The 56421-nt window shown below is 54.8% G+C and carries 58 protein-coding genes and 1 tRNA gene (2 of these 59 running past the window's edge); 28 read left to right on the top strand and 31 right to left on the bottom strand.

From position 1 onward, the window contains the following. Positions 1-488 carry the 5' end (the start) of a cache domain-containing protein gene (locus tag TW80_RS05650; RefSeq protein ID WP_045997040.1) on the bottom strand. It extends 940 nt beyond the left edge of the window, so only the first 488 of its 1428 coding nucleotides appear in the window; the start codon lies at positions 486-488; its stop codon lies off the left edge, out of view. Positions 489-729: 241 nt separating this feature from the next. Between TW80_RS05650 and TW80_RS05645 the strand changes: the two genes are divergently transcribed. From TW80_RS05645 to TW80_RS05635, 3 genes are all read left to right on the top strand, one after another. Next, positions 730-1812, top strand: coding sequence for a TRAP transporter substrate-binding protein (locus tag TW80_RS05645; RefSeq protein ID WP_045996312.1), 1083 nt, complete (start codon positions 730-732; stop codon positions 1810-1812). Between the two features lie 116 nt (positions 1813-1928). Further along, complete coding sequence (locus tag TW80_RS05640; RefSeq protein WP_045996311.1) at positions 1929-2876, top strand: TRAP transporter small permease subunit; 948 nt, start codon at positions 1929-1931, stop codon at positions 2874-2876. Between the two features lie 15 nt (positions 2877-2891). Continuing rightward, on the top strand, positions 2892-5246 hold the full coding sequence (locus TW80_RS05635) for a TRAP transporter large permease (RefSeq protein WP_045996310.1): 2355 nt from the start codon (positions 2892-2894) through the stop codon (positions 5244-5246). Between the two features lie 66 nt (positions 5247-5312). On the opposite strand, the gene TW80_RS05630 is transcribed toward TW80_RS05635, so the two are convergent. Beyond that, entirely contained in the window at positions 5313-6119 is an 807-nt protein-coding gene (locus TW80_RS05630; protein WP_045996309.1) for an arginyltransferase, read from the bottom strand. Positions 6120-6285: 166 nt separating this feature from the next. Then, a complete protein-coding gene (locus tag TW80_RS05625; protein WP_045996308.1) occupies positions 6286-6705 on the bottom strand; it encodes a DUF2852 domain-containing protein in 420 nt (139 codons plus the stop codon). Positions 6706-7003: 298 nt separating this feature from the next. Between TW80_RS05625 and TW80_RS05620 the strand changes: the two genes are divergently transcribed. Beyond that, positions 7004-9772, top strand: coding sequence for a [protein-PII] uridylyltransferase family protein (locus tag TW80_RS05620; RefSeq protein WP_045996307.1), 2769 nt, complete (start codon positions 7004-7006; stop codon positions 9770-9772). Then, complete coding sequence (locus tag TW80_RS05615; RefSeq protein WP_045996306.1) at positions 9762-10034, top strand: hypothetical protein; 273 nt, start codon at positions 9762-9764, stop codon at positions 10032-10034. The genes TW80_RS05620 and TW80_RS05615 overlap by 11 nt, the downstream gene beginning before the upstream one ends. Here the strand turns inward: TW80_RS05615 and eda are convergent. Beyond that, positions 10031-10675, bottom strand: coding sequence for a bifunctional 4-hydroxy-2-oxoglutarate aldolase/2-dehydro-3-deoxy-phosphogluconate aldolase (eda, locus tag TW80_RS05610; protein ID WP_045996305.1), 645 nt, complete (start codon positions 10673-10675; stop codon positions 10031-10033). The genes TW80_RS05615 and eda overlap by 4 nt on opposite strands. Before the next feature lie 82 nt (positions 10676-10757). After that, positions 10758-12563: a phosphogluconate dehydratase gene (gene edd, locus TW80_RS05605; protein WP_045996304.1), complete on the bottom strand. Its 1806-nt coding sequence runs from the start codon at positions 12561-12563 to the stop codon at positions 10758-10760. Between the two features lie 153 nt (positions 12564-12716). Between edd and TW80_RS05600 the strand changes: the two genes are divergently transcribed. Genes TW80_RS05600 through TW80_RS05590 form a run of 3 tightly spaced genes read left to right on the top strand, consistent with a single transcriptional unit; the run spans position 12717 to position 15093 of the window. Further along, on the top strand, positions 12717-13292 hold the full coding sequence (locus TW80_RS05600) for a DUF6778 family protein (RefSeq protein WP_239450493.1): 576 nt from the start codon (positions 12717-12719) through the stop codon (positions 13290-13292). Between the two features lie 53 nt (positions 13293-13345). Then, positions 13346-14554, top strand: a complete 1209-nt coding sequence (locus TW80_RS05595; protein WP_045996303.1) for an RSP_2647 family RNA methyltransferase — start codon at positions 13346-13348, stop codon at positions 14552-14554. Continuing rightward, entirely contained in the window at positions 14551-15093 is a 543-nt protein-coding gene (locus tag TW80_RS05590; protein ID WP_045996302.1) for an RSP_2648 family PIN domain-containing protein, read from the top strand. Before TW80_RS05595 ends, TW80_RS05590 begins: the two co-directional genes overlap by 4 nt. On the opposite strand, the gene TW80_RS05585 is transcribed toward TW80_RS05590, so the two are convergent. The 6 genes from TW80_RS05585 to TW80_RS05565 form a co-directional block, all read right to left on the bottom strand. Further along, complete coding sequence (locus TW80_RS05585; protein ID WP_045997038.1) at positions 15090-15770, bottom strand: M48 family metallopeptidase; 681 nt, start codon at positions 15768-15770, stop codon at positions 15090-15092. The genes TW80_RS05590 and TW80_RS05585 overlap by 4 nt on opposite strands. A 39-nt stretch (positions 15771-15809) precedes the next feature. Beyond that, on the bottom strand, positions 15810-16997 hold the full coding sequence (locus tag TW80_RS05580; RefSeq protein WP_045996301.1) for a vWA domain-containing protein: 1188 nt from the start codon (positions 16995-16997) through the stop codon (positions 15810-15812). A gap of 3 nt (positions 16998-17000) precedes the next feature. Further along, the gene (locus tag TW80_RS18270; RefSeq protein ID WP_204218471.1) at positions 17001-17171 is read right to left on the bottom strand and encodes a hypothetical protein; all 171 of its coding nucleotides are present in this window, start codon (positions 17169-17171) and stop codon (positions 17001-17003) included. A gap of 11 nt (positions 17172-17182) precedes the next feature. Beyond that, positions 17183-18529, bottom strand: a complete 1347-nt coding sequence (locus tag TW80_RS05575; RefSeq protein ID WP_045996300.1) for a DUF2927 domain-containing protein — start codon at positions 18527-18529, stop codon at positions 17183-17185. Beyond that, on the bottom strand, positions 18526-18975 hold the full coding sequence (locus TW80_RS05570; RefSeq protein ID WP_045996299.1) for a GNAT family N-acetyltransferase: 450 nt from the start codon (positions 18973-18975) through the stop codon (positions 18526-18528). The genes TW80_RS05575 and TW80_RS05570 overlap by 4 nt, the downstream gene beginning before the upstream one ends. A 72-nt stretch (positions 18976-19047) precedes the next feature. Further along, positions 19048-19887, bottom strand: coding sequence for an AAA family ATPase (locus TW80_RS05565; protein WP_045996298.1), 840 nt, complete (start codon positions 19885-19887; stop codon positions 19048-19050). Positions 19888-20075: 188 nt separating this feature from the next. Between TW80_RS05565 and dksA the strand changes: the two genes are divergently transcribed. Together dksA and TW80_RS05555 are read left to right on the top strand one after the other, a co-directional pair. Further along, the gene (dksA, locus tag TW80_RS05560) at positions 20076-20498 is read left to right on the top strand and encodes an RNA polymerase-binding protein DksA (protein WP_045997037.1); all 423 of its coding nucleotides are present in this window, start codon (positions 20076-20078) and stop codon (positions 20496-20498) included. Next, complete coding sequence (locus tag TW80_RS05555) at positions 20464-21657, top strand: FAD-dependent monooxygenase (RefSeq protein WP_239450492.1); 1194 nt, start codon at positions 20464-20466, stop codon at positions 21655-21657. The genes dksA and TW80_RS05555 overlap by 35 nt, the downstream gene beginning before the upstream one ends. 3 nt (positions 21658-21660) lie before the next feature. Here the strand turns inward: TW80_RS05555 and TW80_RS05550 are convergent, their stop codons facing one another. From TW80_RS05550 to TW80_RS05540, 3 genes are all read right to left on the bottom strand, one after another. Continuing rightward, on the bottom strand, positions 21661-21990 hold the full coding sequence (locus tag TW80_RS05550; protein WP_045996296.1) for a hypothetical protein: 330 nt from the start codon (positions 21988-21990) through the stop codon (positions 21661-21663). Positions 21991-22032: 42 nt separating this feature from the next. Beyond that, positions 22033-22833: an exodeoxyribonuclease III gene (gene xth / locus TW80_RS05545; RefSeq protein ID WP_045996295.1), complete on the bottom strand. Its 801-nt coding sequence runs from the start codon at positions 22831-22833 to the stop codon at positions 22033-22035. 89 nt (positions 22834-22922) lie between these two features. Then, positions 22923-23249: a HesB/IscA family protein gene (locus TW80_RS05540; RefSeq protein ID WP_204218470.1), complete on the bottom strand. Its 327-nt coding sequence runs from the start codon at positions 23247-23249 to the stop codon at positions 22923-22925. A 73-nt stretch (positions 23250-23322) separates the two neighbouring features. Here TW80_RS05540 and TW80_RS05535 point away from each other — a divergent pair, with 73 nt between their 5' ends. The 9 genes from TW80_RS05535 (at position 23323) to TW80_RS05495 (ending at position 32375) form a co-directional block, all read left to right on the top strand. Further along, positions 23323-24495 (top strand): deoxyguanosinetriphosphate triphosphohydrolase, encoded by a 1173-nt coding sequence (locus TW80_RS05535; RefSeq protein WP_045996294.1) that lies wholly within the window; start codon positions 23323-23325, stop codon positions 24493-24495. Further along, on the top strand, positions 24485-26326 hold the full coding sequence (locus tag TW80_RS05530) for a cation:proton antiporter (protein WP_045996293.1): 1842 nt from the start codon (positions 24485-24487) through the stop codon (positions 26324-26326). Before TW80_RS05535 ends, TW80_RS05530 begins: the two co-directional genes overlap by 11 nt. Further along, positions 26323-26871, top strand: coding sequence for an MOSC domain-containing protein (locus TW80_RS05525; protein WP_045996292.1), 549 nt, complete (start codon positions 26323-26325; stop codon positions 26869-26871). The genes TW80_RS05530 and TW80_RS05525 overlap by 4 nt, the downstream gene beginning before the upstream one ends. 104 nt (positions 26872-26975) lie before the next feature. Continuing rightward, positions 26976-28715: an arginine--tRNA ligase gene (gene argS, locus TW80_RS05520; protein ID WP_045996291.1), complete on the top strand. Its 1740-nt coding sequence runs from the start codon at positions 26976-26978 to the stop codon at positions 28713-28715. A gap of 70 nt (positions 28716-28785) precedes the next feature. Continuing rightward, positions 28786-29700: an SPOR domain-containing protein gene (locus TW80_RS05515; protein ID WP_045996290.1), complete on the top strand. Its 915-nt coding sequence runs from the start codon at positions 28786-28788 to the stop codon at positions 29698-29700. Beyond that, positions 29701-30690 carry a glycoside hydrolase family 3 N-terminal domain-containing protein gene (locus TW80_RS05510; RefSeq protein WP_045996289.1) on the top strand — a complete coding sequence of 330 codons (990 nt, stop codon included), beginning with the start codon at positions 29701-29703 and terminating at the stop codon, positions 30688-30690. 6 nt (positions 30691-30696) lie between these two features. Beyond that, on the top strand, positions 30697-31494 hold the full coding sequence (locus TW80_RS05505; protein WP_045996288.1) for a segregation and condensation protein A: 798 nt from the start codon (positions 30697-30699) through the stop codon (positions 31492-31494). Next, entirely contained in the window at positions 31487-32128 is a 642-nt protein-coding gene (gene scpB, locus TW80_RS05500; RefSeq protein WP_045996287.1) for an SMC-Scp complex subunit ScpB, read from the top strand. Before TW80_RS05505 ends, scpB begins: the two co-directional genes overlap by 8 nt. A 46-nt stretch (positions 32129-32174) precedes the next feature. Beyond that, on the top strand, positions 32175-32375 hold the full coding sequence (locus TW80_RS05495) for a hypothetical protein (protein ID WP_045996286.1): 201 nt from the start codon (positions 32175-32177) through the stop codon (positions 32373-32375). Here TW80_RS05495 and TW80_RS05490 read toward each other — a convergent pair. From TW80_RS05490 to TW80_RS05455, 8 genes are all read right to left on the bottom strand, one after another. Then, on the bottom strand, positions 32365-33450 hold the full coding sequence (locus TW80_RS05490; RefSeq protein WP_045996285.1) for a 2'-deoxycytidine 5'-triphosphate deaminase: 1086 nt from the start codon (positions 33448-33450) through the stop codon (positions 32365-32367). The genes TW80_RS05495 and TW80_RS05490 overlap by 11 nt on opposite strands. 65 nt (positions 33451-33515) lie before the next feature. Further along, a tRNA-Pro gene (locus TW80_RS05485) sits at positions 33516-33592 on the bottom strand. A gap of 53 nt (positions 33593-33645) precedes the next feature. Further along, a complete protein-coding gene (locus tag TW80_RS05480) occupies positions 33646-34215 on the bottom strand; it encodes a MerR family transcriptional regulator (protein ID WP_045996284.1) in 570 nt (189 codons plus the stop codon). Between the two features lie 4 nt (positions 34216-34219). Then, positions 34220-34522, bottom strand: a complete 303-nt coding sequence (gene ihfA, locus TW80_RS05475) for an integration host factor subunit alpha (protein ID WP_045996283.1) — start codon at positions 34520-34522, stop codon at positions 34220-34222. Between the two features lie 99 nt (positions 34523-34621). Next, positions 34622-35593, bottom strand: coding sequence for a beta-ketoacyl-ACP synthase III (locus tag TW80_RS05470; RefSeq protein WP_045996282.1), 972 nt, complete (start codon positions 35591-35593; stop codon positions 34622-34624). Positions 35594-35599: 6 nt separating this feature from the next. Then, the gene (gene plsX, locus TW80_RS05465) at positions 35600-36721 is read right to left on the bottom strand and encodes a phosphate acyltransferase PlsX (protein ID WP_045996281.1); all 1122 of its coding nucleotides are present in this window, start codon (positions 36719-36721) and stop codon (positions 35600-35602) included. A gap of 22 nt (positions 36722-36743) precedes the next feature. Further along, positions 36744-36950: a 50S ribosomal protein L32 gene (rpmF, locus tag TW80_RS05460; RefSeq protein ID WP_045996280.1), complete on the bottom strand. Its 207-nt coding sequence runs from the start codon at positions 36948-36950 to the stop codon at positions 36744-36746. A gap of 162 nt (positions 36951-37112) precedes the next feature. Then, positions 37113-37658, bottom strand: coding sequence for a YceD family protein (locus TW80_RS05455; protein ID WP_239450491.1), 546 nt, complete (start codon positions 37656-37658; stop codon positions 37113-37115). Between the two features lie 82 nt (positions 37659-37740). On the opposite strand from TW80_RS05455, the gene TW80_RS05450 reads away from it, so the two are divergent. Continuing rightward, a complete protein-coding gene (locus tag TW80_RS05450; protein ID WP_052700893.1) occupies positions 37741-38217 on the top strand; it encodes an outer membrane protein assembly factor BamE in 477 nt (158 codons plus the stop codon). A gap of 53 nt (positions 38218-38270) precedes the next feature. Here the strand turns inward: TW80_RS05450 and msrB are convergent, their stop codons facing one another. Next, positions 38271-38663, bottom strand: coding sequence for a peptide-methionine (R)-S-oxide reductase MsrB (gene msrB / locus TW80_RS05445; RefSeq protein WP_084625747.1), 393 nt, complete (start codon positions 38661-38663; stop codon positions 38271-38273). Positions 38664-38736: 73 nt separating this feature from the next. On the opposite strand from msrB, the gene TW80_RS05440 reads away from it, so the two are divergent. After that, positions 38737-39450, top strand: a complete 714-nt coding sequence (locus tag TW80_RS05440; protein ID WP_045996277.1) for a GNAT family N-acetyltransferase — start codon at positions 38737-38739, stop codon at positions 39448-39450. Positions 39451-39480: 30 nt separating this feature from the next. Next, on the top strand, positions 39481-41289 hold the full coding sequence (locus TW80_RS05435) for an ABC-F family ATP-binding cassette domain-containing protein (RefSeq protein ID WP_045996276.1): 1809 nt from the start codon (positions 39481-39483) through the stop codon (positions 41287-41289). 162 nt (positions 41290-41451) lie between these two features. Here the strand turns inward: TW80_RS05435 and TW80_RS05430 are convergent, their stop codons facing one another. Continuing rightward, positions 41452-42456 (bottom strand): extracellular solute-binding protein, encoded by a 1005-nt coding sequence (locus tag TW80_RS05430; protein ID WP_045997034.1) that lies wholly within the window; start codon positions 42454-42456, stop codon positions 41452-41454. 68 nt (positions 42457-42524) lie between these two features. Next, a complete protein-coding gene (gene mazG, locus TW80_RS05425; RefSeq protein WP_045996275.1) occupies positions 42525-43346 on the bottom strand; it encodes a nucleoside triphosphate pyrophosphohydrolase in 822 nt (273 codons plus the stop codon). A 198-nt stretch (positions 43347-43544) separates the two neighbouring features. Between mazG and TW80_RS05420 the strand changes: the two genes are divergently transcribed. From TW80_RS05420 to TW80_RS05400, 5 genes are all read left to right on the top strand, one after another. After that, positions 43545-44702 carry a M20 aminoacylase family protein gene (locus tag TW80_RS05420; RefSeq protein ID WP_045996274.1) on the top strand — a complete coding sequence of 386 codons (1158 nt, stop codon included), beginning with the start codon at positions 43545-43547 and terminating at the stop codon, positions 44700-44702. Positions 44703-44747: 45 nt separating this feature from the next. Then, the gene (locus tag TW80_RS05415) at positions 44748-45179 is read left to right on the top strand and encodes a DUF1499 domain-containing protein (RefSeq protein WP_045996273.1); all 432 of its coding nucleotides are present in this window, start codon (positions 44748-44750) and stop codon (positions 45177-45179) included. Between the two features lie 18 nt (positions 45180-45197). After that, positions 45198-46253, top strand: coding sequence for a peptide chain release factor 1 (gene prfA, locus TW80_RS05410; RefSeq protein ID WP_045996272.1), 1056 nt, complete (start codon positions 45198-45200; stop codon positions 46251-46253). Beyond that, the gene (gene prmC, locus TW80_RS05405; protein ID WP_162197154.1) at positions 46250-47071 is read left to right on the top strand and encodes a peptide chain release factor N(5)-glutamine methyltransferase; all 822 of its coding nucleotides are present in this window, start codon (positions 46250-46252) and stop codon (positions 47069-47071) included. Before prfA ends, prmC begins: the two co-directional genes overlap by 4 nt. A 225-nt stretch (positions 47072-47296) precedes the next feature. After that, a complete protein-coding gene (locus TW80_RS05400) occupies positions 47297-47845 on the top strand; it encodes a DUF4167 domain-containing protein (protein WP_045996271.1) in 549 nt (182 codons plus the stop codon). A 32-nt stretch (positions 47846-47877) separates the two neighbouring features. Here the strand turns inward: TW80_RS05400 and rsmA are convergent, their stop codons facing one another. Genes rsmA through lptF form a run of 6 tightly spaced genes read right to left on the bottom strand, consistent with a single transcriptional unit; the run spans position 47878 to position 55300 of the window. Then, on the bottom strand, positions 47878-48726 hold the full coding sequence (gene rsmA, locus TW80_RS05395) for a 16S rRNA (adenine(1518)-N(6)/adenine(1519)-N(6))-dimethyltransferase RsmA (RefSeq protein ID WP_045996270.1): 849 nt from the start codon (positions 48724-48726) through the stop codon (positions 47878-47880). A 47-nt stretch (positions 48727-48773) separates the two neighbouring features. After that, positions 48774-49745 carry a 4-hydroxythreonine-4-phosphate dehydrogenase PdxA gene (pdxA, locus tag TW80_RS05390; RefSeq protein WP_045996269.1) on the bottom strand — a complete coding sequence of 324 codons (972 nt, stop codon included), beginning with the start codon at positions 49743-49745 and terminating at the stop codon, positions 48774-48776. Beyond that, positions 49742-50959: a peptidylprolyl isomerase gene (locus TW80_RS05385; RefSeq protein WP_045996268.1), complete on the bottom strand. Its 1218-nt coding sequence runs from the start codon at positions 50957-50959 to the stop codon at positions 49742-49744. The genes pdxA and TW80_RS05385 overlap by 4 nt, the downstream gene beginning before the upstream one ends. Positions 50960-50979: 20 nt before the next feature. After that, complete coding sequence (locus TW80_RS05380) at positions 50980-53079, bottom strand: LPS-assembly protein LptD (RefSeq protein ID WP_045996267.1); 2100 nt, start codon at positions 53077-53079, stop codon at positions 50980-50982. Beyond that, positions 53079-54173: an LPS export ABC transporter permease LptG gene (gene lptG / locus TW80_RS05375; RefSeq protein WP_045996266.1), complete on the bottom strand. Its 1095-nt coding sequence runs from the start codon at positions 54171-54173 to the stop codon at positions 53079-53081. Before lptG ends, TW80_RS05380 begins: the two co-directional genes overlap by 1 nt. Continuing rightward, entirely contained in the window at positions 54170-55300 is a 1131-nt protein-coding gene (lptF, locus tag TW80_RS05370) for an LPS export ABC transporter permease LptF (protein WP_045997032.1), read from the bottom strand. The genes lptG and lptF overlap by 4 nt, the downstream gene beginning before the upstream one ends. A gap of 140 nt (positions 55301-55440) precedes the next feature. On the opposite strand from lptF, the gene TW80_RS05365 reads away from it, so the two are divergent. After that, positions 55441-56421, top strand: the 5' portion of a protein-coding gene (locus TW80_RS05365; protein WP_045996265.1) for a leucyl aminopeptidase. Its footprint extends 486 nt past the window's final position; only the first 981 of its 1467 coding nucleotides appear in the window; the start codon lies at positions 55441-55443; its stop codon lies off the right edge, out of view.

Raw genomic sequence — 56421 nt, 5'->3', positions numbered from 1 at the left:
CAGATAAAGCTGTGATAGCCACCCCCCGTACGTGCAATCCGAATAAGAGCATCGGTGATTTCCGTGCCCTGAGGGTCAGTGAGGCCCAGCCAATTACGACCAATCAAGTCGGTCTGTCGTGGCGCAACGAGGTTATTGCCATCGTAATCAAACACAAAGAAATACCCGTCTTGTCCATAGAGCATGGATGATAGTTCTTGGGTCACTTTCAGCTTTGCAGCCTCATCATCGGGTGCCGCGCGCCCATAGGTGTTCACCACGGCGGTACGAGCGATAGAAAGATAATTCTGTAGCTCGGCTCTTTTGGTTGCGATCAGCTGTTCTTCGAGGGTTTGAATTTCGCGTTCCGCCAATTGACGTGACTGCGTTGCCACCACCAAAGAGATGACGAAAACGGCCAGAACGAGCGGTACCGTCGCCAAGAGGAACACCTTTTGACCGTAGCTCAGGGAAAAACTGTCGCGCAGTCGCGTAAATCTGCCTGTCATGGTCCGATCGTTAGCGGGGAATCGCGGCGAATCAAAGCCCCTTACAATCGCCATTGGCGTGTGGTGGATTTCGCACTCGCCTAATAATCGTGCTAAATTGGGGGCATTTTGCGACAAAAACGTTCTTTCTACGTAGAACTACGTATTTTCGCTGCGTCAATCACACGATAACCTGCCCGGACCAAAACGATCTGGTCTCGCCCGTGTTTTGGGTGAGCGAAAATATCTGGGAGGAAGTTTTATGGATCGCCGTTCATTTCTGAAAAACTCTGCGCTTGGCGGTACAGCCGCTGCGGCAACATCTCTGGCAGCGCCTGCTTATGCACAAGGCAACCGCACGCTGACATTGGTGACCACATGGGGCCGTGGCCTTGCTGGTGTACATGATGCAGCGCAGCGCGCAGCTGATACGATCACTGCGATGTCTGGCGGTTCGCTGACAATCGACCTGAAGGCCGCTGGCGAACTCGTTGGTGCGTTTGAAGTATTTGACGCTGTGACCTCTGGTCAGGCTGACATGTACCACGGTGCGGACTATTACTTTGTGAACCAGCATCCGGGTTATGCATACTTCACATCCGTACCATTCGGCATGACACCACAAGAGCTGGCAAACTGGTACTACCAAGGTGAAGGTCAGGCGTTCCACGATGAATTGGGTCAGATCTATGGTCTGAAATCATTCCTTGCTGGTAACACTGGTCCACAAGCGGGTGGTTGGTTCTCGAAAGAAATCACTGGCCCAGAAGATTTCCAAGGTCTGAAATTCCGTATGCCAGGTCTGGGTGGTCAGGCTCTGGGTAAAATGGGTGCGTCTGTACAAAACCTGCCCGGCGCAGAAGTGTACCAAGCACTGGCATCTGGCGCCATTGACGGCACAGAGTGGATCGGCCCATGGGCAGATGAAAAGGCTGGTTTCCAAGAAATCACCAAATTCTACTACACAGCGGGTATGCACGAGCCAGGCGCAGGTCTGTCGCTTGCGACCAACCTTGATGTTTTCGAAAGCCTGAGCCCAGAGCATCAGAAAATCATCGAAATTGCAGCAGGCGAAGCACACCAGTGGAACCTTGCCCAGTTCATGAACAACAACGGTGCAGCACTACAGCGTCTGCAAGCTGGTGGCGTAAAAGTTCTGGAATTCCCTGACAGCGTTTGGGATGCGATGGGCGCCGCTGCAAAAGAAACACTGGATCAATATGCAGGTGACGATATCTACGATCGTCTGCGTGCAAGCTATAACGCTTCTATGGCGGCGTCTTCTGGCTGGATCCAAAAATCTGAAGGTGCATATCGCGCACAACGCGACCGTGTAATGGGCTAAGCCCTATCTTTAGAACATAATCGTATGGGCCCGGTTCAATTGTGACGGGGCCCATATGCGTCAGGGTGCATGCACAAGCACCTTTCAAAAAATTACTGCGACAGGGGGATTGGGACATGGGCCTGGTCGAAGCATGGGGGGGTAACCCCATTGGTTGGTTTTTCGCCAATCTGATCGAAGCGTTCTACAACTTTGGTTATGCGATCACGCATCCGGGCCAGTGGTTGTCTTGGGTGCCCTTTACCAATGCCGCAATGCATGACCTTGAGGTAAAACAAGCGCTTATGCGTTTTATTTACTATGGTGCCTCGGTCGAACTTTTCTTTGTCGTATTCGTCATTTTCATGATCATCAGCATCTACGGCTTTGTGAATAACCGCTTTATGTGGGGCTGTGTTCGTGTGCTGGAAGGATTTGCGAACAAGGTCGGACGCTTCTTTGCATGGGCGGGGTTGCTGATGGTGCTGCAGCAGATCGTGATCATCTTTATGCAGCGTATCTTTGCTGTTTCGGAAATCGGGGTTGGTTTTGGCGTGAACTTTGCCAAAGACGTGAGCTGGTGGTCCGAAGAGCTAAAGCTCTATAACGCAATGATCGTTTGCATGTGCGCGAGCTACACCTTCGTTCAAGGCGGGCATGTGCGCGTCGATTTGATATATTCTGCGGTCAGTCACCGGACCAAGCGGATCATCGATATGATCGGTGCGTTGCTGCTAATGGTGCCGGCTGCGATTTTGACTTGGCTCTATGGATGGTTTTTCTTGTGGCGCAATCTGGTGGTGCCGAACCCGTCGGCATCGGATGCTCTGGATCGTTTGCTAAACAAAGCACGAGCGCTGCGTTGGAACGTCGAAACGATTGGCTTTTCGCCCAACGGGTTTAACGCATACTTCTTGTTCAAGATCTTGTTGGTGACCTTTACCTTGATGGTCATGTTGCAAGCTGTCGCGTTCTTTTACCGCTCTTACCTTGAGCTGAAAGAAGGACCGGACAGCGATGGCAAACATCTTGACCGTGATGTCATTGGCGACGCGACCGCCGAACTAGTCGCAGAAATTCACTAGAGTAGGGCGAGAGATATGCTTTTGGGTTTAGATGGCGTCGAAGTCGGCATTCTTATCGTCTTTCTGACGTTGTTCGCTGGTATTTTATCTGGCTTTCCGGTCGCCTTTGCGATCAGTGGCTCGGCGGTGATTTCCTTTGGGATTATTGCAGGCCTCGATAGTGCAGGGCTGTTAATTCATGCCGCAATTGATACCAACTCCACTGAATATGCGGCCCTGATTGCCGAAGGCGTCAGGCCTGACGCGATTTCGGTTTTCCGATATCCTGACTTGCCGCGATACGAACATGTATTGTTCCCCAATGGGTGGGAACAGGCGCTTGATCGGAATGTCGGCTTTCTTGTGAACCGGATGAACGAACGGGTGCTTGCGGGGCAATCTATCGAGACACTGCTGGCTGTTGTCATGTTCGTCATGATGGGGATCGTGCTAGAGCGGTCACGCATCGCAGATGAACTACTAACAACAATGGCCAAGGTCTTTGGCCCTCTGCCCGGTGGCTTGGCTGTTTCGATTGTTATCGTTGGTGCGTTCTTGGCAGCATCGACAGGTATCGTTGGGGCGACCGTTGTGACGATGGGGCTGTTGGCACTGCCAACCATGCTCAAGAATGGCTATTCCCCTGAGCTGTCGACAGGTGTGATCGCCGCGTCTGGTACTTTGGGTCAGATCATTCCACCATCTATCGTGATCGTGCTTTTGGGGACGCTCGCGGGTGATCTTTATTCCGCCGCCCAAGAAGAACGCGCACAGCTTGCGGGCTGTTCAGATGCGCTGACCTATCTGGGCGAGCCTGCGGTTGTATCGGTCGGGACATTGTTCCAAGCGGCGATGTTACCGGGGATCATGCTGGCTGTACTTTACGCGGCCTACGCGTTTGGATTTGCATTGCTGAACCCAAGCAAAGCACCAGCCGTTCAGTTTGAGGTAAGCGGCACAGGTGAAACCGTAACACGCAACGAGGCGTTCACTTGGTTCCTTGCGGTTCCTGTCGGCATCATTGGTCTAACCATTGGGCTGGGCCAAACAGGGTTGCTGGGTAGCCAGACTGTTATTGTCGATAGCTTTACTGATGCTGGGCAAACTGCGTCGCTGCGGACCAATGTAAGCGACGGCTGTGCCGCCGCGATGCGCGAGTTGCACGGCGAAGACGCGTGGAACACCGCACTTGCTGAACAAGCCGCCATTGATGAGGCAGGTGGTGTCGCCGAGGCGCGCGCGCTAACCGAAGAAGAGCGCGATGCAATCCGTGCAGAGCGTGTTGCGCAAGCCGCGCCAATCGGGACGGGTATCGGCATCACTGCCATGTTCCTCGCGTTGGTTCTGGCCATTGCAAAAGGTGTTGCCCCAAGCAAGGATGCGCGTCCGTTGCTCGTTGGTGCTGCCGGGGTCGGCCTGTTGTTACTGGTTGACCTGCTGTGGATCACGCCACTCACAAGCCCAGGGGTGACGACCATCAAAATCGCAATTCCGCTGCTGGTTTGCTTCTACGGGCTGCGTGTCGCTGGGCGCTATCTGGCCGGGAATGAAATCTTGCGGGTGGTTTTCCCACCGCTGGTTTTGATCGTCGCAGTTTTGGGATCTATCTTGGGCGGTATTACCAACCCAACACCTGCTGCCGCTCTGGGTGCCGGTGGCGCGCTCTTGCTCGCTGCTTATCGTAAGCGTCAGGATCAAGGTCTGTCAGGGCGCATCGTCTTGCAGACAACCGCTGCCATCGTGATCATGCTCTTGGTTGGTGTGAACTTTGATATGCGGATGGGCCAAGATGTGGTCTTGTTCGAAAATCGGATCGCTTATCTGGTGGCCTTTGTGTCGTTCCTTTATGCGATGTTCGGTTTGGGGTGGTCCTGCTGGGTGCTGTTCTCGGGTGGGGTGTTGTCACCAGTCGTACGCGAAACGGCCAAGGTGACCTCAATGGTCTTTACTATCCTGATCGGTTCACAGTTGCTCAACCTTGTACTGATCTCATTCGGAGGCGAGCACTACATCCAGCAATTCTTGCGTTCATTCGACAATGAATGGACAGTGTTCTTGCTGGTGATGTTTGTCCTGTTTGTGTTGGGCTTTGTGCTAGATTTCCTTGAGATCATCTACATCGTCATCCCAATTGTCGGTCCCGTGATCTATGGCGGTACATTCGATCCAAAATGGGTCACCATCATGATCGCAGTAAACCTGCAAACGTCGTTCCTGACACCGCCCTTTGGTTTCGCCTTGTTCTATTTGCGAGGGGTTGCACCGAAGTCCATCACGACCGGGCAGATCTATCGTGGTGTAATGCCATTCATCGCGATCCAAGTTGGTGGCTTGCTCTTGCTCGCGCTTGTGCCGGGTGTTGTCACGATCATTCCAAACCTGCTCAAATAGGGGCAGGGACCACGAAAAAAGGCGCGTGCAACCCAGTTGCACGCGCCTTTTTTGTTTGTTGAGTGATTAAATGCGGCCGTCAGGCAGTTTGATCCGGGCAACCTGTTCGGCGATGGGGTCATTCGATAGCGGGTGGACATCGGAAGTATAGCTTGCCGGGTCACCAACAGGGGACCATTCGCCATTCTTGTAAATTTCAAGCCCTTTGAATTTAGCTTTGTAGTCCATCTTGCGACTGCCCGGCACCCAGTACCCAAGGTAGACATAGGGAAGTCCCAACTCACGCGCGATCGCGATGTGATCAAGGATAATATATGTCCCCAGAGACAGTCTCTCGAGGGCGGGGTCAAAGAACGAATAGACCATCGATAGCCCATCATCCAAAATATCGGTCAGACAAACCGCCTGAAGCGCACGTTGGTGCGAATATTCAATCAGCCGAGACCGGATAGGGGTTTCTTCGACCATCGCGGCGAATTCAAACATATCCATATCGGCCATACCACCTGTCGCATGGCGCCCGTCCAGATAGAGACGGAACAGGTCATATTGCTCTTCGGTGGCCCAAGGAGATGTCGCGCGGCGTTCTAGATGTGCACCGCGTTTGGATACACGGCGTTGGCTCTTGCTGGGTGAGAACTGCGATACGTCAATGCGGGCGGACATACAGGCCGAACATTCAGCGCAAGATGGCCGGTAAAGCACGTTCTGCGACCGACGAAACCCTTGCTTGGATAAAGAGTCATTCAGCTTAGTGGCGCTGTCACCCTGAAGGGCTGTGAACAGCTTACGTTCCATGCGACCCTCAAGATAGGGGCAGGGCTGCGGTGCAGTAACATAGAACTGCGGTGCAATAGGAAGCGTGTGGCGCATAGGGTCATCCGGGGTGATTTGTCAAAAAAGCTTAGCAAGGCATTTGGGATAGGCCAAGCCCTTGTTTCCTATTTGGCAACAACGCATTCGGATAGGTTTGATATACCTCTTTTGCATCACAACGAGGGGTCTGGCACCCGTATCTAACGGGTGCCAGATTGTTCAATTAATGTGCAGGTTCGGGCAGTGCATCATCATTGGCTTTGGCGCGCTCATTCATGAATTGGTCAAACTCAGCCTTATCTTTGGCCTCGCGCAGACGTTTCAAAAAGGCTTCAAACTTGTCTTGCTCTTCTTCGAGGCGGCGCAGCGTTTCGTGTTTATAGGCATCAAATGCGCTGTTGCCGCTGGATTTGCGCATGTGGATGTGGCGTGATTTGCGGCTGCAAGATTTCGTGAACATGCGTTTGCTCCAGATCATATAAAACAGAAGGGCGAGGCCAATTGGCCAGACAAAAATGAAGCCCAGCACCATGGCGGCGATCCAAGCGCCTTTGCCGCGCTCGTCTAGCCAAGCTTCGGCGCGGGCGAAAAACCCAAGCGGATGGGGGGATACCATCTGGGTCTGGGTTGTGGCGGTGTTCATTTTGGGCTCCTTTGGTTTGGAAATTAAGTTGATGTGAAGGCCTTTCACATGATTGATGTCGGTATGCTAATTCGTGTCTTCAAGGTTTTATGTGAATGTTTTTTACATTAATATGAAATGTCAATTTATATCAGTTAGTTATGTGAATAACCTGGCGGCAGTTTCCCGCAGTCGTGGGTGATTTGGGCGCAGATCACCTGAAAATTGACGAAAAGCTTCATGAAGATCATGTCGTTTTTGGGCGTCGGAAAGCCCCGCATGCGATTGACCGGGGCGCTGTGCAAGGTAACTGTACGCTATGTCATTTGCTGCTCGCCTTAAACGTTGTCCACGCCCTTTCGATCTTGAAAGAGGGGAGGATATACTCGCCGATCTTGTGGATCTGCCACAGGAATTGCATGCGTTATTTGTGGGGACAGCGGGGTGTAGCCCCTATCTGGCGGGGTTAATGAAGAGTGAGGCAGATTGGATTCTCGCGTCACTCGATAACCCCGAGGCGGCAGTTTCAGAATTAATCGCAGGCGTGCATGAGGTATCTCTCGATGCCTTGCCCTTGCATCTACGTCAGGCGAAACGCCGGGTTGCGTTGATCACTGCGCTCGCCGATTTGGGCGGGGTCTGGCCGCTAGAAACGGTCACGCGTGTTCTTACGGATTTCGCTGATGCGTCCGTGCAATCGGCACTGACGGCCTTGATCGCTGCGGAAATTGCACGTGGCAAGCTACCAGCGGACCTTGACGCCGCACAAGGCGGTGGAATGGTCGTGCTGGCCATGGGCAAGATGGGCGCACACGAACTGAACTATTCGTCGGATATTGACCTGATTTGTCTGTTCGATGAGACAAAGTTCGACCCCGATGATTATCACGACATCCGTGCCAGTTTTATCCGGGTGACTCGCAAAATGGCTGCGATTCTCTCTGACGTTCGTGAGGGGGGATATGTGTTCCGCACGGATCTGCGGTTGCGGCCCGATGCCTCGGTGACCCCGGTATGTTTGTCGATGGAAGCAGCCGAGCGTTACTATGAAAGTGTTGGACGTACCTGGGAGCGCGCGGCCTACATCAAGGCGCGCCCATGTGCAGGCGACATCGCCGCAGGGAAACGTTTTCTGACGTCCTTGCGTCCATTCGTCTGGCGCAAGCACCTTGATTTCGCAGCGATCCAAGACGCCCACGATATGCGGCTGAAAATTCGTGACCACAAAGGTTTGCGCGGCGATTTGGTCCTCGAAGGGCACAATATGAAGCTTGGTCGCGGGGGGATCCGAGAGATCGAGTTCTTTACCCAAACCCGGCAGCTCATCGCGGGTGGACGCGATACGTCATTACGCGGACGCGAGACAAAAGCAGGCCTTGATCAGCTCGCTCTGGCGAATTGGATACCTGAAAGTCACGCTGTAACACTTTATGATCATTATACGTTTCATCGAGAGATCGAGCACCGTTTGCAGATGATCAATGACGCACAGACGCATCATCTGCCGACTGATGACACCGGTTTCGAGCGATTGGCCGCGTTCATGGGGACAGACGTAGAAACCCTACGCAAAGAGATCATTGCCAGAAGCGAAGAAGTTCACACCCTTACCGAGGGTTTTTTCGCGCCTGAACCTGCCACAACCCCCACAACCCAATGGGGGTCCGAAATAACAGCGCGATGGCAAAGTTACCCGGCGTTTCGATCGCCGCGTGCAAATGAGATATTCGAAAGGCTCAAACCCGAAATTCTGACCCGTTTGCAAGAGGCGGCTAAACCGGAAGAGGCGCTCGCGCAGTTTGATGGTTTTCTGTCTGGCTTGCCAGCTGGGGTGCAGCTCTTTTCATTGTTCGAGGCAAATCCGCAGCTAACTCAACTCATCGTTGATATCGCTGCGACGGCGCCTGAACTGTCGCGCTATTTGTCACGAAACGCTGGCGTATTGGATGCGGTGATTGGGGGGGCGTTTTTTGATCCTTGGCCGGATGCTGACGGGTTGACGGCCGATTTGGCGGGCGAACTAGGCGTGCTTGATGATTACGAAACGCAACTGATCGCAGCGCGTCGCTGGGCTAAAGAATGGCATTTTCGGGTCGGGGTGCATTTGCTGCGTGGCCTGATCAGCGCCGAGGTTGCTGGCCGACAATATGCCGATCTCGCGCAAGCGGTTGTCGCGGGCTTGTGGCCTGTGATCGTCGATGAATTTGCGCGCAAGCATGGCCCGATGCCGGGGCGTGGCGGTGTTGTCTTGGGCATGGGGTCGTTGGGGGCATGGCGGTTAAATGCAGAATCCGATCTTGATCTGATTATGATCTACGATGCACAGGGCGTCGATGCATCCGATGGGCGGCGCCCCTTGGCAACGCGCCAATACTACGCTCGTTTGACGCAGGCCTTGGTTACTGCGCTATCTGCGCCCATGTCAGAGGGGCGACTCTACGAGGTAGATATGCGCCTGCGCCCGTCTGGTCGGCAGGGGCCTGTGGCGACGTCTTATAACGCGTTTCTTGATTATCAGCGAGAAGAAGCATGGACGTGGGAACACCTCGCGCTGACACGTGCACGTGCGGTCGCCGGCAATCCAGAGCTGGCCCAAGAAATAGAGGCTTTTCGCGTAAGCCTATTGGCCGATAAGGGACGCGGACCTTCGGTTTTGGCGGACGTTGCCGATATGCGCCGCCGGATTGCAGAGGCAAAACCAGATGCAGGTGCCTGGAGCGCAAAGATCGGGGCTGGGCGGTTACAAGACATTGAACTTTTCGCGCAAACGGCCTGTCTACGCGCTGGGGTCGCTGCGCGTACCGTGGATGAGCAACTGCAATCAGGTGTCGCAGATGGCTGGGTGAATGCCGCTGACGCGCAGGCGCTTACCCAAGCAGCCGGGTTTATGTGGCGGTTGCAGGCCGTTGCGCGGCTGCTGACGGGCGGGCCATTGCGCCCGGATGAAATTGGTGAAGGGGCAAAACGTCTGATCTTGCGCGAAACAAACTGCGAGGACCTCGAACAGCTTGCGCAGAGGTTAAGACAGCAGGCGGCGGATGCCGATAGAATAATAAGTGCGATGTTAGGAACGACCGATGCCGCGTAATCCGATTGACCCGACCGGGCTGATCCGTGAATCGTTTCGAATTGACGGCATTTCAGAGGCTGAATGCCGTACCATATTTTTGGAATGGGCAATGGGTTTGGGCGCAGAAGTCGACCCAAAGGCGGCGGTGCGAACGCATCTCGATAACTATCGTGACATGCCGCAAGACCATCCAATGATCACGACCCTGACCGCAGCCTTGGATGATGTGCGCCCGCCAAAACGCCGTGGTGGTCGGCGCGCACGCATCCAAATGGATTAGCTGGCTTTCAGCTGAGAGGCCTCAAGCGCAAGCGCTGTGATCCCGTCCCAGTCGCCTGCTTCCACTTTGTCTTTGGGGGCGACCCACGATCCACCCACACAAAGTGTGTTGCTTAGGCTTAGGTAATCATTTGCATTTTTCAGGCTTACGCCGCCTGTGGGGCAGAACTTTACCTGCGGGATAGGTGCGCCAATTGCCTTGAGCGCCGCCGCACCACCGTTTGCTTCGGCGGGAAAGAACTTTTGTACGCTATAGCCGCGCTCGAGCAGTTTCATCGCCTCTGAGGCAGTAGAAATACCGGGCAGCAGCGGCAGGTCGTTGGCCTCACATGCGTCCAGCAATTTGTCTGTCGCACCCGGTGACACGCCAAATGTCGCGCCTGCTTCTTTGGCGGCTTCGACGTCTTTAGGTGTGAGCAATGTACCCGCGCCAACAACGCCGCCTTCAACCGTTGCCATTTCACGGATCACGTCCAGCGCGGCGGGTGTGCGCAATGTGACCTCAAGCGCAGGAAGCCCACCTTTGACCAGCGCGCGCGCAAGATCGGCTGCTTTGCTTGCATCATCAACGACCAAAACGGGAACGACAGGGGCAAGCAGACAAACTTTACTTGCGGCAGCAGAGGCTTCTTGAGGGGTCATAAATCCAAACTTTCATTTGTGAAGTGAGCAAGTTGGCAGTGTAAATTGCCAGCTTACTAGGGTTATGGGTAATTCGGCTGTGTTACACAACCACAGCGGCGCCTTCAGAAGACAGACCAACATTTTTGCGGAAAACTTCGAATAGCTCGCGACCAACGCCGTTGCCGTTTCCTGTAAGATCAGCAATTGCAGGGCTACGGGTGCTCAGATCGACGCCGAGCGCATCAATGGTGCCTTTGGTTGCGTCTAGCCGGATCAGATCGCCGTCTTGGATCAGGCTGATCGGGCCGTTGTCGGCAGCTTCGGGTGACAGGTGGATCGCCGAGGGCACCTTGCCCGACGCGCCCGACATCCGACCATCAGTGACAAGTGCAACCTTAAGCCCACGATCCTGCATCACGGCGAGCGTTGGGGTCAGCCCGTGTAGCTCTGGCATGCCGTTTGATTTTGGCCCCTGAAAACGCACGACTATCACGGTGTCTTGGTTCAATTCGCCTGCTTGAAAGGCAGCTTTGACGGCTTCTTGGGTGTGGAAAACCCGCGCAGGGGCCTCAATAATGTGGCGCTCTTTCGCGACGGCTGATGCTTTGATCACGCCACGCCCCAGATTGCCCTTGAGCTGTTTAAGCCCGCCTTCGGGTTGGAATGGGTCGCTGACTGGGCGCAGGATCTTTTCGTTCAGCGATTTCCCCGCACCAGCGCTATAGGTGATGCGCCCCTCAGAAAGTTTCGGTTCTTGGGTGTATAGGTTCAGGCCATCGCCCGCGACAGTCTTCACATCGTCATGCAGCAGTCCTGCATTCAGCAATTCGCCGATCATAAACCCAAGCCCACCCGCAGCGTGGAAATGGTTCACATCAGCCAGCCCATTTGGATAGACCTTTGCCATCAGCGGTGTCACATCTGACAAGTCGCTAAAGTCCTGAAGGTCGAGAATGATCCCAGCGGCGCGCGCCATTGCTGGTAGGTGAAGAACGAGGTTCGTTGAACCGCCCGTTGCCATCAAACCAACCAGCCCGTTCACAAAGGCCTTTTCGTCCAAGACATCACAGACAGGTGTATATTGATTACCCAAGGCAGTGATTTCGAGCGCGCGTTCGGTGGCCGCCGTTGTCAGCGCATCGCGCATCGGGGTGTTTGGGTTCACAAAGGATGCACCGGGCAGATGCAGTCCCATGAATTCCATCAGCATCTGGTTCGTGTTTGCGGTACCGTAGAACGTACAGGTGCCCGGCCCATGGTATGACGCCATTTCCGAGGCCATCAATTCCTCACGACCGATTTCGCCTACCGCGAATTTCTGGCGTACCTTTGCCTTTTCGTCGTTCGGCAGGCCCGATGTCATTGGCCCAGCGGGGACAAAGACGCTTGGGATATAACCAAAGGTCGCCGCCGCCATCACAAGGCCGGGAACGATCTTATCGCAGACACCAAGGTAGAGCGCCGCGTCATAGACATTGTGCGAAAGGCCCACACCAGCAGCTAGCGCGATGACATCACGTGAAAACAGGGACAGCTCCATGCCTGTCTGGCCTTGTGTGACACCATCACACATCGCTGGCACACCGCCCGCGACTTGCGCGGTACCGCCTGCTGCGCGCGCGGCGGCCCGGATCAGATTCGGATAGAGCTCGAATGGTTGATGTGCGGACAGCATATCGTTGTAGGCCGTGATGATTCCGATGTTGGCGGCACGTCCTTCGGCGAGCGTGGTTTTATCTTCGCCCATCGCGGCATAGGCGTGGGCGAGGTTGCCGCAAGCCATATGCGCCCGACGCGGCCCTTCGGCGGCGGCGCGCGCCATATTATCGAGGTAAACTTTGCGCGTGTCTTCAGATCGGGCGCGGATGCGGTCGGTGACCGCGGCGATTGTGGGATGAAGTGGCATTGGCTTCCTCATGGTGTAACTTGCCTAAAAATATAACATGCCTTGTTAGCGCTAACAAGGCGATAGCGCCACAGAACCTTGCCAAAAGTCCAAGATATGCATCTATTTGTTTCTTAAACCGGTTCAGCTGTGCTAGGTGCGCGCGCAGGTAATATGATGAAAGTTCAGGAGCGTATGATGATCAAACGCATATTCGGGATCCTCGTGGTTGTTGCGACCATGGCGGCTTGTTCAATGACAGGTTCTGGGACGGAACCGCGTCTTGCGATGGATCGGTCTTACGATCTGCGCGGCCTGAACTTTTCTACGAAAGATGGCATCACTGTTTCCGAAGAGAACCGGTATTATCCGACGGCTGACATTGTTTGGCGCGGCGATGAACCTGGCCCGCGGGTTCAGCAAATCGAGGCGATGTTCCAGACCGCAGCACAGCGGAACGAATCTGTATTGCGTGGTCAGCGTCCAATTGTCGTTGATGTGCAGCTTCAGCGGTTTCATGGTGTGACTGAACAAACCCGCGCGACCATCGGGGGTGTCTATAACATCATTTTTCTGATGACAGTGCGCGACGCACGCACGGGTGAGGTGATTGAACCCGCTCGCCGGATCGAGGCGGATCTGCGCGCACCCGGTGGACGCCAAGCCATTGAGATGGATCGCAATGGTCGTACCCAAAAGGTCGAAGTGACCGACTTTTTAACAGCGACACTGCGTAACCAACTGCTCTGAGGGGCGCGACAGCGTCTTTTCAAACCTATGTAAATCAGGGTAGGAGGGCAGTTATGAACACAACTGATACCTCCCCCGATTTACCCGTCGTCCGCCTGACACCCAAGGCGGAGGCACGTGCCATCAGACATGGCTTTCCTTGGGTTTATGCCAACGAATTGGTCACAGACCGGCGTACGCGCAAGCTCAAGCCCGGCACCATTGCGCGGCTCGAAGACGCGAGCCGCACGCCGATGGGGGTCGTTGCGGTTACCCCCGAATCGAAAATCATTTGCAGAATGCTTGATCGCGATCCCGAAGCGATCATTGATCAGGCTTGGTTTGCTGATCGGATCACGCGTGCGCTGGCCCACCGCGAACGGCTCTATGATGCGCCATTCTATCGTTTGGTCCATGCAGAGGCCGATGGTTTACCCGGTGTGGTGATTGATCGTTTTGGGGATGTCGCTGTGGTGCAACCAAATGCGGCTTGGGCGGATGTGCTGATCACACCACTGGTTGCGGCCTTGCAGGATGTGACTGGCGTGACCACGGTGGTCATGAACGGAACTGGGCGCGCGCGTACGCTTGAGGGTCTTGAGGAAAAGACCGAGGTGCTTGTCGGGACCGCGCCGACCGACCCAATTCCTGTGCCGATGAATGGGGCGACCTATATGGCGGATGTCATGGGCGGACAAAAGACGGGTCTATTCTTTGATCAGCGTCCAAATCATGCCTTTGCCGCCAGCCTGTCACAAGGTGCGCGGGTTCTGGATGTCTTTTCTCACGTTGGTGGCTTTGGCCTTGCGGCTCTTGCTGGTGGCGCTGAATCAGCCCTGTCAGTTGATGGTTCTGCTGCGGCATTGGAATTGGCCGAAAAAGGCGCGGCCGCAATGGATGCTTCTGCACGGTTTGAAACCCGCAAGGGCGATGCGTTTGACGTGCTGACTGCACTTGGAGAAGAAGGTGCAGAATTTGATGTGGTCGTTTGTGATCCACCTGCCTTTGCACCATCACGGAATGCGGCAGAGGCCGGTCTGCGCGCCTATGAGCGTGTCGCACGGCTCGCCGCACCGTTGGTCGCAGAGGGTGGTTATCTGGTGCTTTGTTCTTGTTCGCATGCAGCGGACCTGACCAAATTCCGGAACGCCAGCTCGCGCGGTATTGGTCGGGCAGGACGGCGTGGACAAATTGTCTACACTGGTTTTGCCGGACCCGACCATCCGCAGTTACCGCATCTCGCCGAAAGCGGATACCTAAAGGCGGTTGTCTATCGCCTATGAGGGTCATGATCGACGCCTGCGTCCTCTATCCGACTGTCATGCGCGAAGTGGTTCTGGGCTGTGCCGCGCAGGGGCTTTTTGAGCCACGCTGGAGTTCGCGGATACTAGAGGAATGGGCGCGGGCGACGATTAAGCTTGGCCCTGAACAAGAGGTCTGGGCACGCGGAGAGATTGCCGCGCTTACGGTAAAGTTTCCGCGTGCTTGCGTTAACTATGATGCTCCCACCGAGGCACGTTTCTGGCTCCCTGATCCTGCCGATATTCATGTGCTGGCAGCAGCAGTGGCCGGATCGTGTGACGCGATCCTCACGGTCAACGCCAAGGACTTTCCGGCCAATATCCTGGGCGAAGAGGGACTATATAGGCGCGATCCAGACAATTTTCTGTGTCAGCTTTTTGATGAGGCGCCCGAGGCGGTACGCAATGTGGCCGATGATGTACTGGCCGAAGCCAACCGGCTATCGGAACGCCCTTGGGAAATGCGTGCTTTGATGAAAAAGGCGCGTTTGCCGCGGTTTGGAAAGGCGTTGATCGCCTAACCCCACTTTTGCTCGTTTGCTTCGATGGCAGCGATGCGTTGATGGGTTTTGGGGTGGCTGCGTAGCCAAGCAGGAACGCTTGCTCCGCGCGCACCCGTCAGATGTTCCAGTTTTTTGAACAAGGATTTCTGTGCATCCAGCCCAATCCCTGACTTGATCAACAATGCACTGGCATAGGCGTCGGCCTCGAATTCATCGGCGCGAGATAGTCCCGCGCTGACCAAGCGCATCGCAATCGTAGCCAGCCAACGCCCAAGGCCCGGAATGATACGATTAATAATCATCGCAAGAACCGTCCCCATCGCGTTTTGCCCTGAAAAATCAATAACCCGGCGCTTAGAGTGACCCAGCGCGACATGCCCAAGTTCATGCGCAATGACCGAGCAGATTTCCTCGGCGGTGACTTCACCTGTTTGGTATTTATTCAAGAAACCGCGGGTGATGAAAATCCGCCCATCACCAAAGGCCAAACCATTGATTTGTTCGATTTCATGGACGTGAACTTTGATCCGATCAATGTCCAGCGCATTGGCCATCCGTTGCGTCAACGCCAGAATGGAGTGATCGGCCAGCAGCGTGGACCGTGCGTCCAGTTCACGCTTGGTCTGCCAATAGGAAAAGCGGTACATCAACAGACCGTATAGAACAGCGAGCAGGATAGGGACGATTTTGATCATGCTTTGAATATTGGTGCGCAGCCTACAAAAGGCAATCACCTATCGTCCCAGCGATTTCATCCCAGTCTCGATCCCGGATAAGGTCATAGGGACCATACGGTCTGGGGCAAAGATGTCTTGGATCATTTGGATAGATTGGGTGTAGGGCCAATAGCGTTCATCGATTGGATTGATCCAAATGTGATCGGGCCATTGTTCACGCGCACGCGCGAGCCAAGTTTCACCTGCTTCAGGGTTCCAATGTTCGTTTGCGCCGCCCTTATAAGCGATCTCATAGGGCGACATGCTGGCATCGCCGACAAAGATACATTTGTAATCCGACCCATAGGTGTGCAGCACATCCCATGTGGGTGTTTGTTCATCCCAGCGGCGCGCGTTATCGCGCCAGACTCCTTCGTAAAGGCAGTTATGAAAATAGAAATACTCGAAATGCTTGAATTCGGATTTCGCGGCGCTGAACAGTTCTTCGACCAGCTTAATGTGCGGATCCATTGACCCGCCGATATCCAAGAAAAGCAGAACTTTGACAGCGTTGCGCCGTTCGGGCTGCGTCTGCACATCTAGGTAACCATGTTCGGCCGTCGCACGGATGGTGCCGTTGAGGTCCAGCTCTTGGTGGGCGCCGTCACGAGCCCAGCGACGCAGCCGTTTGAGCGCGAGTTTGATATTTCGTGTGCCAAGTTCAACACTGTCATCGAGGTTGCGAAATTCGCGCTTATTCCAGACCTTTACTGCGCGTTGATGACGGCTTTCTTTTTGGCCGATGCGTATGCCTTCGGGGTTATACCCGTAGGCGCCAAAAGGTGACGTCCCAGCGGTTCCAACCCATTTGTTGCCGCCCTGATGGCGTCCTTTTTGCTCCTCTAGCCGTTTCTTCAATGTTTCCATAAGCTTATCAAAGCCGCCCATGGCTTCGATTTCGGCTTTTTCGGCTTCGGTTAGGTGCTTTTCGGCCAGTTTTTCCAACCAATCCGCAGGAACGTCGACCGCGTTCATCACGGTTTCGGCTGGAATGGCATCAAGCCCTTCAAAGCTGGTTGAAAACGCACGGTCAAATTTATCGAGGTTTCGCTCATCTTTGACCATGGTGGTACGGGCCAGAAAATAGAACGCCTCAATGTTATATGTGGCAAGCCCCGCTTTCATCCCTTCGAGAAACGACAAAAATTCACGCAATGATACGGGCACGCCCTGTTTGCGTAAATTGTCAAAGAAGGGAAGAAACATCGTCTACACGTAGCTGCGTTCAATAAAGATCAGCGTGAAAAGCCCGACCAATCCAAAGATCAGCATAAACACGACAGCCCATTGCGCAATATCTTTGCCGGTTCCGCCGCGCCGTTTGGCCCGAAACGCCCCCAAGATGGCACCGAATAACATTCCGATAAGAGGGTAAATCATGGTCAGACCTTTTAGCTTGGTGGTTCGAGCGGTCGCAAAGACGCAATTTCATTGAGCCGGTCAATCACTTCGTCGCGGCTGCCGAACCCGTAACGTCCCCATCCCAGACTGTCCAGTCGCAGGGCCATGCCTGCGTCAGTATCACCCTGCATATCGAGAGCCTCTGCTTTGAACATCATGAGCAAAGAAAGCAGCGCCGCGTTCTGGTGGCGTTGTGCGACAGGTATCGCTTGGTCTGTGATTTGAATGGTTGTTTCCGCATCACCCGACAACAACGTAAAGGCCGCCATTTGCACCGCCACATGGGCAGAATGCAGTCGCGTTAGTTGGGTTTCCCCATAGGCGCGGTTTGCTGTATTGAATGCGGAAAGGGCGCGCGCGCTATCATTGCTAATTTGAAGCCGACCGTAGGCGTAATGGGCAAACCCCTCGCGCGGGCCATGCCAGCCAATTTGATTGCCAATTTCGATGGCGCGGGCTGCAGCATTGCGACGTGCGGTTTCTGTGCCCTTGCCACCGAGGGCTGACTCGATCTCTGATATCCATGACCTTGGTGTCTCTGCCTCAAAACGTGCGCCGCCACGTTGTCCTGCGGGATTTAGCCGTGCCAGAATACCGGGTAGACGCGCGGCAACTTCGGGGCGGGTCATACCGCTACGCAATGCAGGATCGTAAAATGCCCGCAGTATCAACATATCAAAGCCCGTTAGGACAGCATGGATGTTGTCGTCGTTATACACAGAGTCTGGCAGCCGATAGAGATCATTGAGCGGACCAAGCCCCTGCGCCAATTCTTCGTGCAGGCAATCTCTGGCCTCTTGGGGTGGGATGCCGGTCGGAATAAAAATCGCTGCATGTTCGCGGGTACGCAGCGTTTCCCAGTTCAGCGCGCCGTTATTGCGCGAGCGTTGAAGCTCGCTCCAACTTTTGACGCGCGGCACAACGAAACAGGCGGCATTGGGCGCGGCGCGGCGCATTTGGCGCAAGGACACAGTCTCGATCACGATATTTGCGTCAGCGGCATTGGTGCGGCGAATATCGATCCGGGCCTCGTTGCGCATGCGTTCCAATAGGCGGTCCAGATCATTCGACATATGTGCAGGTATGTCACCTGCCGTGCGCACGGTGATTGGCACTTCAAACCGGGTGAGAACAGGCAGTCGCTGACCGCTTTCCATGCGAAAGGCGAGGTCCAGAAAATCCTGGGCGATTTCTGCGTTCGGGCGTTGCGCGGGTACGGGTGTTGCCGCACCAAAGCTGCGCATCGCTGGAAATTCAAGAAGCGTGGGCGGTGGACCTTCTGGAACTTGGGCACAAGCTGACATCACTGTCAGCGCAAAAGCGGCTAGTCGTTTCATAAAGGCCTTTGGTACTTGATAAAGTTGGTGAGCGTGCCAACCCGGTCATAGAGTTGACGGCCCGTTACATTGTCATCCTGCGTAAGCCAGTAAACCGCTGGGGCACCGGCGTCATCGGCAGCAGCGTAGACCGCTTGGATTAATTGGCGACCGACGCCTGTTCCTCTGACGGAAGGGTCGGCAAACAAATCTTGCAGGTAGCACACATTTTCAATGCGCCAGCAATGGCGATGAAAGAGATAGTGAACCAATCCAACGAGCCGACCGTTTTGTTCTGCAACCAAACAGTTGAAATCTTGATCGTCATCGCCCAGCAGCCGCGCAAATGTGCTATCATAGACTTTTTGATCAAGCGTCGTCTTGTAAAAAGTCAGATATCCGGTCCATAGCGCGTCCCATTCCTGACGGTCAGTTTCCCGAAGCGGTCTGATTATCGTATCTGCCATTCACCCAAGCCTGCATTGTTTTTCTCGACCATAGCCAAGATTGCGCCCGGTGCCAGTCAAATCGCCGTGCGTCTAGCGTCCGCCACGGGCCATAAATGCGAGCCGCTCAAAAAGATGAACATCTTGTTCATTCTTGAGCAACGCACCATGAAGTTTGGGCAGGGCATTCGCGCCGTCGCGTTTGAGGTCCTCTGCAGTCAGGTCCTCAGCCAAGAGCAGTTTTAACCAATCCAGAACCTCTGATGTTGACGGCTTTTTCTTAAGACCCGCTGTTTCGCGGATCTCGTAGAATTGGGTCAAAGCGGCGGTCAAAAGGGTTTCTTTAATACCAGTGTGGTGGACCTCGACGATTTTGCGCAGCGTGTCCTGATCAGGAAAACGAATGTAGTGAAAGAAGCAGCGGCGCAAAAATGCGTCTGGCAGTTCCTTTTCGTTGTTCGAGGTGATGATGATCACCGGGCGATGCTGTGCGCGGATGGTTTCGCCCGTTTCGTAGACGTGAAACTCCATACGGTCGAGTTCTTGGAGCAGGTCGTTGGGAAATTCGATGTCCGCTTTGTCGATCTCATCAATCAAAAGAACGGCGCGTTCTGGCGCGGTGAAGGCCTGCCACAACTTCCCTTTTTTGATATAATTTGAAACATTGTTCACACGTTCATCGCCTAATTGGCTGTCGCGCAGGCGGCTGACGGCGTCATATTCATAGAGGCCTTGTTGCGCCTTGGTTGTGGACTTAACATTCCACTCAATCATAGGCATGTTTAGTGCGGCGCCGACCTGACGGGCTAGTTCAGTCTTGCCCGTGCCCGGTTCGCCCTTAACTAAAAGGGGTCTTTGCAATGTCATCGCCGCATTCACGGCCATATTCAGGTCATTTGTGGCGACGTAACTGTCGGTCCCGGTAAATTGCATCTTCACGAACCCCTTGATTTGAGAGGTCAACCTAGCAGGTCGCTCGGGATCATCAACATACCGCCTTAGTATAATTTCAGGGGGTGACACTGCGCCTCCAAGAGAGTAAACCCCGATTAAAATTGGGCAGAGGGAATGCAATTACGGCCTCAATCCTCTGCGCGTCGGAGAATTGATAGGGTATGACGATGAAAGCCGAAACGTTTCTGCCAGAAGACTATATTCCAGCTGATAATGAACCGTTCATGAATGAACGTCAGACGGAGTACTTCCGCCGCAAACTGCTAAACTGGAAGGCAGAGTTGCTCGAGGATACACGCGATACTGTCGCCGGTATGAAAGACCAGACCCGCAATATTCCAGACGTTGCTGACCGTGCGTCAGAAGAAACAGATCGTTCCTTGGAATTGCGCACACGTGACCGCCAGCGCAAGCTGGTATCAAAGATCGACGCAGCACTGCGCCGGATCGACGAAGGCGAATATGGTTACTGTGAAATGACTGGCGAGCCGATTTCGCTTAAACGTCTTGACGCACGTCCAATCGCAACAATGAGCCTTGAGGCGCAAGAACGTCATGAGCGTCGCGAAAAGGTTCATCGCGACGACTAAGATGCGGCATAACGCAAATCGTCATGTCGCCATTATCGGTGGCGGCATCGGCGGGCTGACTGCGGCTCTGGCGTTTGCCAAGTCAGGTGCCGAGGTCACCGTTTATGAGCAAGCACCTGCGCTGACAGAGGTCGGGGCAGGGCTGCAAATTACCCCCAATGGCATGCGGGCGCTTTATGCGCTTGGGCTAGAACCCAAAATCTCTGAAAAAGGTATCGTCGCGCAAGCCGTCGTGCCGACCGATGCGATCTCTGGTCGCGCAATTGCACGATTTGATCTTGGGCGACAAAGGCCTCCTTACCGCTTTTTCCATCGTGCGGAACTGATTGATCTGTTGTGGAATGCCTGTGCGGCCAATGGTGTTCAGGTCAAACTTGGCGCGCGCATATCTGAAATTGCGTCAAATGGTTCGTTTCAATGTGACCAGCAGACGATATCTGCTGATTTGACGATCGGCGCTGACGGCGTGCGATCTGTTGCGCGTACGGTGTTGAACGGGGCGTCCGATCCATTCTTCACGGGGCAAGTCGCTTGGCGTGCCACCGTTCCAGTCAAAGATGCCGAACCAGTTGCCACAATTTGGATGGCACCGGGGCGTCATATGGTGACCTACCCGTTAGAGGGCGGGCGGCTGAATATCGTTGCGGTCCAAGAACGTTCCCAATGGGCGCAAGAAGGATGGCATCACGCCGATGATCCGGGGAACTTGCGCCACGTCTTTGCTGATTGTCATTGGCGTCTGAAATCGATTTTGAGTGATGTCGAAACCGTCAATCTTTGGGGGCTTTTCCGTCACCCGGTTGCGCCGAAATGGTATCAAGGATCGCTTGCGATTTTGGGTGATGCGGCCCATCCAACCCTACCGTTTTTGGCGCAGGGGGCCAATCTGGCGATTGAGGATGCCTTTGAACTCGCGCAATTTTGCGACAATGACGCTGACATTGAAAATGCTCTGAGCGCCTATCAAGATGCCCGTAAGCCCCGCGTGACACGTGCAATCAATGCCGCGAATGCCAACGCCAAGAACTACCATCTGCGCGGGCTCAAACGCTATGTGGCACATGCAGGGCTACGTGGAATGGCAAGGGTCGCCCCAGATGCGTTTATTGGTCGCTTGGGGTGGCTATACGATTATGACGTCGCGGATATTCACCGCTGACGCCTAGCGCCAATGATGGTTCACCATATAGGTCACGCGCTCGAGCACCTCGTAGGTGCTGAAATCAACGCGGAACAGATCATCTTCGATGCGGATATAGACCCAGCCATCCTGAACCGGGGGCAGCCCGTAATAACTTGCGTTCATCAAGATCGAGTGCTCGCCGCGTTCAAGGAAGCTGCCGATCTCAACCGGGCTGGGGCGCGGCGCCGTAGAGCGGGGCACGGCAACGCAGTTGGTGCCAGCGACTGCAATGCGACATTGGGCTAAGGATTGATTGGGCAGGGCGCAAAGGGCCAGTCCAATACTCACAAAGAGCGCGTTTTTGTACATGCGATCTACTCCTCGCGTTCACTGGCCCGTAGGGTTTGTGATCTAGGCAGCCAGTTCAACCCATACCGGAACGTGGTCAGAGGGCTTTTCTTTCCCGCGGACCTCGGATTCAATCCAGCAGTTGTTCATCAGATCGGCGCATTGCGGCGTCAGCAGAAAATGGTCGATACGGATACCGTTGTTCTTTTCCCAAGCCCCTGCTTGGTAATCCCAAAACGAATAGTGTCCAGCACCAGCTTCGCGTGCTCTGAAGGCCTCAGTAAAGCCGAGGTTCAGAATTTTACGGAATGCGGCGCGACTTTCGGGGCGGAATAGGGCGTCGTCACGCCAGCTATCTGGGCGCGCGGCGTCTTCGGCTTGCGGGATGATGTTGTAGTCGCCGGCCATCAGCGCAGGTTGCTCCGCAAGCATTAGCTCTTGGGCGCGAAGATAGAGCCGTTCCATCCAACGCAGTTTGTAGTCGTATTTCGGGCCGGGGGCGGGGTTTCCATTAGGCAGATAAAGCCCACAAATACGGATAGCGACATCGCCAACAACTGTTGCCTCGATATAACGCGCTTCTTCGTCATCGACACCTTCGCGACCAGCGCCTTGCGCGCCGGGTAATCCGCGTGTCACATCCTCGAGCGGCAATTTGGACAAGATGGCAACGCCGTTGAAACCTTTTTGACCGTGGGTTTCGACGTTATATCCTTTGTCTTCAATGATTTCCCTGGGAAAGTTCTCGTCGATCGACTTGATTTCCTGGAGAATAGCGACATCAGGATTCGCATCATCAAGCCAATCGGTCAGTGCATTGATGCGCGCTTTGACGCCGTTAATGTTGAATGTCGCAATTTTCATAGCTGCCCCTCGTTTGGGTCAGTTTTGCCGCAGCAGGCGGCAATGTACAAGACAAACGCCGCAGCGAAAACGCGGGCTGTGGCCCGCAGTTACATTGAAAACGACGTGCCACACCCACAAGACGAAGCCGCATTGGGGTTCTCGATCACAAAGCGCGCGCCGATCAATTCTTCTGAGAAATCAATCGTCGCATCGGCCAGGAATGGGAGCGACACCGCATCAATGACAACAGTTTCGCCTTGGTCGGAGAGGACAAGATCGTCTTCTTTGGGTTCATCTAGGTCGATTTCATATTGGAAACCAGAACAACCGCCACCTTCGACAGCGATCCGTAATGCCTTGCCTTGCGCAGCCGCACCAATTTCAGCGAGCCGTTCAAAGGCGCGTGTTGTCACTTTGGGGGGAATCGTCAGCATTTTGCGACCTATTCGTTTACGTTCATTTGCAATATAGGGGTGACAGGCAAGACGGACAAGACAGGCAAATATTATGACAGCCTCATACGCTACCGACCCGGCGAACGCACGCGGGCGGCTCTACGCCGAGGAAGAAAGCTATTTTCGCTCTCCATTTCAACGTGACCGTGATCGGATCATTCATGCCTCTGCGTTTCGCAGGCTGAAACATAAGACCCAAGTTTTTATCGAACATGAGGGCGATTATTTTCGGACGCGTCTGACGCATTCGATTGAGGTGGCTCAGGTGGCAAGAACGATTGCCAGTACGTTGGGTCTGAATGTTGAACTGACCGAAGCTGTCGCGCTTGCTCATGATTTGGGGCACACACCCTTTGGTCATACCGGAGAGGACGCGTTAAACGCCTTGATGCAGCCCTATGGCGGTTTTGACCACAATGCACAGGCCCTGCACATCGTGACAAACCTTGAACGGCACTATGCCGAATGGGATGGGCTAAACCTGACGTGGGAAACGCTTGAGGGGATCGCGAAACATAATGGCCCGGTGACCGGAAGTATTCCTTACGCCTTGGCAGACTATAACAGTCGTCACGATCTCGAACTGCACACGCATGCCAGTGCAGAGGCGCAAGTAGCGGCACTATCTGACGATATTGCGTATAATAACCATGACTTACACGATGGACTTCGCGCGGAATTATTTAGCACCGATGAATTGGCAGAGCTGCCGATTTTGCACGATTGCTTTACGCGTGTGGATGCCAAATATCCGGGGTTGAACTATTATCGGCGTCGCCATGAAGCGCTGCGCCGCTTCTTTGGTGTGTTGGTCGAAGACGTGATCACCGTTTCACAACGGAACTTGACAGAACTCAACCCTGCGACCGTGCATGATATCCGTCATGCTGGGCGGATGGTGGTGCAGTTTTCTCCGGACCTGTGGGCGGACCTAAAGGTCATCAGGAAATTCTTGTTTGAACGGATGTACCGTGCGCCCGTTGTGGTCGAAATGCGGGTGGTAGTGACACAAATGGTCAACGACCTATTTCCATTCTTTATGGAAAACACCGATGAACTGCCCAAACAATGGCGCAAGGACGTCGCAGATGCGCCTGACAAAATTGCGTTGGCGCGGATCGTTGCAGACTATATTGCTGGAATGACGGATCGTTTCGCGATCCAAGAACATAAAAGGTTGATCGGTGGCGAGGCCATGCCGGCGGGGGTAATTGATGGCAGTTGAGACAGCAGCAGGCGCAATGGCGCCGGTCATGGCGTTTGCTTTAGTCGGCGCGCTTGGGGTGGGGTCGCAGTGGCTTGCGTGGCGCTTGCGGATGCCAGCAATCGTACTGATGTTGGTGGCTGGCGTGCTTGTCGGCCCTGTGGCAGGTGTCTTTGACCCGGCGCGAGATATCGGGCCGCTGATGGGGCCTATCATTTCGATTGCCGTAGCGATCATCTTGTTTGAGGGCGGTCTCACGCTGAATTTTCATTCGCTGAGCGATGCAGCCAAAGGTGTGCGGCGACTGGTTTTTGTTGGCGCGCCTTTGGGGTGGCTCACCTCTGCGCTCGCATTGCGTTATGGCGCGGGGCTTTCTTGGGAAAGTGCGGCGGTGTTTGGTGGGATTATGATCGTCACCGGGCCGACCGTGATTGCGCCGTTGTTGCGCACTGCGCGCTTATCAAAACGCCCAGCTGCCCTGTTGCAGTGGGAGGCGATTATTAACGACCCAATCGGCGCGCTTGCTGCAGTGTTGGCCTATGAGGTCGTGCTGGTACTGAACACCGCAACCACTGTCCAAGCCGCTGTCGTCGATTTGATCGTCGGTATCGTGTTTGCGTCTATCTTGGGCGTTGCGGCAGGCTTTGGGCTGGCGCGCGCTTTCAAACGGGGGTGGGTGCCTGAATACATGAAGGTGCCCGTGCTCTTTGCGCTGCTTCTGGGCATTTTTGCTGCTTCAGACTACGTGCTGCACGAAAGCGGTCTGTTGGCCGTGACTATCATGGGCATCGTCATCGCGAACGCGAACCTGCCAAGCTATGAAGAATTGCGCCGATTTAAGGAACACGCGACGGTGCTGCTGGTGTCAGGGGTGTTTATTCTCTTGGCGGCAAGTCTAGATTTTGGCGCGCTGCGGCAGCTTGATTTGCGTGCGCTGACATTCGTGTTGGCCGTGGTGTTGTTGGCACGCCCGATTACGGTGCTTGTGTCACTGCTGGGATCTGGAGTTCCGATCAAAGAGCAGATCCTTGTTGCATTTACAGGTCCACGTGGCGTTGTTTTGGTCGCGGTTGCCGGACTATTCGGCGACCGTTTGATCGGCCTTGGGTTTGAGGACGCGCCGCTGATTGGTCCTTTGGCCTTTGTTCTTGTGGCATTTACGGTTGTGTTGCACGGGTTCACACTTGCGCCATTCGCACGCTGGCTGGGACTGACGGGTGCGGATGTTCCCGGCGTGGTCGTGATTGGTGGGTCGCCTTGGACCACCGCCTTCGCTGAGGCGTTGAAAAAGGCCGAGGTGCCTGTGCTCATGACCGATCCGAACTTTGGTAATCTGCGTGCTGCACGTTCTGCGGGTATTCCAACGTTTTCTGGCGATATCTTGTCTGAGGCGGCAGAGCAGCGCCTTGAACTGATCAGCTATGCAACCTTGGTCGCGGCCACGGATAACGATGCCTATAACACGTTGGTTGCCACCGATCTCGCGCCAGAGTTTGGCCGCGATTCAGTCTTCCAAGTCATGCGGGCCAAGAATGATAGCGCACGGCACCAATTGCCGCGCACTTTGGGTGGGCGTAAATTTGGTGTCGAAGAAACCCATGCTGGTCTAAATCAGATGATTGCGGATGGCTGGACCTTCCGGATCACGCGCCTGACCGAGGAATACACGCAAGAAGATTGGCGCGCTAAACGCCCTGGCGCACATCTATTCGCGCGGATTGGAACCAATGGCGCGATCAAGCTGATCCGCAAGGACGAAGAGATCAAGGGTGCGCCCGGTGTGCGTATCATCGCATTGCGTCCACCCGGAGAGGATGAGGGCGAGCAGCCCCCAGCAGAGGCCACGTCATGACCGCGACTTTGGATGAATGCAAAGCGGCACTGGGCAATATTCTATCCGCCCCAAAGGATAACGTAACGATTGATCAGATCTGTTTTCGTCCATACGTGGGCGGACGCGAGTTTCCGGATCAGTTAGAACTGACCGTCGCCGAAGGCATCGTCGGCGATCGCTGGCTATCAGACCCTTGGCTAAAGCTGCCAGAGGGCAGCCCAGATCCGCGTATTCAGGTGTCGATCCTGTCCAAACGCGTGATGGATTTATGTTGGCGTGATCAAGATAATCTTGCTCATCATCCGGGTGACCCATTCGTCGTTGATATGAATTTGGGCGAAGAAAACCTGCCCGTGGGAACGCAACTCGAAATTGGCACAGCAGTTATCGTCGTGACCGACAAATATAATAGTGGCTGTGTAAAGTGGAACGAAAACTACGGTGGTGCCAGCCTGCGCTGGATTAATCTGCACGAAAATAGGCAGCACCGCCTGCGTGGTATTCTTTGTGCCGTGGTCAAAGATGGGGTTGTCAAAACGGGTGACCGGCTCCGAAAACGATAGGCTCTGACCGCTGTGTCGATTTGGCAAGTCGCATTGACCTTACCCATTACAATGGTAAACCCGCACAAACACTGTTTCCGCCCAACAAGGGCCAAAGGACCGCTATGAACCTCTTTGCTGATATTCGCACCCGTGTGATTGCTTGTCTCGACCAGATGGTGGCCGAGGGCACTTTGCCCGATGGCCTTTCGACTGCTGCTGTCGCGGTAGAGCCACCGCGCGATGCAGCCCATGGTGATATGGCCACAAACGCGGCGATGGTTCTGGCCAAGCCAGCCAAGATGAACCCGCGGGCCATCGCAGATGCATTGGCGGCAAAGCTGTTGGATGACCCGATGATCGATGTGGCTGAGGTTGCGGGCCCCGGATTCTTGAACATGCGTTTGTCTGCTGATGTCTGGCAGGGTGTGGTGAAGTCAGCATTGAACGATGCGACCTATGGCCAGTCCAGTTTGGGGCAGGGGCAAAAGATGATGGTCGAATATGTCTCGGCCAACCCAACAGGGCCGCTGCATGTCGGCCATACGCGTGGTGCGGTCTTTGGTGACGCTTTGGCGCGGCTGCTGGATTACGCGGGTTATGACGTAACCAAAGAATATTACATCAATGATGGCGGCGCGCAGGTCGATGTCCTCGCTCGGTCTGTGTATCTGCGGTATTTGCAAGCCCATGGGCAAGATGTTGAATTCCCTGATGGCACATACCCCGGCGATTATCTGATTCCAGTGGGTGAAGCGCTGAAAGAAAAAGTCGGCGATAAGTTCATCGACAAAGGCGAGCAGTTCTGGCTCGAAGAAATCCGGGAATTCGCGACGGCTGAGATGATGAACCTCATCCGCGAGGATTTGGCCCAGCTGAATGTCACCATGGATAGCTTCTTTTCTGAAAAGTCGCTCTATGGCACTGGCCTGATCGAAAAGGCCATCGCAGAGCTCAAGGAAAAAGGGTTGATCTACCGTGGCGTGCTTGAGCCGCCCAAAGGTAAAATGCCCGAAGACTGGGAACCACGCGAGCAAACCTTGTTCAAATCGACAGAACATGGCGATGACGTGGATCGGCCCGTGCAAAAATCTGACGGTTCGTGGACCTATTTCGCACCCGATATCGCTTATCACTATGACAAAGTGCAGCGCGGCTACGATCAATTGATCGATGTCTTTGGTGCGGATCACGGTGGTTATGTCAAACGGATGAAAGCCGCCGTTTCGGCATTGTCCGACGGCAAGGTGCCGCTCGACATCAAGCTGACACAGCTTGTCAAACTCTATAAGAATGGCGAGCCGTTCAAAATGTCAAAGCGGGCAGGGACCTTTGTCACGCTGCGCGACGTGGTCGATCAGGTTGGACCCGATGTAACCCGGTTCCACATGCTGACGCGTAAAAATGATGCGCCGTTGGATTTCGACTTTGACAAGGTGCTTGAGCAGTCCAAAGACAACCCGGTGTTCTATGTGAACTATGCCTATGCGCGTGTGAATTCCGCGGTAACGAAGGCAAGCGCTTTTGCTTCTGTTGATGATGTCACGCTTGCGGGTGTTGATCTATCTGGTTTGACCCACGAGGCTGAACTCAATGTGATCAAAAAGATCGCTGAATGGCCGCGTCTGGTTGAGATCGCTGCAAAGGGTCATGAACCGCACCGGATTGCGTTTTATCTCTATGATTTGGCCTCAGAGTTCCATGCGCTGTACAATCGCGGCAACGATGAAGTCGCGCTGCGCTTTGTTCAAGAGAGTGACGTAGACACAACACAGGCGAAAATCGCCCTGATCCGCGCCGTAGCGATTGTTATTTCGCACGGATTGGGTATTCTTGGTGTCACTCCGGCAGAAGAGATGCGTTAACGTACAGGCTGCCGGATCGAGCTGAGTTAACCGACCCACAAGCCAAAAAGGCGCGGGCAGTGAGGCAGAGATGGCAGTTTACAACGAGGGGTTCGCCCCATCGGGTGACGTTTCGCGCACCAACAATTTCATGAATTTCGCTGGCGCGGGGCTTTCTCTCGCGCTGATCGTTGGCGTCAGTTTCTGGGGCTACAAACTAATCATGCGTGACGTGAGCGGGATTCCCGTGGTCCGCGCCATGGAAGGCGAAATGCGCGTGCTTCCTGATAACCCTGGTGGTGCGGTTGCATCGCACACTGGCCTATCCGTCAACGAAGTCGCCGCAATGGGCGAGGTTGGCGGACCAGAAGATCGGCTCGTTCTGGCCCCATCAGCCGTCGCGCTCGCGCAAGAAGATTTAGACGCACAGCCCGTCGCCGAGGCGCAAGAGCGCCGGGCAACACCGGTGGATGCCGAAGAAACAGCAACATTAGCGAGCGCAGATGTCCCCGATATCGCGGCAATGGAAGTTGACGAAATCCTCGCGCTTGCCGACCAAATCGCATCCGGCGTCGATCCAATAACGGCAACCGAGGAAGAACCACGCATTGCCCGCGTTTCCGCCTCTGTTCCGGGTGTGTCACGCTCTGTGCGTCCGATTATTCGCCCTGCCGGATTACGTGCTGCACCAGTTTCGGCATCTCCTGCCACGACAAACGCCGCTGAAGTTGCCGTGAATACAGCGACTTTCCCTGCGGGAACGAACCTCGTGCAGCTTGGCGCGTTTCAATCGCCTGAATTAGCGGCAACCCAATGGGCCCTGATCGAAGGTCGTTTTGACACGCTGATTGATGGCAAGGAACGCGTGATCCAAGTCAGCGATCAGTCTAGCGGCACGTGGTATCGTCTGCGCGCAAGCGGTTTTGCCGACCGTGCCGAGGCGCGCCGCTTTTGCGCCGCGCTCGAGGCTGAAGGCGCGGATTGTATTGCCGTTGTGGTCAACTAAGTGACTTTGAACGCGAGCATTTTCGGGCCAGAGGGGCCCGAAATCACCAGTTTCGAACGTGACTTTTTTCGGGATACACAGCCGTTTGGCTTTATCCTCTTTGCACGCAATATCGTGGAACCAACGCAGCTGCGTCGGCTGACGGCTGAACTGCGCGAGGCTGTGGGACGTGATGCCCCAATCCTGGTCGACCAAGAAGGCGGGCGCGTTCAGCGTATGCGTAGCCCGTATTGGCGCGAATTTCTGCCAGCCCTTGACCAGATGACCCGCGCGCGTGATCCAATGCGCGCCCACTGGATACGAAATCGCTTGATCGCGGATGATTTACGTTCAGTCGGGATCGATGTGAACTGCGCGCCTTTGGCTGATATCGCCGAGGCACAGACACATCCGTTTTTGTATAATCGGCTTTATGGACAGGATGTTGCGACAGTGGTTGCTGCTGCACGCGTGTGTGCCGATGCGCTGCTATCCGGGGGCGTATTGCCCGTGCTCAAACATATTCCGGGACATGGTCGCGCAAATGTCGATAGCCATCTGGGTTTGCCGCGTGTCGAAGCACCCATTGCGTCCTTGCATGAAAAAGACTTTGCACCATTTCGGGCGTTGAGTGATCTGCCCATGGGGATGAGCGCACATATCGTGTTTGATGCGATCGACCCGACAGGCCCCGCGACAACGTCCGAAAAAATGATCAATGTTATCCGCAAAGATATTGGTTTTGACGGTTTGCTAATGACGGATGACCTGTCGATGGAGGCGCTGTCGGGTACTGTCGCGGAGCGCGCCGCAGCATCCATTCAGGCAGGCTGTGATCTTGCGCTGCATTGCAATGGGAAGGCACCCGAGATGCAAGCCGTCGCAGAAGCCGCTGGTTTGATGACCGAAGCGGCCCAAAAACGGGCGAATTCCGCACTTTCCGCACGTAGGCCACCTGAAAATGTTGACATCGCGGCGCTAGAGGCCGAACTTGAAGCGCTTTTAGCGTGAGAAGAGATGCAACAAGACTTAGATCTGCAAGACCACAAGCTTAGCGTCAGCGAACGTGTCGCGGCGGAAGCATTGATCGTGGATGTCGGCTCTTTTGAGGGGCCGCTTGATCTGTTGCTGACCTTGTCGCGGACGCAAAAGGTGGATTTACGTCAAATCTCTATCCTTGCACTGGCTGAACAGTATCTCGCCTTTGTTGAAAAGGCTAAGCAACTCCGGCTAGAGTTGGCGGCCGATTATCTTGTGATGGCGGCTTGGTTGGCGTTCTTGAAATCGCGCCTATTGCTGCCCCCCGATCCCAAGGAAGAGGGGCCATCGGGTGAGGAACTCGCTGCGCACCTTGCTTTCCAGCTAGAGCGCTTGCAAGCGATGCGAGAGGCCGCCGCAAAGCTGATGGCTCGTGACCAACTGGGGCGCGATTTCTTTGCGCGGGGGATCACAGAGGATGTCCAACGCGTGCGTCGTGTCAGCTATACGGCGACCCTCTTGGATTTGATGCAAGGTTACGCGCGGATTAGGACGCGTGATGATTTCCGCCCCTTTGTCATGGATCGCCAACACGTCATGACGATGGAACAAGCGCTCGAGCGGATGCGGCATCTGATCGGTTTTGCGGGCGACTGGACGGATATCGCAAGCTATCTTCCAGAAGATTGGAACGCAGACGGACAGCGCCGACGTTCAACAACGGCTGCCACATTTGCCGCGAGCCTTGAGCTCGCCAAAGAAGGCAAAATCGAGATTCGGCAGGGCGAAACATTTGCCCCCATCCAAATTCGTAAAAAGGCCCCATCGGATGACTAAACCCGAAAACGATAGCCTGTTTGAGGCGCCGCCGATGGGCGAACAAGAGCGGATGGTCGAGGCAATTCTATTTGCGACGGCGGAACCGGTCAGCATTCAAGAATTGATTGGCCGGATGCCACATGGCTGTGATCCGGCCGAGGCCGTCGCCCATCTGCGCAAACGCTACGAGGGTCGCGGTGTGAATTTGGTCAAGATCGATAATGCTTGGGCAATTCGTACCGCACCTGACCTTGGGTTTTTGATGCAAAAAGAAACGGTTGAGCTGCGCAAACTATCGCGGGCCGCCATCGAAACATTGGCGATTGTTGCTTACCACCAACCGGTGACTCGCGCTGAGATCGAAGAAATCCGGGGCGTCGGCGTGAGCCGTGGCACAATTGACCAGTTGATCGAGATGGAATGGATTCGTTTTGGTCGTCGTCGGATGACCCCCGGCAGGCCGGTGACATTTGTTGTGACACCAACATTCCTCGATCACTTTGGATTGGAAACCGCCCGCGATCTACCAGGCCTCAAAGACCTCCGTGCTGCTGGATTGCTGGAAAACCGTCCGCCCCCCGGATCAGCGAACCTTGCCGACACTGAAGAGGATCGCGATGCAGAGGATCAAACAGACCTGTTTGAAGAATGAGCGCGATCAACTATATTACGCAGGCACGACCAAAAGGGGTACTGTGATGAATATAGACCGTTTGATTAACATGGGCCTCAGAATGTTGATGAATAAAGGGATCAACAAAGGCATTGATATGGCCGCAAAGCGCGGCAAACGCGCCGAGGACATGACGCCAGAAGAACGTCAAGCAGCCAAGAATGCAGGCCAAAACATGCACAAAGCGCGGCGCGGCATGAATATCATGCGCCGCTTTATGCGTTAGACTTAAAGTGTTTCGACAGCTTTAGACCTTGGCCCTGATAGTTTGATTTTATCTCTCGCCCGTAGAGCGCGGCGGGCATAGCAGCCATATGTTCGTAGACGAGGCGGCCAACAACTTGGCCATGCTCAAGGACAAAAGGCGCCTCGTGACAGCGGACTTCGAGCACGCCGCGCGATCCAGCACCGCCTGCCTCGGCAAAGCCGAAACCGGGGTCAAAGAACCCTGCATAGTGAACCCTAAATTCCCCCACCATTGCCAAATATGGTGCCATTTCAGCGGCTTGCATCGGTGGAATCACGATGGATTCGCGACTGACCAGTATGTAAAATGCGCCCGGATCTAAAATGATCCAGCCGTCATCGGTGTGAACGGGTTCCCAAAAATCTGCTGGATCATAATGATCGAGCTTTGACAGATCGACGACCCCAGTGTGGGGTTTGGCCCGATAACCAACAAGGTTGCCAGTTTCGGGCCGCAGATCGACCGAGAACCCCAATCCGTCCGAGATCACTGGATCACCGGACACGATAGGTGTTTGCGCGTGCAAGCGACGCAGGTCATCATCTGACATGCGTGTTTGCCCTTGGCGGAAAATGATCTGATTCAGCATCTGCCCAGGTTGGGCGACAACAGAAAACGATCTTGGGCAAATCTCGACGTATAGCTGCCCGCGATAACCATCTGGAACACGGTCGAATTCGACTCCGTGATCGGTAATGATCCGGGTCAGCAAATCCAAACGACCGATAGAGGATTTTGCGCTGGCGGCAGCGGTCATTCCAGCGGGTAGGGCGAGGCTCTCCATCAGGGGGACGACATAGACGCATCCCTTTTCTAGAACGGCCCCGCCAGTCAGATCGATCGCGTGCATCTGAAAGTCAGCGAGCCGCTCTTTGACGCTTCTTGTTTTGCCAGCAAGGAAAGACGCGCGCACGCGATAGGCCGTCGTGCCAAGACGCAAATCAAGCGAAGCAGGCTGAATTTGTGCATCGGTAATCTGGTCGGTCGCCGTAATGAAACCTTCAGCAATAAGTGCTCGGATTTGGTGATCAGCAAGTACGCCGGGTGTATTCATCGTGGCCCCCCAGATAGATAGCAAAACGCCCGCTGCGCCAAAAACGCAAGCGGGCGGTTATGTTTTGGTCGGGCTAGCAGGACTTGAACCTGCGACCTTCCGTCCCCCAGACGGACGCGCTACCAGGCTGCGCTATAGCCCGACTAAGCGTCTTCATAACGAAATTGATTGTGGGGGCAAGCCCGAAAAGTACGGTCATCGCGACTGATTTTGCATCTGATCGCGGAGTTGCTGAAGGCGCGCCAACAGTGGTGCAATTTGTCCCGCCCGCGCCTGAAGTGTGGCCGGATTGGCAATCCGTATTCCGACAATGCGCGCGGCATGGGCAGGGAATTCTGTCGGCAGAGCAGGGATGCCAGCTAGGAAATCCGCAGCAGGTGCGCGAATATCATCAAAGGGTAGGGCATCTTGAATGGGTGCTGGTTCAGGCGCAGCATCGATTTGTTCGGGCGCTGGTTGCGGCGAGGCAGGAGCCTGTTCAACTGGGTTCTCAACGCTTTTGCCGAGGGTCGCGACGTATTTCACACCTTTTTCGCGCAGGAGCTTTTGAGCGCCTTTGATGGTCATGCCATCTTCGTGCAAGAGCTGCTTAATCCCACCCAATAGTTCCATGTCACTGGGGCGGTAATAGCGGCGACTACCCGCACCTTTTACAGGTTTAATCTGGGAGAATTTACTCTCCCAGAAACGCAAGACATGCGTTGGAGTATCAAGCCATTCTGCGACTTCACTGATCGTTCGAAATGCGTCTTTGGCTTTGGCCATAACTTTAGGCTTTGTTTCCTGCGGCAACGCGATCTTTCATCAGATGCGAGGGGCGGAAGGTCAAGACGCGGCGCGGGTGGATGGGGACTTCTTCGCCTGTCTTGGGGTTGCGGCCGACACGCGCAGCTTTCTCGCGTACGGAAAATGTTCCGAAGGATGAAATCTTGACGGTTTCGCCAGAGACCAAAGAATCTGACACATAGGTCAGCACGCTTTCGACCAGATCGGCACTATCGTTTCGAGACAGTCCCACCTGAGAGTGTACCGCGTCAGCTAAATCCATTCGTGTTAAAGTCTTATCTACCATTATACTCCCCCTATACTATTCTGATGAGAATAAGCGTGCGTGAGATTTAGAGTCAATAACAAGGGCTTGGGTCGGTGTAGTTAATTCAACTTTTGCGTGTCACCAGCGCAAAACGACTGATCCCCAGGCTAGTCCGCCGCCAATTGCCTCTGTTACAACCAAATCACCAGGTTTGATTTTACCGCTTTGCACCCCAGTGGAGAGGGCAAGGGGAATCGATGCTGCCGAAGTATTGCCGTGATCCTGCACGGTCACGATCACGCGATCCATTTCAACGCCCAGCTTTTTCGCAGTGGATTGAATGATTCGAATGTTTGCTTGATGCGGAACAACCCAGTCGACATCGTCTGCCGTTAGCCCCACCTTGTCCAAAGCGGTATGTGCGGTTTGCGCGAGCTTTTCAACAGCGTGGCGGAAGAGTTCGGGACCTTCCATCTGGATGACGCCCGTGTTCTGCGTGGCGACGCCGCCGTTCACATAAAGCAGGTCTTTGTACTGCCCATCAGAATTCAGATCGACCGACAAGATACCACGATCGTCGCTTGTTCCGGCAGCCTCGGCGGCTTCGAGGATCAATGCACCGGCGCCGTCTCCAAAGAGAACGCAGGTCGACCGATCCTGCCAATCAAGGATTCTGCTAAATGTTTCGGCGCCAATGACCATCACACGTTCGGCTTGACCGGACATGATCAGTGCGTTCGCATTGCTGAGCGCATAGATAAACCCGGCACAGACGGCCTGAACATCAAAGGCATAGCCAGAGCTGTTGCCAATCGCGTGCTGCACCATTGTGGCCGCAGAAGGAAAGGTCATATCGGCGGTCGAAGTCGCAACGATAATTGCATCGAGATCATCACCGGCCATGCCGGCCATCTTTAGCGCGGCATTCGCAGCCTGTGTCGCCATTTGTGATGTGGTTTCACCCGGTGCAGCAAAGTGGCGGCGCTCAATCCCGGATCGGGTTTTGATCCATTCATCTGAGGTATCAAGCGTTTTTTCGAATTCTGCGTTTGGGACAACCCGTTCCGGCAGATAGTGCCCGACTCCCTTAACGACTGCGCGACGTGTCATAAATGTTCAGCCTGTCTTGGTCTCTGGTTTGTCAAAACCAGCTTCGTGAGGGGCATCTTGGGCAAGCGATGCTGCGGATGCAACCCGCGCTGCTAGTTTGTCCGAAAATCCGCTCTGTGCGAGCTGGTAAGCAAGGTTCAACGCGGCAGCAACACCTGTCGCATCGGCTGATCCGTGGCTTTTCACAACCGTTTGGTTCAGTCCCAAAAAGACGCCGCCGTTTACACGACGCGGATCGATGCGTTTGCGCAATCTCTTAAGAGAACCGCGCGCGAAGAGCGCGCCAAGCATCGAAAGAGGCGTTTTCATTAAGCTTTCGCGCAACAAACTGGAAATAAGCGTTGCTGTGCCTTCGCCGGTCTTCAGCGCTACGTTCCCAGTGAAACCGTCAGTCACAATGACATCGACCTTGTCAGAGGGGAGGTCGCCGCCCTCTATGAAACCGATGTATTCATATTCACCAGCCTGAGCAGACTCGCTGATAATTTCATGCGCGACTTTTAGCTCAGCACGGCCTTTGTGTTCTTCGGTTCCGACATTCAACAGGCCGACTCGGGGGCGTGCGATGTTTAGACCGTTTCGTGCATATGACGCGCCCATCAGCGCATAGGTCAGCAAATCGTCTTGGTCGGCGCGAATATCTGCACCGGCATCAAGCATGACGTTAAAGCCAGCGGGATTGCGCGATGGCCAAAGGCAAGCAATCGCAGGGCGGTTTACACCTTCGGCTTTGCGCAGGCGCAACATGGACATCGCCATCAGGGCACCAGTGTTCCCGCAGCTGACACAAACGGCGGCTTTTTTGTCGCGCACAGCCTCGATTGCCGACCACATAGAGGTCGCCTTGCCATGGCGCAGTGCCTGACTGGGCTTGTCGGTCATGCTGACCACATCATCGGCGGCGCATATCGTCACGCGGTCGCTGATTTTATGTTTTTGGACAAGCGGGTCCAGTGTCTCTTGGGGGCCGTGCAGCAGGGCGCGTGCGTCAGTATTCTGGGTCAGAAACTTCGAAAGGCCCGCAACGACGGTTGCAGGCCCTTTGTCGCCACCCATGGCGTCAACCGACAGCACATGCGATGCGTCAGCAGCCGTCGCAGGAGCGGAGTCCGTCAGGCTCTGTGTCATATCAATGTGCCTTCAGCGCAGCTTATGCTGCGTCTTCGTCCAGATCGATTTCTGTTGTGTCTGCGATCACTTCACGTGTCGCGTAGTGGCCGCAAGAAGGGCACACGTGGTGTGGGCGCTTTTGCTCACCGCAGTTATCACATTCGTTTGGGTTCGCAGCGACCAGAGAATCGTGCGAGCGCCGGTTGTTGCGGCGGGATTTGGATACTTTATTCTGCTGGACAGCCATGTCTCAACCCTATGATCAGTGGGCCGATGGCCCTGTTTTCGTGCATTCTCGCTGGGTCCTACGCCAATATGGCAGCCCTGTCGAGAGAGATATAAAAGAGGCCGCGAACATACTGCGATTTTGTATTTGCGCAACCTTTTTTACGGTTCCGGGGATTTGCCCTTATTTGCCCTTGTTTTCAAGCGCTTCTTTTAGGCCGCTAAGCACTGCAAATGGCTTTGCCTCTTCGTCGGTCATTGGAGTTACGCCCGGTTCTGCGAATGTTGATTGTGCTAACTGCGCGTCGTCGGCACGTGGATAGGCGGGCAGGGCCAAAGAAAGCGCCTCAATCATCACGTCTGCCAGATCCAGCGAGTCGGGTAACGGGTCAACCGTGTCATCCTCGGGCATTTCTATTTCGGCGGCGTCCACTTCGGGCAGGTCCGCCATGTAGCGACGCGCGATGGTTTCGTCGATCCGGGTGCTTACCGGGGACAGCGTCACGACACATTCATGAACGACTGATGCGCCCAATGTTGCTTTCAACGCCCAGTCCTTTTTGCCCATTGGTGATAGTTCGCCAACAAAGCGGAGCTTCTTGAGTGCGACAATATCCAATGCTTTGGCAATCGCACCGCGTTCTTCGCTGGTTGGGACCAGTTCAAACGGGGTGGCGCGGCGGTTTGTCAGGTCTGACAGACGCAAGTGTGATGATGGCAGTTGGGCCAAAGTAGCTTCCATTCTTGAACAGTGGCGGGGTGTGTTATACTTGGGGATAAAAGGCATAAGACGCCAAAGCAAGAGGGCTGTCATGAGCAGGACGACCAACACAATGACCCGTTTGATGCGGGCCGCAGGTTTCACAGTGATGCTGGCTGGCGGCACTGCCTGTACGAAGATCGACAAATTCCACGGCTATGCCCCGAGCAACGAAGAACTGTCAGAGGTCGTAATCGGTCAAACCACCAAAGCTGACGTTGTGAACCGCTTTGGTCCCCCCGTTTCTGAAGGCGCGCTGACCACAAACGCTGTATATTATGCCTATAGTCAATTTGTGCACTACGGCGCATTTGCCCCGGAAGAGGTCGACAGGCAAGTCGTTGCTATTCGGTTTGATGCAAATGACCGGGCGACGAATGTCGCGCGATACACGTTACAAGATGGCAAGGTTGTGGCCCTTGATCGTCGAGTGACAGACGACGGAATTAACGACGTATCTGTCATCGGGCAGCTTTTGGGTGCGCTTGGTCGCGTCGATGCTGGAACATTCCTAGGCGCAGAAGAATAAGCGAAGGTTTCGTTCGACAGGCGCGACGATTCGCGCCTGTTTGTATCGTGTGGTTACGCTGTCTCTTCAAATGTCATCGCGACACCGTTCATACAGTAACGCAGCCCGGTGGGCGCGGGTCCGTCAGGAAATACGTGACCTAGATGTGCCTCACAACGTGCACAATGCACCTCTGTGCGCTTCATAAAGAACTTGCGATCAATGCTTTCGCCGACGGCGTCGGATGAAATTGGTTGAAAAAACGAAGGCCATCCTGTGCCGCTCTCAAATTTTGCAGATTGATCAAAAAGCGGGGCACCACAGCAGACGCATCTAAAAACACCGGGAGTTTTGGGAAAGTTGTCATGTGTGCCGGAACGTTCAGTGCCGTGCTTGCGTGTGACTTTATAGGCCAGATCGGAAAGTTCCTCGCGCCATTCGGCGTCGGATTTCACAATTTTCTCCATCTTGGTCATAATCCTTTTGCATGCTCCTGCCTTAACTTAAGCTGCAGCATAGGTTTCGCCAAGGTGGTCGTTGATGACATTTCCATTTCAGAAAGGGCGCTTAACGGCGCGGCTCGCAAAGCAGGCAGATGAACTGCGCCTTTGCCAAGAAATGCGGCACGCTCGCTTTTTCGGCAAGGTGGGCCGAGATGTCGATGCATATGATGCGCGATTTGAACATTTGATGATCGAAGACGAAAATGGGCAACTTTGTGCAACGTTGCGATTTCGGATTGCGGTAGATGGCGCCGCCCTGGGGCACGGGTATGTTGGGCAGTTCTATGATTTGGCCCCAATTGCCCGCAGAACAGGCCCTTTTCTTGAGATTGGTCGGTTTTGTACAAGGTCCGATCCGGCAGATGCCGATCTTTTGCGCATGCTTTGGGGGGCGTTGACGCGCATTGTTGACGCGCATGATGTGACGATGTTGATCGGGTGCACGAGTTTTACCGGAACTGATCCACGCCGCTATGGCACAGTTTTTCAACGTCTTGCGCAGATGCATCAGGGGCCAACGCACCTTAGCCCGCAGATTACGGCCACGCATGCGGTGCCATTGGCCGATATTCCGGCAGATGGAATTGCGCCGATGCCTTCGCTGCTGCGATCTTACCTCACAATGGGGGGGTGGGTCGGTGACCATGTGGTCGTCGATCACGCGATGAATACCCTACATATGTTTACATGTGTCGAAGTGGCCGCCATGTCCGCGGCCCGTGTTGCCCGTCTGCGCGCGGTTGCCAGTTGACGGCACCCGCGCCGCGCCGTAGCAGACGTTATGGCAAAAGCACCCTTACTCCAAATTTCCGATATCGCGCTAACATTTGGCGGCGATCCTGTTTTCGAAGACCTCTCATTAGTGGTTCAGCCCGGTGACCGTGTCGCTCTTGTCGGGCGCAACGGGTCAGGCAAATCAACCCTCATGAAAGTCATGGCCGGGTTGGTTGAGGCGGACAGCGGTAGCCGGGTCGTATCTCCGGGCGTCCGCGTTGGGTACATGGAGCAAGACCCGACAATGGAGGGATTTGAGACCTTGGGTGAATACGCCGCCAGCGGATTGGAACCTGACGAAGCCTACAAGGTCGATATGGTGGCCGAAGGGTTGAAATTCGACCCGTCGGGCAAGGTCGCAACTGCCTCTGGCGGGGAGCGCCGTCGCGCGGCCTTGGCCAAATTGATGGCCGAAGCCCCCGAGTTGATGCTATTGGACGAGCCGACAAACCACCTCGACATCGAGGCGATTGCCTGGCTCGAGGACGAGTTGAAATCAACCCGCGCCGCCTATGTTTTGATCAGCCACGACCGCGCATTCCTGCGGGCGTTAACGCGTGCCACACTGTGGATCGACCGGGGGCAAGTCCGCCGCGCCGAGGATGGCTTTGATAAGTTTGAGGCTTGGCGTGACAAGACTTGGGAAGAAGAAGATCAACAGCGCCACAAGCTAAACCGCAAAATCAAGGCAGAGGCGCGATGGGCCGTTGAAGGGATTTCGGCGCGTCGTAAACGCAATCAGGGGCGGGTGCGCGCCTTGCAAGAATTACGTGCCCAGCGTGCCAGCCAGATCAAACGCCAAGGCACCGCAGCCATGGCATTCGAAGGCGGGAGCGCATCGGGCAAAAAGGTCATGGAAGCCACTGGCCTGTCGAAATCATTTAGCGGCAAACAAATCGTCAAAGGATTTGATCTGACCGTTCAGCGCGGTGACCGGATCGCCTTTGTTGGTCCAAACGGTGTTGGAAAAACGACACTTATCAAGATGTTACTGGGTCAAGTTGAACCAGATGAGGGCGCGGTCAAACTGGGTACCAATCTTGATATTGCAGTCTTTGATCAAACGCGCGCTGCGCTTAACCCGGAAATGTCGCTATGGGAAAACCTTGCAAATGATCCTGAGCTTGGGGTGAGCGGCAAGTCAGACCAGATCATGGTACGCGGCACGCCCAAACATGTGGTTGGTTATCTCAAAGAGTTCCTGTTTGACGAAGCGCAAGCGCGTGCGCCCGTGCGTGCGCTGTCAGGTGGTGAAAAGGCGCGCCTATTGCTCGCGCGGTTGATGGCTCGCGAAAGCAACCTGTTGATCTTGGACGAACCGACAAACGATTTGGACATCGAAACCTTGGATCTCTTGCAGGATATCTTGGGCGAATATGACGGCACCGTGCTGCTGGTCAGCCACGACCGTGATTTTCTAGACCGCGTTGCTACGACTACGATTGCGATGGAAGGTAACGGGCAGGCGGTCGTTTATGCCGGGGGCTGGACTGATTATCGCGCCCAGCGTGGCGAAGATGCGGTGGCAGAAAAAGTCACCGTAAAATCTGCTCCCAAGAAAGTGAAGCCTGCTGAGAAAAAGCCCGCAGCGGGCCTGTCGTTTACAGAAAAGCACAGATTAGAAGAGCTACCAGCCGTCATCGATCAATTGACTGCAGAAATTGGTAAGCTCGAAGAACTACTTGCCGATCCTGAGCTATTCACAAAGCAACCGATAAAGTTCCAAAAGGCGACCGATGCGCTGGTTGCGCGGCAAACCGCATTGTCCGAGGCCGAAGACGAATGGCTGACGCTTGAGGAAAAGGCCGCTGGTTAACCGGCGTTCACGGTCCAATAGTCGGACGTTCAAATGCGAAATGTTAGGGTAGTTGGTCCGCGCTAGCGGTTTAAGCTGTCATTGTCGGCGTCCCCGTCCGGGGCGCGCAAATCAACTTGTCTTGGGTGGGACGAACGCCCCACCCAATTGTCACTGATCGACTTAGCCGTCGAAGTTGACTTCTTCCATGATGCGCAAAGAGACAGGGCGGTTCGCTGCCAGCTCTTCGAGTTTCACATCGTCTGCTGTGAATTCACCCCAGCCTGCAACGAGGTCAGACAGCTCAGCGCTTTCCAGCACTGGGTATTCGTAGTTCAGCTCTGCGTAGATGCTTTGTGCTTCTGGAGATACGAGGTATTCCATCAGTTGCAGCGCTTCTTCGCGGTTTGGCGCCGCTTTGGTCATTGCAACACCAGAGATGTTGACGTGCGTGCCGCCGTTCTCAAAAGTTGGGAACACGATACGGACAGAGTTAGCCCATTCGGTTTGCTCTGCGTCTTGCAGCATTTTGCCCATGTAGTATGTGTTACCAAGGCTGATGTCGCATTCGCCCGCCCAGATCGCTTTGACTTGTGCGCGGTCGTTGCCTTCTGGCTTGCGTGCAAGGTTTTCACGAACGCCAGCGGCCCATGCTGCGGCACCTTCTTCACCTTGGTGCGCAACAACAGCGGATGTCAGCGCAAGGTTGTAGTTGTGCACGCCAGAACGTGTGCAGATGCGGCCTTCCCAGTTGTCGGACGCCAGATCTTCGTATGTTGTGACTTCGCCTTCTGCAACGCGCTCACGGGATGCGTAGACGATACGTGCACGTTTTGTCAGGCCAAACCAGCTGTTGTCAGCTGCGCGCAGTGATTCAGGAACGGCTGCTGTCAGAACGTCGCTTTCAACAGGTTGGATCACGCCGCCGTCAACGATTTGCTGCAGGTTTGCGATGTCGACTGTCATCACCAGATCAGCAGGTGAACGGTCGCCTTCTGCTTTCAGGCGCTCGACAATACCGCCGTCAACGTATGCAAGGTTGACGGCAATACCAGTGGCTTCGGTGAAGGCGTCCATGACTGGTTGGATGAGTTCTGGCTGACGTGTTGTGTAGATGTTTACATCTGCAGAAACAGGTGCGGCAACAGCAGCGCAAGCGCTTGCCATGAGAAAAGTGCGTAGGGTCATCATGTGGCTCCTTAGTTGTTCGCCGCGTATAAACCCGACAGATTTACTTGGGTCAATCCATATTTTGCCTAATTCGGCTTCGCTTCGCCTAATTTGGCGGCGTCCCACAGGCGATCCATTTCCTCTAACGTGCTGTCACTGGGGGATTTTCCCATGGTCGAAAGCGCGTCTTCGATGGCTTCAAATCGCCGGGTGAACTTGGCATTTGTACCGCGCAGCGCCGTCTCGGGGTCCACGCCCAAGTGCCGCCCAAGGTTCGCGACCACGAATAGCAAGTCGCCGTATTCTGCTTCGACTTCGGTTTGTGATAGCGTTTCGCGTGCTTCGACCAACTCAGCGGCTTCCTCTTGGATCTTGTCGATCACTTGGCTGGTATCTGGCCAATCGAAACCAACACGCGCCGCACGCTTTTGCAGCTTTACTGCGCGGGTCAACGCCGGCAGTCCGATGGCTACCCCGTCCAAAGTACGCGCTTGCGCTGTGCCCGCGCGTTCGGCAGCTTTGATTTTTTCCCAATCTGCCGTTTGTTGTTCTGCTGATTTATCACGCGATTCATCACCAAAGACATGTGGATGGCGGGACACCATTTTGTCGGCGACGGATTTCACGACGGTGTCAAAGCTAAATAGACCTGCTTCGCTGCCCATTTGGGTGTGATAGACGGTCTGTAACAGCAGATCGCCCAACTCCCCCTCGAGCTCTGCCCAGTCTTTTCGCGCGATGGCGTCCGCAACTTCGTATGCTTCTTCGATGGTGTAGGGGGCTATGCTGTCAAAATCTTGTTCGATATCCCACGGGCAGCCAGTTTTTGGGTCGCGCAAACGCCGCATGATTTCGAGGAGGCGTTCCAAGCCACCGTTTGGATCGTGAATTAATGTGTCATCTGTCATGGGTTAGCCTCGTGCGATTTGGCCGAACGCTAAACAAATGGCACCGCCGCGCCAAGGGCTGAAACCTGAAAGTGAGACGCCTCGCACAATGCAGAGATATTCCCCTGAGCGTGTAGCTATTTCACCTGTGATGTGAATTGACTCTTCTTTGGAAATGATCGCTCTTGGCAACGTGAATTAAGCCTAGGGAATGCACAGATGCCAATCATCAACCGAATTGCTGGATATGCCGATGAAATGCAGGAATGGCGTCGCCATTTGCATGCCCATCCAGAGCTTGCGTTTGATTGTCATCAGACGGCGGCCTTTGTCGTGGAACGGTTGCGCGAATTTGGTGTCGATGAAATCCACGAAGGCATCGCGCGATCTGGCGTTGTCGCGATAATTGAGGGCAATGGGCAGGGGCCGACCATCGGGCTGCGCGCCGATATGGATGCCCTGCCAATGGACGAGCTGACAGGGCTAGAACATGCCTCGACGGTGCAGGGTAAAATGCATGCCTGCGGGCACGATGGGCATACGACCATGCTGTTGGGGGCGGCAAAATATCTGGCGGAAACCCGGAATTTCTCGGGGCGTGTGGCGCTGATCTTTCAACCAGCCGAAGAAGACGGCGGTGGCGCTGATATCATGGTCCAAGAAGGGGTCATGGATCGATTTGATATTGGCCAAGTCTATGCGCTACACAACGCGCCCGGCACTGATGTCGGTGCGTTTTACACAACACCCGGTCCTATTCTCGCGGCGGTGGACGAATTCCGCGTGCGGATAACGGGTAAGGGCGGCCATGCGGCGCAGCCCCATGAAACCAAGGATCCTATTGCAGCCGCAGTGGCGCTGTATAATGCGGTGCAGACCATCGTCAGCCGCAATCATTTCGCCCAAGATGATCTGGTGATTTCGGTGACCCAGTTTCACGCGGGATCAGCGGATAATGTCATTCCCGAAACAGCCAATGTCAGCGGCACTGTGCGGACATTTGACAAAGACACCCAAGCCATGGTGATGCGTCGCCTCGAGGAAATCGTGCCGGGGATTGCTGCCACTTATGGGGTGAGCGCGGAGCTGAGCTATGAGGTGGGCTATCCTGCCACGGTGAATGACGCTGAAAAAACTGCCTTTGCTGTTGAGGTTGCGCGCGAAATTTCTGCAGAGGTCAAAGATGATGTTGGACGCGAGATGGGCGCCGAAGATTTCGCCTACATGCTGGAAAAGCGTCCCGGTGCTTACCTCTTTATTGGGAATGGCGATACAGCAGGGCTGCACCATCCGCTCTATGATTTTGACGACAGCGTTTCGCCGGTCGGGGCTTCGTATTTCGCACGGCTTGTCGAAAAAGCGCAGCCGGCGCGGTGATCATTAACTTGAAATGAATGTTTAATATTGAGGTGTAAGCCTTTGATGTATTTTATCTCTGCCCTTGTTGTCGTTGCTGCGGTCTTCGCCATCTATGTCCGCGCGGCCCCTGTGCGGCCAGCGGATTGGCATGTCGTGCCCGCGTTCACAGAGCCGGGGGATTATCCGCGCGCGACAGGGTTCATCGCCCTGCGTAAGCTGCGTGCCACAGGTGCCGATGCGCTGCGCGCGATTGATACCGCCGCAGCGGCGACACCTCGGACCAAGCTGATCGCGGGGTCGCTCCAAGAGGGCATGTTAACCTACGAGACCCGTACACGTTTTATGGCGTTTCCTGACTATACGACAGTTGCTGTTGATGACGATATGATCGCGATTTCCGCGCGTTTACGCTTTGGCAAATCCGATTTTGGGGTTAACAAAGCGCGGGTTCAATCGTGGTTACAGGCGCTTGCCCCCTTGACCGAGCCGCTCTGATCGGCCAATCGGGTTGCCATGATAGCATCCGATAAAATTGAACAGATCATCGACCGTTTTCAGTTCCTCGAAGCCAAAATGGCCGATGGGGCCTCGGGGAATGAAATTGCAGCCTTAGGGCGCGAATACGCAGAGCTGCGCCCTGTGGTCGAAACGGTAACGGCCTACAAAGACCTCGTTGCGCAAATTGCGGACGCCGAGGCCATGCTGTCCGATCCCGAAATGAAGGAATTGGCCGAGGCAGAGTTGCCCGAACTCAAAGCAGCACTCGAAGCGTCAGAGCACGAGGTTCAACTGGCCTTGTTGCCAAAGGATGCTGCTGATGGGCGTCCTGCGTTGATCGAAATTCGCCCCGGAACGGGCGGGGACGAGGCGTCGCTCTTCGCGGGCGATCTGTTGCGTATGTATCAGCGCTATGCCGAGGGGCAGGGCTGGAAATTCGAAGTTCTCGAAATGTCGGAAACCGAACTTGGCGGTATCAAAGAAGTCGTTGCGCGGATCGCTGGCGAAGGTGTCTTTGCCAAGATGAAATACGAAAGCGGTGTGCACCGCGTGCAGCGTGTTCCTGAGACGGAAAGCGGCGGGCGCATCCATACCTCTGCCGCGACCGTGGCTGTATTGCCCGAGGCGGAAGATGTGGATGTTCAAATCAATCCCGGTGATCTGCGGATTGATACGATGCGGGCATCTGGGTCGGGCGGGCAACACGTCAACACGACCGATTCGGCCGTGCGTATTTTGCACATCCCGACAGGGATCATTGTTGTCAGCGCCGAGAAATCCCAACATCGGAACCGCGAAATTGCCATGCAGGTGCTTAAGACACGGTTGTTTGACCTCGAACGTCAACGGGTTGAGGGCGAGCGTTCTGCCGACCGTAAGGCGCAGGTGGGTTCAGGTGATCGTTCGGAGCGGATCCGCACGTATAACTTCCCGCAGGGTCGCATGACCGATCACCGCATCAACCTGACGCTCTATTCACTGGGCCAAATCATGCAGGGCGATCTGGAAGAAACAATCGGTGCGCTACAGGCTGATGCACAGGCGACATTGCTTGCGGAAATGGGCGCGTGACACCCGAACAGTTGACCGCTGAAGCGACTGCAATGCTGAATGAGGCGGGGATTTCTAATCCTAGACGCGAAGCACGGCTGTTGTGGCAAGCAGCGTTCCCACGTCGCTACATCGACAACGAAGAGCTAGCGGACGGTACGACGACTGAGAAGTTTTTTGATCTCGTTCGCCGCCGCGCCGCGCGTGAACCGCTGTCGCATTTGGTCGGATATCGCGATTTCTATGCCCATCGGTTCTATGTGAACTCTGATGTTCTTGATCCGCGCCCGGATACCGAAACGCTGATTGTAACTGCGTTAGAAGGGTTGTTTGACAATGTGCTCGACCTCGGCACGGGTTCTGGGTGCATCTTGCTTTCGCTTCTTGCGGAACGTGCTGGGGCCGTTGGTGTCGGGGCGGACATTTCTGATGATGCGCTTGCCGTAGCACGAAAAAACTGCGCGCAGCTCGAACTTGAAACGCGCGCAACCTTTGTACGCTCTGACTGGTTTGATCAGATCACGGGTAAATTTGATCTGATCGTCAGTAACCCGCCTTATATTGCTTTGGACGAGATGGATGATTTGCAGCCCGAAGTGAGGCTACATGAACCACGCATAGCATTGACGGATGAGGCGGATGGATTGTCGGCTTACCGGTTGATCTGCAATCGTGCGCCGCAGTTTTTGACTGCGGGTGGGCGTCTGATGGTTGAAATTGGTCCAACGCAGGCACAATCGGTTAAAACATTGATGCAAGAGGCAGGGCTAATTGACGTGAACGTTGTCTTGGATCTGGACGGGCGGGACCGGGTCGTCTCTGGAAATATGCCTAAATGACGGATCAAGGGCAGGAAATTGGCGTAAAAATGCGTATCGCTTGTAATTTATACTTGTCTTGATGCCCCCCACATGTTTATTCAATTGCATCGGACGGTAAGAGGGCCAGTTTGGAACTCCCCCCGATCAGTCGCCAAAACATCGCAAGGCCGGAAATTTGAGGCGCGCATAAAGAGCGCGAATTAGGTCTAGCGCAACGACAGCCAAGGGCTTGAAAGCAAATCAATGAGATCATCGAAGTCACGGTCACGGAACAAGAACCGTAATAACCGGCCCTCGGGCGGTAACATCATTAACAGAGTGTTTGATAGCTCTGGTCCTGATGGAAAGGTGCGTGGCACCCCGCAGCAGATCATCGAGAAATACAACCAGTTGCACCGCGATGCACAGCTTTCTGGCGACCGTGTAAATGCCGAGAACTTTGCACAGCACGCAGAGCATTACACCCGCATGTTGGCCGAAGCACAGCGCGAGGTTGAGCAGCGCCGCGAAGAGCAAGAAGCCCAGAACCGTGAGCGTCAAGCTGAACGCGATCGTGAACGTCAAGAACGTGCCAAAGCCCAAGAGGCGGCAGCAAATGATCCAGCGAATGCAGAACAGCCAAGTTCTGCGGGTTTTGATCAGCCGATCATTGATTCCAATGATGAAAAAGATAATGGGCTTGTTGAAACGCCAGAAGAAAAGCCCAAGCCACGTGCACGCAAACCACGCGCTCCGCGCAAGCCAAAGGCTGATGCGCCCAAGGATAGCAGCGCACCCGAAGCTGCAGAATAATCAAAGCCCTCCCTTACCGGAGGGCTTTTGCTTTAGCATCCAGCGTCCTTGAGCTGACGCGCGAGGGCGCAAAATTCTTCGAGGCCAACTTGTTCTGCGCGTTCCGTTGGCTTTATGCCGACCGCATGAAGATGATCTTCGATTTCCGGTGTGAGCGATTTCAGGGCAGAGCGCAGCATCTTGCGGCGTTGATTAAAGGCACCAGCAACCACCTTGTTTAGCATAGCAGCATCTGCCGGGAAACGTGGTGCTGGCAAGGCCGTAAGATGTACGACTGCAGAATTCACCTTTGGTGGCGGGCTAAAGGCCTCTGGCGGTAATTCCAATACAATCCGTGGATCGGTACGCCACTGTGCGAGTAGGGCTAAGCGCCCGTAAGCTTTGCTGCCCGGTTGTGCGACGATCCGCATTGCGACCTCGCGCTGAAACATCAACGTGAGGCTTTGCCAAAACGGGGGCCATTCGGGTGGCGTCAGCCATCGGACAAGAAGCTCTGTCCCCACGTTATATGGCAAGTTCGCCGCAATTTTGATCGGGGCGCTCAAGTGTTCGAGCGGATCTACATCCAATGCATCGCCATTGATGGTACGCAACTGACCGGGATAGGCAGCCTCGATTTCTGCTAAGGCCGGCATACAGCGCGGGTCCTTTTCGATGGCTAGGACACGACGCGCGCCTTCGGCCAGCAGTCCACGTGTTAAGCCCCCCGGACCAGGGCCGATTTCAAGAACATCGGCCTGGGTCAGATCACCGGCCAACCTGGCGATTTTAGACGTTAGGTTGAGGTCGAGCAGAAAGTTCTGCCCCAAAGATTTTTTCGCAGCTAGGCCATGTGTCGAAATGACATCGCGCAGCGGCGGGAGATTATCGATTGTGCTCATGTAGGCTGTGTATCCGTTGGATCTCGGCCGGGGTAGATCAAATTTAGCTAAATTTGATCGCGGCTAGCGGCCATTTGGGCTGCCATACGTATCGCTGCGATCATGGACGTCGGATCGGCACAGTCTTTGCCCGCGATATCAAAGGCGGTGCCGTGATCTGGCGATGTGCGAATGAACGGCAGCCCAAGGGTCACATTTACCCCGCCGGCAAAATCGATTGTCTTGATGGGTATGAGCGCTTGATCATGGTACATGCAGACAGCGACATCATAGTTCTTGCGCGCTGTGGCGTGGAACATCGTATCGGCGGGCCAGGGCCCGGTCACGTCCAAGCCTTGTTTACGCAACGCTTCCAAAACCGGGCGAATGGTTTCGATTTCTTCAGTCCCCATTTTGCCGTCTTCGCCGGCATGCGGGTTCAACCCAGCAACGACTATACGCGGTAAAGCGATCCCAAAGTCCCGGCGCAAGGCCGCGTGTGTGATGAGCAGCGTATCAGTCAATAGCGATGCAGTCAGTTGCCTTGGCACCTCTGCAACTGGGATGTGGATGGTGGTCGGAACGACCCGCAGTTCCTCGCAGGCGAGCATCATGACGACACGATCCGTATTCGCGAGCGCGGCGAGGTATTCGGTATGACCGGGATAGGGGAAATCGGCGCCGTCGATAAGTGCGGCTTTGTGAATGGGCGCTGTACAGAGGGCGCTTGCCTGACCTTGCTGGACGAGATCAACCGCCGTTGCAATCGCGTCAATCACGCCTTGGGCATGGGCCGGATTTGCGCGACCGGGGGTGACAGCAGGGCCGAAGTCACGCGCAAGAACGGGCAGGGTGGATCGACTGACGTGCGAGGCTTGCGCAGCGTCTGCGATGACTGTGTGCGGCGTATCGCTTGGCAAATGCCGCGGATCACCGATCCACAACATCGGGATATCTTGACGCAACGCCTGCCATGCCCCAACGGCGACCTCGGGTCCGATACCTGCGGGTTCGCCGCAGCTAATAGCGATGGGTTTCATCGTGCGACGATGACCGCAGAGGCCCGCAAGTCTTCGAGCAATGCTTCGGCAAGGCCCGCCAATCGTTGGCTGGTGATTTGGTTGCGGACCGCTGCCGGGTCTGCATCCGTGTCACCCGCTTGGTTGCGGGCACACATCATCAGAAAGACCAGCGTCTGCCCGTTGTCGCGGGTGAGATTATAAGACACCTCACCGGGATCGAGGCGCGCTAATTCGATAGCAACATCGCGCGAAATTTCTGATGGTGCCACGGTCACACGATCCAACGCCTCTTCGGGTTGGTTGCGTGCAATGCCATAAAGATCATCGCAAGTATCAACCTGTGTTTTTACAGCAATTGCCTTGCGCAGTGCATCGTCAGAGCGGCCGCCCGGAATATAGTAGGCGGCGTAGTCGATACTAACGGGTGGTTGCACCGCGCGACGACCTTCGCGGGTGCCACGCTTTTGGAACAGAGCGATTGCGTTTGGAATTTCAATTGGTTCGGTGACTTCGCCCGGCTCAAGGTCAAGCAACATCTGCCTGAGCTGCGGTGGATAGTTGGTAATTGGCAACCATCCCAATCGACCGCCATTTTCGCGTGACGGTAGGGCAGAGACCTGACGCGCTGCGGCCTCAAAATCGGCATAAGACCGCATCTGAGAGATTTCGTTTGCGGCCTGTGCCGCTTGGGCGCGTTGTTCTGGTGGCGGTGCAATAATGATTTCGGACAGCAGGACCTCGATTTGTGTCGGTCTGTTGCCCTGCCGCTGAATTGCGCGCTCTACGTCAGTGTCGGTGACGGTGACTTCGCGATTGTAACGGGCTCGGATGTAATCGCGCCATGCAACGCCAACACGCACAAAGTCGCGAAGCGTCACAAGGTCGACGTTGTTTTCCGCCAAGACATTGGAAAATTGTGCAAGCGACATATCGGCTCGCCCGGCGAATTCTTCCATTGCGGTCTGTATTGCGGCATCGCTAAGGGTTAGTCCAACCCGCGCCATTTCTTGCTGTTTCAACCGGTCTTCGATCAACCCGTCACGTGCGACCTGGTTCAAATCGCCGGGCGTACGAAACAATTCGAGAAGGCGCATGCGTTGGTTCAGCTCATAGCGGGTGATCACTTGATCGTTTACAGTGATCACCGGGGCCAATTGCCCTTGGGCTTGCGCCGCTGTTCCTGCAGTCAAGGTCCATGCCACCATCGCGGCCATATAGGTAAAAGCGCGCATTGCTTTCCTCGTTCTCACATTTATTTGCGGCAACCTGCCGCTGGGCCCGTTGCGGATCGACCCGTTGAAAAACCAGTCAATGATCCGCTTATCCCATATGTTGTTGTCGGAGCAACCGTACTGGAAGATGTATAGCGACGCGAGGCCGAAACGTTGATGTTCACACATTCGTTCTTCCAGCCTAGTCCGATCCCGGCACGCACCGGGCGATCAGCAGCGACATCATAGCGACCGTCGAGATCAAGGCTCCATGATTCATTTAGCTGGAAGCCTGCATCAAGGGTCCATTCGGATACGGTGCCGGTGCGACCTTCTTCGGTGTCGCGGGCCTGCCAAATATAGGCGGCAGATAGGTCGATATCAGCGTTATTCCATGCAATACGGCTATCGGTGACGGTGATCCTTCCCTTTTCATCGAAAAGTGCACGGGCATCAAACAAAAAACCGCTAGGCGCCTGAGCTTGAATGCCAAACAGCCAATCAGATTGAGCACCGTCAAGCCCCGAAGACTTTGTGTACTCCAATTGATCCGTTTCGTGAAAAACACGCCCAAGCGATAGCGTCGTGTCGACACCGGAATAACCAAGCCGCGTATAGGTCACACCCGCGGCAGCTTGCCGACCTGTTTCAATGGCGTCATCCCCGGAAAAGCGGGACACATCGAAAATATTCCCCGGGTCAAGCTCGCTTCTGGTGCTGTCTTCGTTCGGTACGGTTGCACCATAGCTGTCGGACCACGCAAGGCTGACCACCGGCTCAATAATATGTGTGCTGCCCGACGCACCATGGGCGGCCAACGGCCAACGCAGAGTGGTCTGCACGCTCGGTGAAAAACGCGTGTCATTGGTGGGAAAGCGGCTATCTTCGACGATGTGATAGACATCCGTCCGCAGTTGCCCCGCAACATTTAGCAATATCCCTTGGCTCAGAAGCCAATAATTTTCCCATCGTCCAAATGCGCCGATCCGGGTGACATCGCGCCCCTGATCACCATCAGTCGTGCTATAGCGATACGCCGTGTCGATACTGTTTCCGACAGTGATGGTTCCGCCCAGTTTTGGGAATAGTCGCGCTTCGTAACTTGCGTCCGCGATAATTGGGGGAAGCGATGCATTCGATTCATCTTCGCGCAGCGTTTGATAATAGGTCAGACGCCCTTGGGTCAGCGTCGTATCTGTGACCCGAACCAGCGCGATAGCACTATCAAGCCGGTCTTTGTCGGAATAACCGTAATCCAGCAGGTAGGCTGGATCGCTGACAGCCTCGACGTCGAAGGTCAGTCGATAATCATCGGACAGTTCAAATGTCCCCGATGCGAACACATAAGAGCGTTTCTCATCTTCCAATGTGTCGTTACTGGATGCACCGACAATCCTCAAGTCACCGTGGCGAAATGCTTGACGGTAGATGATTTCAAGCGTGCGGGTTTCAGGTGAAACGTAGGGCGTCAATGTGATGTCACGATGGTTTCCGAGAGTGACAAAGTAGGGGGTTTTGATCCCTGTACCTAGTTGAGACGTGTTGCGCTGTTCTGGAACCAAAAAGCCTGTGGCCCTGTCGAGATTTGGATCAGGCAGCCGCATACGGGGCAACCAAAATACGGGCATATCAAGGATTTGTAAGGTCGCATTCTCAAAATAGAGCTGCAGTTCGACGCTGTCATGGATTACTTTTTCCGCGCGGATCGACCACAGCGGGGCGCGATTTCCGCATATTTGACAAGAGCTTGCGACCGTTTTGTAAAGTTGTGAATAGCGCCCTTCGCGGCGGTCAATTTGATTGGCCGCAAGCTGAAGCTGCTGATCCAATACGATCCGCGCACCCTGTAGGATACCGTTTTCGAGCTTAGGGTCTATTTGGCCGGCGCGGGCCATGACAATCGTGCCGTCCTCAAGTTTGATGACAATTGGACCCTGAATATCCAACTGATCGCGCGTGCGATCATAGGTAATTTGCTGGGCCGTCAGACGTGTACTGCCATAGAGCACTTCGATATTGCCAGTTGCAATCAGCTGCTCTTGGTCGGTGACACGGACCTGATCGGCGACAAGTGTTGCAGCGCTTTGTGCCGTAGCAACCCTAGGCAACAACAGGCAGAACAAAATGACAAGCAGGCGCATTAACCGTCCTCGTTATGGAGCAAAATGCCCCAGCTTAGTGCAATTGCCGCCAACGGCGGGGCCCAGGCCGCCAAAACTGCAGGAAGCTGCCCGTTTTCACCCAATACCTGTGCGAAGTTGCGGATAAAGTAGATTACGAAGGCCAGCAAGATCGCAAACATGACCATCAATCCAGTCCGCCCACCGCGCTGATGGCGTAGGGTGAACGCAGCACCGATCATCACCATCGCCATCAAGAACAGAGGTTGCGCGATTTCGGTGTGAAACCAAACCAGATGGCGCTGTGCAGAAAAACCCGCACGGTTCAGTCGTTCAATAAAGGCGGGAAGTTCCCAAATCGGAATCGAGGATGGCGTGCCAAAACTATCCCGAATTTGATCGGGGGTGAGGGTAGAGGGAATCTCGAACTGTTCTCGGGTCTCGGCTGCTGCCTCGGGTACTGTTTCGTCGTCGAACATCCAGATTTTTGCGTTCGTCAGGGTCCAATGACCCGGGGAAAGAACGGCAGTTGTTGCGTTGATCCGCCGAGATGGCGTGCCGTCTGGCGCAAAGCTGATGAATGTTACTTCGGATAATTGCGTTCCATCGAGATTGGCACTTTGGGCTTGAATGACGGTCTGCCCCAACTCGCTGCCTTGGCGTAGCCATAGACCAGATGAACCAATTGAAAGCACCGATGCATTCCCACGCAATGCACCTGACCGCGCCTCGTATTCTTTGGACGTACTTGCCACAATTGGGTTGCCGATCCCCAGTGCGATAATCCCAATCAACAGTGCCACAACCAGAGGCGCGACAAGTGCGCGAAGCGCAGAACGGCCCGCTGCCCTTGTAACAACCATCTCTGATGAACGCGCAAGATTGAGGAAAAGCGCAATAGCCGACAAAATCATAATGAGCGGCAAGATCCGATAAACACCTTGCGGAATGTTGAGAAGTGTCAACGTCAGGATCGCCCCAAAACCCGCGTCAGCAGATGCATAGCGGCGCAGCTGTTCAACAATATCGAGGAACATCATGATCATGAAAAAGATGAACAACACGCCCATAAATGTCGTAAAGAAACGGCGGGCAAAGTATCGGTGCAAGATCATCGGATAGCCTCATCTGGCTGACGCCGCTTGAATAGGTAGGGCCGGGTTGCCCAAAACAACAGGAACCAGACGATAACAAACCCTGCCAAAGCTGGCAGATAGGTGGCAAACCATAGACCCTCGTTGCCGCGTGCCATGTTCAGCCCCGCTGTTTCCATCGCCTTGACGACGATGATCAAGAGGATGGCTGCCAAAATCTGCCGCCAAACCCCAAACCGACTAAAATTGCCGATCAAGAGTGTCGCAAACCCAAGGAGGGCGGCAACGGTTCCCAAGAGCGACTGACTAAAGCGGTCATGTCCCCGCGCCAGAAGTTGCGCCTTACTGCGGCGTGTCTCAACCAGCAGTTCTGGCGTTGGATTGAGAAGCTCCCACGTCGATACGTGTGAATCGCGGCGGCCGCGCTCTTGGGGCGTGGCGATCAGACTGCCGATATTATAGGCGAAATCATCGAAGGCGGTTGTTGACAAGCTTTGCGTCTCTGCCTGTAAGACCTGCACAAGCCCGTCTATCATCACTAACTGTGTTTCACCGGCGTCATTGACCAAGAACGCACGGGTCGCGGTATAGGTGACCTGCCGTTCTGGATCGCGCGTGTCGGATAGAAAGATATCCTGCAATTCGCCAAGGGCAGTAATGCTTCGAATATAGAATGTCACACCTGAAACAGGTTCAACAAATTCACCTTCGGTCAATAACCGCGCACCAAGGTTTTGCGATATCTCGACTTGCCGTTCAGCCAACCGTGCAGAGCTGAGCGGAACCAAGTAATGCATCAGCACCGACATCATGACCGCGACGATCAGGCCAAAGTATAAAACCGGGCGCGCCAGCCGAAATGCTGAAAACCCAGTTGCCTGCACCACAACAAGTTCGGATTCTGTTGTCATCCGGTTGGTCACATAGATCGACGCCGCAAAGGCCGCGAGCGGCAGCGCCAAGCGAATGACAGATGGCAAAGACAAAGCCGTGAATTCCAGAAAGACACCAGCAGATTGCCCATCCGCAATCAGTTGATCGAACAGCACAACCGCCCGATTGATCCAGTAGATCAAAACCAGCACGAGGCTGAAAAAACCAAACAGAACCATCAACTGAGATAAAAAGTATCTGTCAAACTTCGCCAAAAGCGTATCCTCATCGCATTTGATGCGCCTAATTTCGGGCACGCTAGCCGATTGCTGCGCTGGATTGAACAGCTATCTGGTGTTTGTCCCTTACACCCGCTACCTATTGGCTTAGAATTATTTCACCTCAAGGAGGCTTCATGTCCACGCCCGCAGAAATTCAGTTCAAAGATGTCGATTTAGATGCGGTTGCTGCATTAACCGGAACATTGGCGGTTTTTGTCGCAGAAGACGGCAAACTGGATCTTTGTGCGCGTAAGGTGAACTCTCTTAGCCGCAAAGCGTTGGCGCGGCTGGTCGAGAGCGAAAAGTTCGAGAAAATGAAGGCGGGCGATGTCACTGCCCTGACTTTTCCGGCGGGCCTTGCCGCTCAGACGGTTTTGGTATGCAAATTGACGCGTCGGCCGACAGCCCTAGAGGCGCGCAAAGCGGGCGCGCAACTGGCCAAAGCCCGCGGGACCGAGGAATTGACAGTACTGGCCGGTAACATCGCAAAGGCCGAAGAGATATCGCTTGGGCTTGCGTTGCGCGGGTATTCTTTTGACAGTCACAAGACAGCCGACAAACCGGGCGCTGGGGCCGTGACCTTTATGGTGTCCAAACCCGAAGAGGTCGCAAAAGCAGCAGCTCCGATGGCTGCGATTGCGGAAGGCGTGTTCTTTACACGGGATTTGACGAATGAACCCGCCAATATCCTGACCACAGACGATTTTGCTGCGCGCCTTGCCGCGATGCAAGAGCTGGGCCTTGAGGTCGAAATCCTTGAAGAGGACGAGCTAGAGAAACTCGGCATGGGCAGCCTGCTCTGCGTGGGGCAAGGCTCTGCCAGCCCGTCAAAGGTTGTTGTCATGACCTGGAATGGTGGCGGTGAAGAGGCTCCGTTTGCCTTGGTCGGCAAAGGCGTTGTCTTTGATACTGGCGGGATTAGCCTAAAGCCAGCGGCAGGCATGGAAGATATGACCATGGATATGGGCGGCGCGGGTGTCGTTGCCGGTGTCATGCGAACCCTCGCGCTGCGCAAGGCTAAGGCCAACGTTGTAGGTCTTGTCGGTTTGGTGGAAAACATGCCGTCGGGCAATGCAGTGCGCCCAGGAGATGTCGTCACATCAATGAAGGGTGAC

Source organism: Loktanella sp. S4079, assembly GCF_000967725.1.
Classification (GTDB): domain Bacteria; phylum Pseudomonadota; class Alphaproteobacteria; order Rhodobacterales; family Rhodobacteraceae; genus Yoonia.
Note: the sequence above shows the minus strand (reverse complement) of the source record. Positions and strands in the feature narration are given on the sequence as shown.

Excerpts from the sequence above, each read along its gene's own strand:
- TW80_RS05450 (WP_052700893.1), top strand. The coding sequence starts at position 37,741 with ATGAGCAGGACGACCAACACAATGACCCGTTTGATGCGGGCCGCAGGT.
- rpmF (WP_045996280.1), bottom strand. The coding sequence starts at position 36,950 with ATGGCTGTCCAGCAGAATAAAGTATCCAAATCCCGCCGCAACAACCGG.
- TW80_RS05490 (WP_045996285.1), bottom strand. The coding sequence starts at position 33,450 with ATGAATACACCCGGCGTACTTGCTGATCACCAAATCCGAGCACTTATT.
- TW80_RS05585 (WP_045997038.1), bottom strand. The coding sequence starts at position 15,770 with ATGATCAAAATCGTCCCTATCCTGCTCGCTGTTCTATACGGTCTGTTG.
- TW80_RS05630 (WP_045996309.1), bottom strand. The coding sequence starts at position 6,119 with ATGCGCCACACGCTTCCTATTGCACCGCAGTTCTATGTTACTGCACCG.
- prfA (WP_045996272.1), top strand. The coding sequence starts at position 45,198 with ATGATAGCATCCGATAAAATTGAACAGATCATCGACCGTTTTCAGTTC.
- rsmA (WP_045996270.1), bottom strand. The coding sequence starts at position 48,726 with ATGAGCACAATCGATAATCTCCCGCCGCTGCGCGATGTCATTTCGACA.
- TW80_RS05515 (WP_045996290.1), top strand. The coding sequence starts at position 28,786 with ATGGCAGTTTACAACGAGGGGTTCGCCCCATCGGGTGACGTTTCGCGC.
- ihfA (WP_045996283.1), bottom strand. The coding sequence starts at position 34,522 with ATGGTAGATAAGACTTTAACACGAATGGATTTAGCTGACGCGGTACAC.
- TW80_RS05620 (WP_045996307.1), top strand. The coding sequence starts at position 7,004 with ATGTCATTTGCTGCTCGCCTTAAACGTTGTCCACGCCCTTTCGATCTT.
- TW80_RS05645 (WP_045996312.1), top strand. The coding sequence starts at position 730 with ATGGATCGCCGTTCATTTCTGAAAAACTCTGCGCTTGGCGGTACAGCC.
- scpB (WP_045996287.1), top strand. The coding sequence starts at position 31,487 with ATGACTAAACCCGAAAACGATAGCCTGTTTGAGGCGCCGCCGATGGGC.
- dksA (WP_045997037.1), top strand. The coding sequence starts at position 20,076 with ATGAAAGCCGAAACGTTTCTGCCAGAAGACTATATTCCAGCTGATAAT.
- TW80_RS05595 (WP_045996303.1), top strand. The coding sequence starts at position 13,346 with ATGAACACAACTGATACCTCCCCCGATTTACCCGTCGTCCGCCTGACA.
- TW80_RS05590 (WP_045996302.1), top strand. The coding sequence starts at position 14,551 with ATGAGGGTCATGATCGACGCCTGCGTCCTCTATCCGACTGTCATGCGC.
- TW80_RS05440 (WP_045996277.1), top strand. The coding sequence starts at position 38,737 with ATGACATTTCCATTTCAGAAAGGGCGCTTAACGGCGCGGCTCGCAAAG.
- mazG (WP_045996275.1), bottom strand. The coding sequence starts at position 43,346 with ATGACAGATGACACATTAATTCACGATCCAAACGGTGGCTTGGAACGC.
- edd (WP_045996304.1), bottom strand. The coding sequence starts at position 12,563 with ATGCCACTTCATCCCACAATCGCCGCGGTCACCGACCGCATCCGCGCC.
- TW80_RS05575 (WP_045996300.1), bottom strand. The coding sequence starts at position 18,529 with ATGAAACGACTAGCCGCTTTTGCGCTGACAGTGATGTCAGCTTGTGCC.
- TW80_RS05505 (WP_045996288.1), top strand. The coding sequence starts at position 30,697 with ATGCAACAAGACTTAGATCTGCAAGACCACAAGCTTAGCGTCAGCGAA.
- eda (WP_045996305.1), bottom strand. The coding sequence starts at position 10,675 with ATGACCCCTCAAGAAGCCTCTGCTGCCGCAAGTAAAGTTTGTCTGCTT.
- TW80_RS05635 (WP_045996310.1), top strand. The coding sequence starts at position 2,892 with ATGCTTTTGGGTTTAGATGGCGTCGAAGTCGGCATTCTTATCGTCTTT.
- TW80_RS05385 (WP_045996268.1), bottom strand. The coding sequence starts at position 50,959 with ATGCGCGCTTTTACCTATATGGCCGCGATGGTGGCATGGACCTTGACT.
- plsX (WP_045996281.1), bottom strand. The coding sequence starts at position 36,721 with ATGACACAGAGCCTGACGGACTCCGCTCCTGCGACGGCTGCTGACGCA.
- TW80_RS05565 (WP_045996298.1), bottom strand. The coding sequence starts at position 19,887 with ATGCAATTTACCGGGACCGACAGTTACGTCGCCACAAATGACCTGAAT.
- TW80_RS05420 (WP_045996274.1), top strand. The coding sequence starts at position 43,545 with ATGCCAATCATCAACCGAATTGCTGGATATGCCGATGAAATGCAGGAA.
- lptG (WP_045996266.1), bottom strand. The coding sequence starts at position 54,173 with ATGATCTTGCACCGATACTTTGCCCGCCGTTTCTTTACGACATTTATG.
- TW80_RS05400 (WP_045996271.1), top strand. The coding sequence starts at position 47,297 with ATGAGATCATCGAAGTCACGGTCACGGAACAAGAACCGTAATAACCGG.
- TW80_RS05550 (WP_045996296.1), bottom strand. The coding sequence starts at position 21,990 with ATGTACAAAAACGCGCTCTTTGTGAGTATTGGACTGGCCCTTTGCGCC.
- TW80_RS05480 (WP_045996284.1), bottom strand. The coding sequence starts at position 34,215 with ATGGCCAAAGCCAAAGACGCATTTCGAACGATCAGTGAAGTCGCAGAA.
- TW80_RS05570 (WP_045996299.1), bottom strand. The coding sequence starts at position 18,975 with ATGGCAGATACGATAATCAGACCGCTTCGGGAAACTGACCGTCAGGAA.
- TW80_RS05615 (WP_045996306.1), top strand. The coding sequence starts at position 9,762 with ATGCCGCGTAATCCGATTGACCCGACCGGGCTGATCCGTGAATCGTTT.
- TW80_RS05555 (WP_239450492.1), top strand. The coding sequence starts at position 20,464 with ATGAGCGTCGCGAAAAGGTTCATCGCGACGACTAAGATGCGGCATAAC.
- msrB (WP_084625747.1), bottom strand. The coding sequence starts at position 38,663 with ATGGAGAAAATTGTGAAATCCGACGCCGAATGGCGCGAGGAACTTTCC.
- TW80_RS05415 (WP_045996273.1), top strand. The coding sequence starts at position 44,748 with ATGTATTTTATCTCTGCCCTTGTTGTCGTTGCTGCGGTCTTCGCCATC.
- TW80_RS05435 (WP_045996276.1), top strand. The coding sequence starts at position 39,481 with ATGGCAAAAGCACCCTTACTCCAAATTTCCGATATCGCGCTAACATTT.
- TW80_RS05470 (WP_045996282.1), bottom strand. The coding sequence starts at position 35,593 with ATGACACGTCGCGCAGTCGTTAAGGGAGTCGGGCACTATCTGCCGGAA.
- TW80_RS05525 (WP_045996292.1), top strand. The coding sequence starts at position 26,323 with ATGACCGCGACTTTGGATGAATGCAAAGCGGCACTGGGCAATATTCTA.
- TW80_RS18270 (WP_204218471.1), bottom strand. The coding sequence starts at position 17,171 with ATGATTTACCCTCTTATCGGAATGTTATTCGGTGCCATCTTGGGGGCG.
- TW80_RS05625 (WP_045996308.1), bottom strand. The coding sequence starts at position 6,705 with ATGAACACCGCCACAACCCAGACCCAGATGGTATCCCCCCATCCGCTT.
- xth (WP_045996295.1), bottom strand. The coding sequence starts at position 22,833 with ATGAAAATTGCGACATTCAACATTAACGGCGTCAAAGCGCGCATCAAT.
- TW80_RS05495 (WP_045996286.1), top strand. The coding sequence starts at position 32,175 with ATGAATATAGACCGTTTGATTAACATGGGCCTCAGAATGTTGATGAAT.
- TW80_RS05540 (WP_204218470.1), bottom strand. The coding sequence starts at position 23,249 with ATGCTGACGATTCCCCCCAAAGTGACAACACGCGCCTTTGAACGGCTC.
- TW80_RS05380 (WP_045996267.1), bottom strand. The coding sequence starts at position 53,079 with ATGCGCCTGCTTGTCATTTTGTTCTGCCTGTTGTTGCCTAGGGTTGCT.
- argS (WP_045996291.1), top strand. The coding sequence starts at position 26,976 with ATGAACCTCTTTGCTGATATTCGCACCCGTGTGATTGCTTGTCTCGAC.
- pdxA (WP_045996269.1), bottom strand. The coding sequence starts at position 49,745 with ATGAAACCCATCGCTATTAGCTGCGGCGAACCCGCAGGTATCGGACCC.
- TW80_RS05640 (WP_045996311.1), top strand. The coding sequence starts at position 1,929 with ATGGGCCTGGTCGAAGCATGGGGGGGTAACCCCATTGGTTGGTTTTTC.
- TW80_RS05600 (WP_239450493.1), top strand. The coding sequence starts at position 12,717 with ATGATGAAAGTTCAGGAGCGTATGATGATCAAACGCATATTCGGGATC.
- TW80_RS05430 (WP_045997034.1), bottom strand. The coding sequence starts at position 42,456 with ATGACCCTACGCACTTTTCTCATGGCAAGCGCTTGCGCTGCTGTTGCC.
- TW80_RS05535 (WP_045996294.1), top strand. The coding sequence starts at position 23,323 with ATGACAGCCTCATACGCTACCGACCCGGCGAACGCACGCGGGCGGCTC.
- TW80_RS05530 (WP_045996293.1), top strand. The coding sequence starts at position 24,485 with ATGGCAGTTGAGACAGCAGCAGGCGCAATGGCGCCGGTCATGGCGTTT.
- TW80_RS05580 (WP_045996301.1), bottom strand. The coding sequence starts at position 16,997 with ATGTTTCTTCCCTTCTTTGACAATTTACGCAAACAGGGCGTGCCCGTA.